Origin of the sequence: Lysinibacillus sp. NPDC094403 (assembly GCF_050278745.1) — a bacterium.
In the GTDB taxonomy this organism is placed as follows: Bacteria; Bacillota; Bacilli; order Bacillales_A; family Planococcaceae; genus Lysinibacillus.
This window is the reverse complement of record NZ_JBNNTL010000002.1, coordinates 502,407-560,077: the sequence shown is the minus strand read 5'-3', so window position 1 is coordinate 560,077 and position 57,671 is coordinate 502,407. Positions and strand designations below refer to the sequence as shown.

61 protein-coding genes and 1 pseudogene (1 of these 62 only partly in view) are annotated in these 57,671 nt (G+C 34.4%); 42 read left to right on the top strand and 20 right to left on the bottom strand.

Going from position 1 to position 57,671, the window contains the following annotated elements:
* Together ACQKMV_RS07015 and ACQKMV_RS07010 are read right to left on the bottom strand one after the other, a co-directional pair.
* Nucleotides 1–325, bottom strand: the beginning of a protein-coding gene (locus tag ACQKMV_RS07015; protein WP_427503084.1) for a class I SAM-dependent rRNA methyltransferase. The gene continues 872 nt to the left of window position 1, outside the view; the window shows 325 of its 1,197 coding nt (coding positions 1–325); it begins with the start codon at nucleotides 323–325; its stop codon lies beyond the left edge, outside the window.
* 63 nt (nucleotides 326–388) lie between these two features.
* A complete protein-coding gene (locus tag ACQKMV_RS07010; RefSeq protein WP_427503083.1) occupies nucleotides 389–1,306 on the bottom strand; it encodes an alpha/beta hydrolase in 918 nt (305 codons plus the stop codon).
* A 172-nt stretch (nucleotides 1,307–1,478) separates the two neighbouring features.
* On the opposite strand from ACQKMV_RS07010, the gene ACQKMV_RS07005 reads away from it, so the two are divergent.
* Nucleotides 1,479–1,955: a dihydrofolate reductase gene (locus ACQKMV_RS07005; protein ID WP_427503082.1), complete on the top strand. Its 477-nt coding sequence runs from the start codon at nucleotides 1,479–1,481 to the stop codon at nucleotides 1,953–1,955.
* A gap of 115 nt (nucleotides 1,956–2,070) precedes the next feature.
* On the opposite strand, the gene ACQKMV_RS07000 is transcribed toward ACQKMV_RS07005, so the two are convergent.
* On the bottom strand, nucleotides 2,071–2,262 hold the full coding sequence (locus tag ACQKMV_RS07000) for a tyrosine-type recombinase/integrase (protein ID WP_427503111.1): 192 nt from the start codon (nucleotides 2,260–2,262) through the stop codon (nucleotides 2,071–2,073).
* Nucleotides 2,263–2,417: 155 nt separating this feature from the next.
* On the bottom strand, nucleotides 2,418–3,083 hold the full coding sequence (locus ACQKMV_RS06995) for a DUF4097 family beta strand repeat-containing protein (RefSeq protein ID WP_427503080.1): 666 nt from the start codon (nucleotides 3,081–3,083) through the stop codon (nucleotides 2,418–2,420).
* 154 nt (nucleotides 3,084–3,237) lie between these two features.
* On the opposite strand from ACQKMV_RS06995, the gene ACQKMV_RS06990 reads away from it, so the two are divergent.
* From ACQKMV_RS06990 to ACQKMV_RS06980, 3 genes are read left to right on the top strand one after another with little or no spacing between them, the layout of a single operon-like run.
* Nucleotides 3,238–3,387 (top strand): hypothetical protein, encoded by a 150-nt coding sequence (locus ACQKMV_RS06990; RefSeq protein WP_427503079.1) that lies wholly within the window; start codon nucleotides 3,238–3,240, stop codon nucleotides 3,385–3,387.
* 17 nt (nucleotides 3,388–3,404) lie between these two features.
* On the top strand, nucleotides 3,405–4,145 hold the full coding sequence (locus ACQKMV_RS06985) for a MerR family transcriptional regulator (protein ID WP_427503078.1): 741 nt from the start codon (nucleotides 3,405–3,407) through the stop codon (nucleotides 4,143–4,145).
* A gap of 34 nt (nucleotides 4,146–4,179) precedes the next feature.
* The gene (locus ACQKMV_RS06980) at nucleotides 4,180–4,836 is read left to right on the top strand and encodes a GAP family protein (protein WP_427503077.1); all 657 of its coding nucleotides are present in this window, start codon (nucleotides 4,180–4,182) and stop codon (nucleotides 4,834–4,836) included.
* A 306-nt stretch (nucleotides 4,837–5,142) separates the two neighbouring features.
* On the opposite strand, the gene trhA is transcribed toward ACQKMV_RS06980, so the two are convergent.
* Nucleotides 5,143–5,778, bottom strand: coding sequence for a PAQR family membrane homeostasis protein TrhA (trhA, locus tag ACQKMV_RS06975; protein ID WP_427503076.1), 636 nt, complete (start codon nucleotides 5,776–5,778; stop codon nucleotides 5,143–5,145).
* Between the two features lie 274 nt (nucleotides 5,779–6,052).
* Here trhA and ACQKMV_RS06970 point away from each other — a divergent pair, with 274 nt between their 5' ends.
* The 5 genes from ACQKMV_RS06970 (at nucleotide 6,053) to msrB (ending at nucleotide 9,558) form a co-directional block, all read left to right on the top strand.
* The gene (locus ACQKMV_RS06970) at nucleotides 6,053–6,895 is read left to right on the top strand and encodes a DegV family protein (RefSeq protein WP_427503075.1); all 843 of its coding nucleotides are present in this window, start codon (nucleotides 6,053–6,055) and stop codon (nucleotides 6,893–6,895) included.
* Nucleotides 6,896–7,078: 183 nt separating this feature from the next.
* Entirely contained in the window at nucleotides 7,079–8,011 is a 933-nt protein-coding gene (locus tag ACQKMV_RS06965) for a GDSL-type esterase/lipase family protein (protein WP_427503074.1), read from the top strand.
* A gap of 4 nt (nucleotides 8,012–8,015) precedes the next feature.
* On the top strand, nucleotides 8,016–8,591 hold the full coding sequence (locus tag ACQKMV_RS06960) for a YpmS family protein (RefSeq protein WP_427503073.1): 576 nt from the start codon (nucleotides 8,016–8,018) through the stop codon (nucleotides 8,589–8,591).
* Between the two features lie 12 nt (nucleotides 8,592–8,603).
* Entirely contained in the window at nucleotides 8,604–9,137 is a 534-nt protein-coding gene (gene msrA / locus ACQKMV_RS06955) for a peptide-methionine (S)-S-oxide reductase MsrA (RefSeq protein WP_427503071.1), read from the top strand.
* Nucleotides 9,130–9,558: a peptide-methionine (R)-S-oxide reductase MsrB gene (gene msrB / locus ACQKMV_RS06950; protein ID WP_427503069.1), complete on the top strand. Its 429-nt coding sequence runs from the start codon at nucleotides 9,130–9,132 to the stop codon at nucleotides 9,556–9,558. Before msrA ends, msrB begins: the two co-directional genes overlap by 8 nt.
* 581 nt (nucleotides 9,559–10,139) lie before the next feature.
* On the opposite strand, the gene ACQKMV_RS06945 is transcribed toward msrB, so the two are convergent.
* Both ACQKMV_RS06945 and ACQKMV_RS06940 read right to left on the bottom strand, forming a co-directional pair.
* A complete protein-coding gene (locus ACQKMV_RS06945) occupies nucleotides 10,140–10,886 on the bottom strand; it encodes a formylglycine-generating enzyme family protein (protein WP_427503068.1) in 747 nt (248 codons plus the stop codon).
* Between the two features lie 156 nt (nucleotides 10,887–11,042).
* Entirely contained in the window at nucleotides 11,043–12,881 is a 1,839-nt protein-coding gene (locus ACQKMV_RS06940; RefSeq protein ID WP_427503067.1) for a methyl-accepting chemotaxis protein, read from the bottom strand.
* Between the two features lie 259 nt (nucleotides 12,882–13,140).
* On the opposite strand from ACQKMV_RS06940, the gene ACQKMV_RS06935 reads away from it, so the two are divergent.
* The 3 genes from ACQKMV_RS06935 to ACQKMV_RS06925 all read left to right on the top strand — a co-directional run bounded on the left by ACQKMV_RS06935 (nucleotide 13,141) and on the right by ACQKMV_RS06925 (nucleotide 16,167).
* A complete protein-coding gene (locus ACQKMV_RS06935; RefSeq protein WP_427503065.1) occupies nucleotides 13,141–13,359 on the top strand; it encodes a YozE family protein in 219 nt (72 codons plus the stop codon).
* Nucleotides 13,360–13,472: 113 nt separating this feature from the next.
* Nucleotides 13,473–14,180, top strand: coding sequence for a purine-nucleoside phosphorylase (gene deoD, locus ACQKMV_RS06930; RefSeq protein ID WP_427503064.1), 708 nt, complete (start codon nucleotides 13,473–13,475; stop codon nucleotides 14,178–14,180).
* Nucleotides 14,181–14,649: 469 nt separating this feature from the next.
* Complete coding sequence (locus ACQKMV_RS06925) at nucleotides 14,650–16,167, top strand: SH3 domain-containing protein (RefSeq protein WP_427503063.1); 1,518 nt, start codon at nucleotides 14,650–14,652, stop codon at nucleotides 16,165–16,167.
* Nucleotides 16,168–16,425: 258 nt separating this feature from the next.
* On the opposite strand, the gene ACQKMV_RS06920 is transcribed toward ACQKMV_RS06925, so the two are convergent.
* Nucleotides 16,426–16,569: a DUF3953 domain-containing protein gene (locus ACQKMV_RS06920; RefSeq protein ID WP_427503110.1), complete on the bottom strand. Its 144-nt coding sequence runs from the start codon at nucleotides 16,567–16,569 to the stop codon at nucleotides 16,426–16,428.
* 945 nt (nucleotides 16,570–17,514) lie between these two features.
* Here ACQKMV_RS06920 and ACQKMV_RS06915 point away from each other — a divergent pair.
* The 4 genes and pseudogenes from ACQKMV_RS06915 to ACQKMV_RS06900 form a co-directional block, all read left to right on the top strand.
* Nucleotides 17,515–17,640, top strand: a pseudogene (locus ACQKMV_RS06915) (purine-nucleoside phosphorylase); the annotation flags it as partial.
* Between the two features lie 993 nt (nucleotides 17,641–18,633).
* The gene (locus ACQKMV_RS06910) at nucleotides 18,634–19,521 is read left to right on the top strand and encodes a DMT family transporter (RefSeq protein ID WP_427503062.1); all 888 of its coding nucleotides are present in this window, start codon (nucleotides 18,634–18,636) and stop codon (nucleotides 19,519–19,521) included.
* A 240-nt stretch (nucleotides 19,522–19,761) separates the two neighbouring features.
* Nucleotides 19,762–20,067 (top strand): hypothetical protein, encoded by a 306-nt coding sequence (locus tag ACQKMV_RS06905; RefSeq protein WP_427503061.1) that lies wholly within the window; start codon nucleotides 19,762–19,764, stop codon nucleotides 20,065–20,067.
* A gap of 506 nt (nucleotides 20,068–20,573) precedes the next feature.
* Complete coding sequence (locus ACQKMV_RS06900) at nucleotides 20,574–21,227, top strand: DUF2306 domain-containing protein (protein WP_427503060.1); 654 nt, start codon at nucleotides 20,574–20,576, stop codon at nucleotides 21,225–21,227.
* Between the two features lie 1,171 nt (nucleotides 21,228–22,398).
* Here the strand turns inward: ACQKMV_RS06900 and ACQKMV_RS06895 are convergent.
* Nucleotides 22,399–22,548, bottom strand: coding sequence for a YjcZ family sporulation protein (locus ACQKMV_RS06895; protein ID WP_427424264.1), 150 nt, complete (start codon nucleotides 22,546–22,548; stop codon nucleotides 22,399–22,401).
* Nucleotides 22,549–23,048: 500 nt separating this feature from the next.
* Between ACQKMV_RS06895 and ACQKMV_RS06890 the strand changes: the two genes are divergently transcribed.
* The 4 genes from ACQKMV_RS06890 (at nucleotide 23,049) to ACQKMV_RS06875 (ending at nucleotide 26,793) form a co-directional block, all read left to right on the top strand.
* Nucleotides 23,049–23,906 carry a RhaT/GlcU family sugar-proton symporter gene (locus ACQKMV_RS06890; protein ID WP_427503109.1) on the top strand — a complete coding sequence of 286 codons (858 nt, stop codon included), beginning with the start codon at nucleotides 23,049–23,051 and terminating at the stop codon, nucleotides 23,904–23,906.
* A gap of 15 nt (nucleotides 23,907–23,921) precedes the next feature.
* Nucleotides 23,922–24,707 (top strand): glucose 1-dehydrogenase, encoded by a 786-nt coding sequence (gene gdh / locus ACQKMV_RS06885; protein WP_427503059.1) that lies wholly within the window; start codon nucleotides 23,922–23,924, stop codon nucleotides 24,705–24,707.
* Between the two features lie 290 nt (nucleotides 24,708–24,997).
* On the top strand, nucleotides 24,998–25,981 hold the full coding sequence (locus ACQKMV_RS06880) for a ketoacyl-ACP synthase III (RefSeq protein ID WP_427503108.1): 984 nt from the start codon (nucleotides 24,998–25,000) through the stop codon (nucleotides 25,979–25,981).
* 338 nt (nucleotides 25,982–26,319) lie between these two features.
* A complete protein-coding gene (locus ACQKMV_RS06875; protein WP_427503058.1) occupies nucleotides 26,320–26,793 on the top strand; it encodes a GNAT family N-acetyltransferase in 474 nt (157 codons plus the stop codon).
* Between the two features lie 313 nt (nucleotides 26,794–27,106).
* Here ACQKMV_RS06875 and ACQKMV_RS06870 read toward each other — a convergent pair whose 3' ends face one another.
* Nucleotides 27,107–27,241, bottom strand: a complete 135-nt coding sequence (locus ACQKMV_RS06870; RefSeq protein ID WP_427503057.1) for a hypothetical protein — start codon at nucleotides 27,239–27,241, stop codon at nucleotides 27,107–27,109.
* Nucleotides 27,242–27,959: 718 nt separating this feature from the next.
* Between ACQKMV_RS06870 and ACQKMV_RS06865 the strand changes: the two genes are divergently transcribed.
* From ACQKMV_RS06865 to ACQKMV_RS06855, 3 genes are all read left to right on the top strand, one after another.
* Nucleotides 27,960–28,496: a GNAT family N-acetyltransferase gene (locus ACQKMV_RS06865; RefSeq protein WP_427503056.1), complete on the top strand. Its 537-nt coding sequence runs from the start codon at nucleotides 27,960–27,962 to the stop codon at nucleotides 28,494–28,496.
* Nucleotides 28,497–28,658: 162 nt separating this feature from the next.
* Nucleotides 28,659–29,237 carry a DJ-1/PfpI family protein gene (locus tag ACQKMV_RS06860; protein WP_427503055.1) on the top strand — a complete coding sequence of 193 codons (579 nt, stop codon included), beginning with the start codon at nucleotides 28,659–28,661 and terminating at the stop codon, nucleotides 29,235–29,237.
* Between the two features lie 169 nt (nucleotides 29,238–29,406).
* Nucleotides 29,407–29,703: a hypothetical protein gene (locus tag ACQKMV_RS06855; protein ID WP_427503054.1), complete on the top strand. Its 297-nt coding sequence runs from the start codon at nucleotides 29,407–29,409 to the stop codon at nucleotides 29,701–29,703.
* 222 nt (nucleotides 29,704–29,925) lie between these two features.
* Here ACQKMV_RS06855 and ACQKMV_RS06850 read toward each other — a convergent pair whose 3' ends face one another.
* Nucleotides 29,926–30,030: a YjcZ family sporulation protein gene (locus ACQKMV_RS06850; protein ID WP_427503053.1), complete on the bottom strand. Its 105-nt coding sequence runs from the start codon at nucleotides 30,028–30,030 to the stop codon at nucleotides 29,926–29,928.
* Nucleotides 30,031–30,344: 314 nt separating this feature from the next.
* Between ACQKMV_RS06850 and ACQKMV_RS06845 the strand changes: the two genes are divergently transcribed.
* On the top strand, nucleotides 30,345–30,755 hold the full coding sequence (locus ACQKMV_RS06845) for an NUDIX domain-containing protein (RefSeq protein WP_427503052.1): 411 nt from the start codon (nucleotides 30,345–30,347) through the stop codon (nucleotides 30,753–30,755).
* A 169-nt stretch (nucleotides 30,756–30,924) separates the two neighbouring features.
* On the opposite strand, the gene ACQKMV_RS06840 is transcribed toward ACQKMV_RS06845, so the two are convergent.
* Both ACQKMV_RS06840 and ACQKMV_RS06835 read right to left on the bottom strand, forming a co-directional pair.
* Entirely contained in the window at nucleotides 30,925–31,845 is a 921-nt protein-coding gene (locus ACQKMV_RS06840) for a DMT family transporter (protein ID WP_427503051.1), read from the bottom strand.
* 27 nt (nucleotides 31,846–31,872) lie between these two features.
* Nucleotides 31,873–32,691 (bottom strand): helix-turn-helix domain-containing protein, encoded by an 819-nt coding sequence (locus ACQKMV_RS06835; protein WP_427503050.1) that lies wholly within the window; start codon nucleotides 32,689–32,691, stop codon nucleotides 31,873–31,875.
* 286 nt (nucleotides 32,692–32,977) lie between these two features.
* Here ACQKMV_RS06835 and ACQKMV_RS06830 point away from each other — a divergent pair, with 286 nt between their 5' ends.
* The gene (locus ACQKMV_RS06830) at nucleotides 32,978–36,100 is read left to right on the top strand and encodes an ATP-binding protein (protein WP_427503049.1); all 3,123 of its coding nucleotides are present in this window, start codon (nucleotides 32,978–32,980) and stop codon (nucleotides 36,098–36,100) included.
* A gap of 567 nt (nucleotides 36,101–36,667) precedes the next feature.
* Here ACQKMV_RS06830 and ACQKMV_RS06825 read toward each other — a convergent pair.
* On the bottom strand, nucleotides 36,668–36,847 hold the full coding sequence (locus ACQKMV_RS06825; RefSeq protein ID WP_427503048.1) for a hypothetical protein: 180 nt from the start codon (nucleotides 36,845–36,847) through the stop codon (nucleotides 36,668–36,670).
* Between the two features lie 190 nt (nucleotides 36,848–37,037).
* Here ACQKMV_RS06825 and ACQKMV_RS06820 point away from each other — a divergent pair, with 190 nt between their 5' ends.
* Nucleotides 37,038–37,175 (top strand): hypothetical protein, encoded by a 138-nt coding sequence (locus ACQKMV_RS06820; RefSeq protein WP_427503047.1) that lies wholly within the window; start codon nucleotides 37,038–37,040, stop codon nucleotides 37,173–37,175.
* Nucleotides 37,176–37,257: 82 nt separating this feature from the next.
* Here the strand turns inward: ACQKMV_RS06820 and ACQKMV_RS06815 are convergent, their stop codons facing one another.
* Nucleotides 37,258–37,668: an Lrp/AsnC family transcriptional regulator gene (locus ACQKMV_RS06815; protein WP_427503046.1), complete on the bottom strand. Its 411-nt coding sequence runs from the start codon at nucleotides 37,666–37,668 to the stop codon at nucleotides 37,258–37,260.
* A gap of 116 nt (nucleotides 37,669–37,784) precedes the next feature.
* Here ACQKMV_RS06815 and ACQKMV_RS06810 point away from each other — a divergent pair, with 116 nt between their 5' ends.
* Together ACQKMV_RS06810 and ACQKMV_RS06805 are read left to right on the top strand one after the other, a co-directional pair.
* Nucleotides 37,785–38,543, top strand: a complete 759-nt coding sequence (locus ACQKMV_RS06810) for an MBL fold metallo-hydrolase (RefSeq protein WP_427503045.1) — start codon at nucleotides 37,785–37,787, stop codon at nucleotides 38,541–38,543.
* A 56-nt stretch (nucleotides 38,544–38,599) separates the two neighbouring features.
* Entirely contained in the window at nucleotides 38,600–39,475 is an 876-nt protein-coding gene (locus tag ACQKMV_RS06805; RefSeq protein WP_427503044.1) for an alpha/beta fold hydrolase, read from the top strand.
* Nucleotides 39,476–39,561: 86 nt separating this feature from the next.
* Here ACQKMV_RS06805 and ACQKMV_RS06800 read toward each other — a convergent pair whose 3' ends face one another.
* Nucleotides 39,562–39,756, bottom strand: coding sequence for a GNAT family N-acetyltransferase (locus tag ACQKMV_RS06800; protein WP_427503043.1), 195 nt, complete (start codon nucleotides 39,754–39,756; stop codon nucleotides 39,562–39,564).
* A gap of 133 nt (nucleotides 39,757–39,889) precedes the next feature.
* Here ACQKMV_RS06800 and ACQKMV_RS06795 point away from each other — a divergent pair, with 133 nt between their 5' ends.
* Both ACQKMV_RS06795 and ACQKMV_RS06790 read left to right on the top strand, forming a co-directional pair.
* A complete protein-coding gene (locus ACQKMV_RS06795) occupies nucleotides 39,890–40,069 on the top strand; it encodes a hypothetical protein (RefSeq protein WP_427503042.1) in 180 nt (59 codons plus the stop codon).
* A gap of 557 nt (nucleotides 40,070–40,626) precedes the next feature.
* Nucleotides 40,627–41,304 carry a class I SAM-dependent methyltransferase gene (locus tag ACQKMV_RS06790; protein WP_427503041.1) on the top strand — a complete coding sequence of 226 codons (678 nt, stop codon included), beginning with the start codon at nucleotides 40,627–40,629 and terminating at the stop codon, nucleotides 41,302–41,304.
* Nucleotides 41,305–41,746: 442 nt separating this feature from the next.
* On the opposite strand, the gene ACQKMV_RS06785 is transcribed toward ACQKMV_RS06790, so the two are convergent.
* Entirely contained in the window at nucleotides 41,747–42,367 is a 621-nt protein-coding gene (locus tag ACQKMV_RS06785) for a LysE family translocator (protein ID WP_427503040.1), read from the bottom strand.
* A gap of 273 nt (nucleotides 42,368–42,640) precedes the next feature.
* Here ACQKMV_RS06785 and ACQKMV_RS06780 point away from each other — a divergent pair, with 273 nt between their 5' ends.
* The 12 genes from ACQKMV_RS06780 to ACQKMV_RS06725 all read left to right on the top strand — a co-directional run bounded on the left by ACQKMV_RS06780 (nucleotide 42,641) and on the right by ACQKMV_RS06725 (nucleotide 53,788).
* A complete protein-coding gene (locus tag ACQKMV_RS06780; protein ID WP_427503107.1) occupies nucleotides 42,641–42,835 on the top strand; it encodes a DUF3953 domain-containing protein in 195 nt (64 codons plus the stop codon).
* A gap of 29 nt (nucleotides 42,836–42,864) precedes the next feature.
* Nucleotides 42,865–43,464 (top strand): protein kinase, encoded by a 600-nt coding sequence (locus tag ACQKMV_RS06775; protein WP_427503038.1) that lies wholly within the window; start codon nucleotides 42,865–42,867, stop codon nucleotides 43,462–43,464.
* A gap of 129 nt (nucleotides 43,465–43,593) precedes the next feature.
* On the top strand, nucleotides 43,594–44,019 hold the full coding sequence (gene fabZ, locus ACQKMV_RS06770; protein ID WP_427503036.1) for a 3-hydroxyacyl-ACP dehydratase FabZ: 426 nt from the start codon (nucleotides 43,594–43,596) through the stop codon (nucleotides 44,017–44,019).
* A 616-nt stretch (nucleotides 44,020–44,635) separates the two neighbouring features.
* Nucleotides 44,636–45,397, top strand: a complete 762-nt coding sequence (locus tag ACQKMV_RS06765) for a glycosyltransferase (RefSeq protein WP_427503035.1) — start codon at nucleotides 44,636–44,638, stop codon at nucleotides 45,395–45,397.
* A 307-nt stretch (nucleotides 45,398–45,704) separates the two neighbouring features.
* Nucleotides 45,705–46,178, top strand: coding sequence for a hydroxymyristoyl-ACP dehydratase (locus ACQKMV_RS06760; RefSeq protein WP_427503034.1), 474 nt, complete (start codon nucleotides 45,705–45,707; stop codon nucleotides 46,176–46,178).
* A gap of 38 nt (nucleotides 46,179–46,216) precedes the next feature.
* On the top strand, nucleotides 46,217–46,663 hold the full coding sequence (locus ACQKMV_RS06755) for a DinB family protein (RefSeq protein WP_427503033.1): 447 nt from the start codon (nucleotides 46,217–46,219) through the stop codon (nucleotides 46,661–46,663).
* Nucleotides 46,664–46,833: 170 nt separating this feature from the next.
* Nucleotides 46,834–47,580, top strand: coding sequence for a polysaccharide deacetylase family protein (locus ACQKMV_RS06750; protein WP_427503032.1), 747 nt, complete (start codon nucleotides 46,834–46,836; stop codon nucleotides 47,578–47,580).
* Nucleotides 47,581–48,101: 521 nt separating this feature from the next.
* Nucleotides 48,102–48,863 carry a GNAT family N-acetyltransferase gene (locus tag ACQKMV_RS06745; protein ID WP_427503030.1) on the top strand — a complete coding sequence of 254 codons (762 nt, stop codon included), beginning with the start codon at nucleotides 48,102–48,104 and terminating at the stop codon, nucleotides 48,861–48,863.
* 178 nt (nucleotides 48,864–49,041) lie between these two features.
* A complete protein-coding gene (locus tag ACQKMV_RS06740) occupies nucleotides 49,042–49,731 on the top strand; it encodes a peptidoglycan recognition protein family protein (protein ID WP_427503028.1) in 690 nt (229 codons plus the stop codon).
* A gap of 412 nt (nucleotides 49,732–50,143) precedes the next feature.
* Nucleotides 50,144–51,649 carry a S41 family peptidase gene (locus ACQKMV_RS06735; RefSeq protein ID WP_427503027.1) on the top strand — a complete coding sequence of 502 codons (1,506 nt, stop codon included), beginning with the start codon at nucleotides 50,144–50,146 and terminating at the stop codon, nucleotides 51,647–51,649.
* A gap of 81 nt (nucleotides 51,650–51,730) precedes the next feature.
* Nucleotides 51,731–52,633 carry a CobW family GTP-binding protein gene (locus ACQKMV_RS06730; protein ID WP_427503026.1) on the top strand — a complete coding sequence of 301 codons (903 nt, stop codon included), beginning with the start codon at nucleotides 51,731–51,733 and terminating at the stop codon, nucleotides 52,631–52,633.
* A 390-nt stretch (nucleotides 52,634–53,023) separates the two neighbouring features.
* Nucleotides 53,024–53,788 carry a CAP domain-containing protein gene (locus ACQKMV_RS06725; protein WP_427503024.1) on the top strand — a complete coding sequence of 255 codons (765 nt, stop codon included), beginning with the start codon at nucleotides 53,024–53,026 and terminating at the stop codon, nucleotides 53,786–53,788.
* A gap of 290 nt (nucleotides 53,789–54,078) precedes the next feature.
* Here the strand turns inward: ACQKMV_RS06725 and ACQKMV_RS06720 are convergent, their stop codons facing one another.
* The 3 genes from ACQKMV_RS06720 to ACQKMV_RS06710 form a co-directional block, all read right to left on the bottom strand.
* Nucleotides 54,079–55,329, bottom strand: coding sequence for an MFS transporter (locus ACQKMV_RS06720; RefSeq protein WP_427503023.1), 1,251 nt, complete (start codon nucleotides 55,327–55,329; stop codon nucleotides 54,079–54,081).
* Nucleotides 55,330–55,361: 32 nt separating this feature from the next.
* Nucleotides 55,362–55,952 (bottom strand): ArsR/SmtB family transcription factor, encoded by a 591-nt coding sequence (locus tag ACQKMV_RS06715; RefSeq protein ID WP_427503022.1) that lies wholly within the window; start codon nucleotides 55,950–55,952, stop codon nucleotides 55,362–55,364.
* A gap of 205 nt (nucleotides 55,953–56,157) precedes the next feature.
* On the bottom strand, nucleotides 56,158–57,528 hold the full coding sequence (locus tag ACQKMV_RS06710; protein ID WP_427503021.1) for an MATE family efflux transporter: 1,371 nt from the start codon (nucleotides 57,526–57,528) through the stop codon (nucleotides 56,158–56,160).
* Nucleotides 57,529–57,671 lie beyond the last annotated feature (143 nt).

The following is a 57,671-nucleotide window of genomic DNA, read 5'->3' as shown; positions in this document are numbered from 1 at the left end:
CATTAAATACTCGAAAGGCTGTTGTGTGAGGATCGTTGAAAAATGCTTCTCGATTTTGAATGGCCTTTTTAAATTTTTTCATAAAAAAGGCTTTGTCTATTTTTTCGTTAGCATCGTTTGTTAATACCCAACCAATACCTTTGTTTTGTAAGCCATAGTATCCTGTGCCAATAAAACGGTTATGATTATCCGTTAGTCTTAGAAGTGCACCTTCTTCTTTAGGAAGGTGGCGTGCATCAACTGCATCTTTTGAAATGAGCGGATAGCCTTTTTTTAATTGATTAGAAAAGGGATTGTTAATTTGTAAAGCAATAGTTTGTGTCATGTTGTCATCCTTTAAAAAAACATTTTGCTCTATTATCGCACTATTTTATGCTGATAGACAAACTTATTTCACGAAATTAGCAATTTTTTCAGCTGTTTCAATCGTTGCTTCTTCGAAAAATTCCATTTTACTAAAGTAACTATGGATTAAACCAGTCATATTTACATGTTCAACAGTCACTCCGGCATCTGTAAGCTTTTGTGCATATGCAAGACCTTCATCGTAAAGGACATCTGCCTCTGCAGCTATAATGATTGTTTTTGGTAAAACACTTAAGTCCTCAATTTGAAGTGGGGATACAAGTGGATCTATATAGTTTTCTTTATCTGTATAATGCCCTGAAAACCACTGCATTCCTTGTTTGTCTAAGCCGTAGTGTTCGCCGTAAGCATTGTAGGAAGCCGTTGTAAAATCTACATTGACTACAGGATAAATAAGTGCCTGCGCTTTAATCGCTGGCCCATTTAATGTCGCAGCTAGGTAGGCGACAACTGTTGCTAAGTTTCCGCCTGCGCTATCACCAGCGACTGTAAGATTTGCTGTATCTCCACCGAAATTTTCGATGTTTTCGTAAACCCACACGAAACTGTCATAAGCATCGTAGAGCGGTGTAGGGAATGGATATTCTGGCGCTAGGCGATAATCAACTGATACAACGATTGCTTGGGCTTTTGCTGCTAATAGCTGACAGCCCGCATCTGTAGAGTCACAATTTCCAAAAACCCAACCGCCTCCATGATAATAAACAATGACTGGAAGCTTTTCGTCTAAAGCAGGTCTATAAATGCGCACATTAATTTGTGCACCATCTCGAACTGTTATTTTTCTATTGTCAATTGCCGCAAGCTGAGGGCTATTTGGTGACGTCCATTTTGGCACTATTCGAACGGCTCTCGCTTCTTGTGGTGTTAAATCATAGTACTGTATAGGAGATTCACATGCTTTTATATAACGGATCGCTTCATCTCTTAATATTGTCATCATCATCAATCCTTTAATTTTCTTTTGTACATTTCATTATAAACTATTCTTATAAAATTACTAGGATTTAATATCGAAAAAGAAAATAAATTAATTTCTAAGCAGAAATAATCTGATTGTAAAGTAAAATTATGTTTATAATATAATGGACGAAAGTATTTGGAGGTACAATATGATTTCTTTAATTGTGGCACATGATAATAATTATGTGATTGGCTATGAAAATGGCATGCCGTGGCATTTACCTGGGGATTTAAAATATTTTAAGGAGAAAACGATGGGGAAGCCAATGATTATGGGGCGTAAAACATTCGAATCCATCGGTAGACCGCTTCCTGGTCGACGCAATATAGTCATTACGCGTGATGAAAACTATCAAGCTGATGGGATTGAAGTGGTAACAAGCTTAGAGGGTGCCCTCGCCCTTGCTGGGGATGTTCCAGAAATTATGATTATTGGTGGCGAGCAAATTTTCCGCTTATCCATGGATATCGCAGATTGCTTGTACATTACAAAAATTAATCATGCGTTTAATGGGGATACATACTTCCCGAAATATGAGGAGGATTATGTACAAGTATCCTCAGATGAACCAGTAACAGCACCAGAGGGTTACACATTCCAATATCAGATTTTTGAACGGAAATAATCAGGTCTTTGCGGTGCGTGTGTTCACATCAATTCTCAAAACGTTAAAGGATTGTTGTAACACCAACGTTTACAAAGGTTTTTAGGTTCAAGTTGGTTCAAATCAATAATTAATATTACAAATTATTGAACAGATTTAAAGCATCGGCATCTTGCTGGTGCTTTTTTTCTGGCAGTAAATCCAGATAATAATTTTGTGTCGTTTGAATATTAATGTGACCTAATCGTTTTGAGACATATGCAAAATCTATATCTTGAGCAAACAAAAATGATGCGTGAGTATCTCTCAGAACGTGAAAAGTAGTTATTTTAACTTCGTCAATTACTACAGCTAATTGTTCGGACTGTTTTAAGCCGCCAAAGCCGAAAATATAACCATTTTAGTAAGTGTCACTCGATTGAAAAGAAATGGCATAACTATTTAACTTTAAATTATTATGCCTTTAAATTAATCTATCCTTCATTAATTCAAATCTATATTTCCTGACTTTGTTACAATTTGCATCTTATGATCACCATTACCTGAAAATCGCTGTAATCCCTTTTTTGTCTGTGAATTGCCGTATAGAGTTAAGTCAATTGATTGTCTACCACTGTTTGTATTGATATCTAATTCTAAATTAGGCTGTTCTTCATCAAAATTTACTGATACCTTACCACTTGTGGTTGTTATTTTTACATCATTATTCAATTCTATAAATTGAAGTTTAACATTACCACTACTGGAGCGTATTTCAATGTCATTATGAATTAATTCCTTCCCAGTAACATTACCAGATGATCCATCCAGAATTATTTTCTTCTTGAATTGCTTAGGTACTTTAACTTCTAAAGTCGGTTTTTTACTAAGGTTAAATAAGCGTGTAATATCAGTATCTAAATCAATTGATAACTGTTTTGAAGATTTCTTTAATATTGCACCTGGTCCGTCATCATAAACACTTAAATATGCTTCTATTTCATTTGTTTCGCTTGGAGAAAACATAACATCTGTACTTGCAAAATTTATCTTAATCTCCTCAATATCATCTATAGACTCTTTATTTACAACTACTTCTTTCTCTCCTTTTGAACAGCCTGCAAGCATAATTAGTATTAAAATTAAACTTATGGTTGTTTGTTTAATCATTTTCCTCCCTCCTTAAACTTGATTATATAAAATGACGTAAGGTCAGTTTCAAATTTTATGCAGTGGGATGCTTAAATTAGTTGAAAGTGACCTTACGTCATCTTTTATACTGTTATTAGAGCTTTTACTTTAAAACTTAAAGGAGAATCCTATTATGAAGAAAGACGATATCATTATTTATGCTTGCGTTATTATTGGAGCAGGAGTAGGTTTGGTTTTTGATAATGCTTTTCCAGGGGTGCTAATTGGCTTAGGAATTGGTTACGTATTAAAAACAATGTTTTTTAATAATACAAATGAATAAGAAAGTAGGGTATTAGCTTGTTTCATATTAACGAATTTAAAAAACTGAGCGGAGTATCAGTTAGAACCTTGAGATATTATGACAAAATAGGACTTCTGAATCCTGTATCAAAAACTGAAGGAGGTCATCGATTATACTCAAACAATGAGTTGAAGAAACTTCAGCAAATACAATTCTTAAAAACTATAGGATTTCAATTAAGTGAGATCAAAATGATGTTAGAGTCCGAAGAATGGGATTGGTCCAATAGTCTAATGAAACAAATATCATATGTTATAAGTGAGAAGGACCGTCTTTCAAAGATAGAAATTAGTTTAAGGGAACTAATAAACGGTATAGCAATTGATGGAGAAGAATTTAGGATTAAAAAAATTATGGACTTATATAATAATAAGGATTCTAAAGAAGTATTAAAATATAATCGAAATGAATTAAATTTTAAAAACATGGAAGTACTAGAAAAACTTCCGAAAATGGCTAGTAGCGATCCAGACTCTTTAGAGTGGATTGCTTTAGTAGGGCAATTAAAAAAATATATGCACCTTAGTTATAGTAATACACGAATACAAAATATCATTAAAAGAATGGATGTAAAAAAAGGTGAAGATTTTAATGAAGAAGATGCATTTTTAGATAAACTTTGGGACATTAGGATGTCGCCCGAGGAATCAAAAAAATATAACCTATATCCAATTGATCAAGAAGTCCTTAACTTTATGGAAAAAGCATATATACATTATCTCGGTAATAAATCATAGTTATTTGAACACAATTATTCATGTGGAGGGGAAGATGGGAACAGATATTTTAATTTCTTTGGGTGGCTTAGCTCTTCTAGATACATTAAGCCCTACAATTATTGGTGTTACTTTATTTCTGGTTTTAACAGACAATAAAAATTTAACATCAAGATTATTGGCATATCTATTTACAGTTGTCCTTTTATATTTTTCATTAGGTATCATTATGATGTTAGGCCTAAATTTTATTATAGAATCATTCTCAAATATTTTTCAAAATAAAATATTTAGCTGGGGAATCTTCATAATTGGGGTGATATTATTTACTACTAGCTTTTTTATCCCCGCAAATAAAAAAAGTAATATTCCAATGCCTAAAACTCAAAGCATATTCTCAATTATTATTATTGGTATTACGACTTTTATCATTGAGGCAGGCATGGCTTTACCTTATTTTACCGCTATTGGTTTATTAACTACAATAGATATACCTTTTTATCAGTGGCTTCCAATTATAGCAGTATACAATATTATTATGGTTCTACCAGCTCTACTGATATTTTTAGGATATAAATTATTTGGAAAACAGATAAAACCTACCTTAGTTAATCTTCGGAATAAAATATCAAGCAGCTCAAGTTCTGCCTTATCTTGGATAATGTGTATAGTTGGGGTGATATTAATATTTTACACGATAGATTATCTATAGTAAGTCTTTGCGAATGTAAAGGATCAGTCGATGGTGTAGTCATTGAAACTGACTATTTTCATGCCCATCAAGATGTTGCTTATCCGATAAAGGCATTGAAGAAGGAGTTAAATGGTAATATTCAATAAAGAAAAAATCGCTCCTTTTATTTATAAGAGGGCGATTTTTTTGCTGAGTTTTTATCCCGCATAAACGGGTAGTAATTTAATTTGTTCCGAAAGCATAGAAGTTAAGTGGAAGATGAACTGCCTGTAAATATCCGAATTAGTGGGGATGAAGAAAAACCCTACTGATTAAAGGTTCACTTTATAAGTAAAAATAAACGCAAGCATACATCGCTCCACATCCAGCTAACACAAATAGATGCCAAATTGTATGATTGTAGGGAAGTGAACGCCATGCGTAAAAGATAGCGCCAATCGTATAGAAAAGCCCACCTGCTAATAGTAAAGCAAAACCATGAAAGCCTAAGAAAAGATAGACAGGCTTAATGGCAAAAATAATTAGCCAACCCATACCGATGTAAAAAATTAAAGAAAGTTTCTCAAATCGATTAATAAAAAAACATTTAAAAATAACACCTAGTATGGCAAGTGACCAAATAATACATAATAAAGTAATACCTAGCGTGCCACCAATTGCAATTAAAAGGAAAGGTGTATACGTTCCGGCAATTAAAATATAAATAGAAGAGTGATCAAGAATGGCGAAAAAGTGCTTGTATTTTTCCGGCATACTATGTAACAGAGTCGACATTAAAAATAAAATGATCACAGAGGCACCAAAAATAGTAAACGTTGTAATTTGGAGCGCACTTCCGGTTTGTACAGCTGCTAAAATAAGAACAACTAGCGCTGGAATACTTGCGATAAATCCAATGCCATGTGTAATGGCATTCCACAATTCTTCCTTCCATGTTTTGTAGTCAAAAGAATCTAACATATCGAACACTCCTTTCGTGCTTGCATTTACTATACCCCAATAATTTTTATCCTGGAATTTACATTTGTCATGTTTTCAACATCAAAAGTGTCATATAAATGCTTAAATACTTGGAGGACTTTGTTAGACAAGGATTCGACAAAGCGCTATAGTATCCAAGGTAACGGTTATAAAATGGACTGAAACGAGCGAAACCTAATGACAAATGTCATGTTTACATAATGATTCGTTAGTCTATATAATAAAATTTAATGAAGTAAAAGGATGTGTCGAAGTGGGACGAATTCATATAGTGACGGACTCAACTTGTGATTTAACAAAAGAAGAAGTAGCGCAGCACGGTATACATATTGTGCCTTTAACGATTCAAATTGATGGAAAAACATATACAGATGGTGTTGATATAGAACCACAATCTTTTTTAAGCTCCATGCAGAATAGCGAAAATTTACCTAAAAGCTCGCAACCTGCACCGGGGAAATTTAAAGAATTATATGATGAGCTTGGTAAAAATGGAGATCAAATTATTTCTATTCATATGACTGGTGGCATGAGTGGAACAGTTGAATCAGCTCGTCAAGCAGCGCAACTGACGGATGCAGATGTAACTGTTATTGATTCACGTTTTATCGCATTTGGTCTAGCTTTTCAATTACGAGAGGCAATTAAAATGCGTGATGCCGGTGCTACTGTCGAGGAAATTATTGCACGTCTAGAAAAGGTTCGCGATAATACGTATTTGTATGTTGTTGTCGACACACTAGAGAATTTAATTAAAGGCGGACGTATTGGGAAAGGTAAAGGCTTCATCGGTTCTTTGCTGAACATCAAAGTAATTGCAAACTTAGAAGGTGGCGCATATAATCCCGTAACCAAAGTACGTAGCCATAAACAAGTTGTGAACTACTTATTTAAACAATTCCAAGCAGATACTGCTGGAAAAACAGTAAAGTCAGTTGGGATTTCTCACGCTGATGGAATGGTAACGATGGGGGAACCATTAAAAGAATTGATTGAGGGAACAGGTTTTAATGAAGTAGGAGTTGCCTTTACTTCACCAATCATCTCAACACATACTGGCCCAGGTGCAATTGGTTTTATGTATTTTGCAGAATAATATATAAGAGCTACTACATAAATAATTGTAGTGGCTTTTTATTGTTTAAAAAGTGTCATGCCTATTTATACGAAAATACATAATAAACACACATTTTTACTCAATACCTAGGTATAGTCACTTTTCATTGCAGTATGAACTATTCTATAATAGAATAAACAGCAAATGATGGAAGGTGGTCAAATGAACATTTGGCGAATGATAGTTTTGTCATGTTTGACCGTCTTTGTACTAAGTGGTTGTGTAATATCAATAGATGAACCGAATCCGCAAGCAGAACCAGAAGGGGAGCACGCAGGGACGGAGCAAGATATGAAACAGGATGAGCAACAAACAGAAAATGAGGAAAAAACCTCAAGGAATGTATTGACGCAAATTTTTGAACATTTTTTTGAGCCATCACCAGAGGATTTACGGAAAATTGATAATGAAAGCGCAAAGCAACTACAGTACCTAGCACTTGGTGATTCTTTGACAGCCGGTGTCGGTGATGAGTATAGTAAAGACGGTTTTGTAGGTAGATTAGCAGATTCATTGGTAGCTTGGCCTTCGATTTCTGACGTTGAAGTCGATAATCGAGGAAAAAGAGGAAGACGAAGTGATCAGCTATTAAAATTAGTGAAAAAAGGGCATTATGATGAAGAGTTGCAAAAAGCACAGCTCATTTCAATTACAATGGGTGGAAATGATGTCATGAAGATTGTCAAACAAGATCTGTTTAATTTGAAACGAGATGCTTTTGATAAAGAATTGCAGGCATATAAGAAACGCTATCGTAAAATTATTGAGGGCATACGAGAAAAAAATCCAACTGTGCCTTTAATACTTATCGGTTTTTATAATCCATTCTCTATTGTGACAAATGAAGCGAATGAATTTGATACGATTATTACGGAGTGGAATAAAGTCATTGAAGACATAGCGAAGAAAGATGCTAATGCGTGCTATGTATCAGTGGAGGACCTGTTTGATTCCAATAAAGAGCTCGTTTATCATTCGGATTTCTTCCATCCAAATGCAAAAGGCTATGAAAAAATGACGGACCGAATATTGAAAGCAATGGAGAAATGTAACATGGAACAAAAGATTAACAAGGAAATAGGCTTCGAGGAGTGACGAAATGAATAAATGGAAATTTGCATTTTTTGCCTTTGCGGGCACAGTGCTTTTTGCGATCCTCCTCGTCGTTTATTTAGCAACTAGACCAGTAGATGGAGTAAATTTAGCGGAGAGTTCAAAAGGTGAAAGTGAAGTAAAAGGTAACGTATTAGTTGTCCAAACAACAAAGAAGGAATTGGAATCTATATCGAAGAAGTATTTAAAGGATGCGGGAACGCCATTACCGTTGGACTTTACAATTGGTGATGATATTCAATTAAGAAGTACGTTAAAGGTGTTCTATACCGAAATCCAAATTTCTATGAACTTCGATCCGATAGTTGATGAGAAAGGGAATATAATTTTAAAACAGACGGGAATGAATGTTGGGCTGTTAAATATTCCACCGGAGACGACTATGAAAATTATGCGAGACACGGTGGATTTCCCTTCGTGGATTACAGTCAATCCGAATAAGGCAGAAATCTATATTGACTTATCGCGCATTAACATTGCTTCAGGATCTCGTATTAAAGCAAAAGAATTAGACTTACCAAATGATAAGATTCTACTCGAAATTATTGTTCCTGGTGCATAAGGAGTGAAGTAAATGGCAAAGCAATATGCAACATTTGCAGGTGGGTGTTTTTGGTGTATGGTCAAGCCTTTTGACGAAACACCTGGCATTGAATCAGTGATTTCCGGCTATACGGGTGGACATATTGTCAATCCAACATATGAACAAGTTTGCTCTGAAACGACGGGGCATGTTGAAGCGGTTCAAATTACGTTTAATGATGAGCTATATTCTTACGAGCAATTACTCGCGACATTTTGGACATTAATTGATCCGACAGATGCTGGAGGACAATTTTATGATCGTGGAGAGTCCTACACAACCGCGATTTTTTATCACAATGATGAGCAACGTGATTTGGCTGAACGATCTAAGGCAGATTTACAGGCATCTGGTAAATTCGATAAGCCTATCGCAGTGAATATTTTACCAGCAAGTCCGTTTTACCCAGCTGAAGAATATCATCAATATTATTACAAGAAAAATCCAATGCACTACGAGCGCTATTCTACCGGATCTGGTCGCAAAGCGTTTCAGGAGAAACACTGGGGGGCTAAAAATGACTAAAGAACAACGTTTAAAAGAGTTAACGGAGATGCAATATTATGTGACACAGGAAAATGGAACAGAGCCACCATTCCGTAATGAATATGATAAGCACTTTGAAGAGGGTATTTATGTAGATATCGTGTCAGGGAAGCCACTATTTAGCTCGCTAGATAAATTCGATTCAGGTTGTGGCTGGCCAGCATTTACAAAGCCGATTGAAAAGGAAGAAGTTACGGAGCATTTTGATGCTTCTCATGGGATGCGTCGCGTAGAAGTTCGAAGCTCAGACGCTGATTCTCATTTAGGACATGTCTTTCCTGATGGACCAAGTGAGCTTGGAGGCTTACGCTATTGTATTAACTCCGCAGCCCTCCGCTTTGTACCAAAAGAAGATTTAGAAAAAGAAGGCTATGCAGAATACCTTACATTATTTAAATAACAAAAACTCCTAGCAGTGAATAAATCGTGCTAGGAGTTTTTTTATCGAAAGCGACGGGTAGAATTGTCGGGGCGACGGAAAGAACAACCAAAGTGACGGAAAGAACCATCGAAGCGACGGATAGAAACGTCAAGGCGACGGAAAGAGCCCTCGAAGCGACGGATAGAAACGACAAAGCGACGGAAAAGGCAATCGAATGACGGATAGAATCGACAAAGCGACGGAAAAAGTCATCGAAACGACGGATGAACAATCGAGCGACGGATAGACCAGCCGAAGCGACGGAAAAGGCAATCGAAACGACGGATAGAATCGACAAGGCGACGGAAGAAGCCATCGAAACGACGGATGAACAATCGAGCGACGGAAAGAGCAATCGAAGCGACGGATAGAATCGACAAAGCGACGGAAAAAGTCATCGAAACGACGGATGAACAATCGAGCGACGGATAGACCAGCCGAAGCGACGGAAAAGGCAATCGAAACGACGGAAAGAATCGACAAAGCGACGGAAGGAGCCATTGAAACGACGAATCGCCCCATCGAATCACAGGAAAGAACGTCATAATTGTTTAGAAATATTAAATGATAGATCTTGCAATTCTAAATCCGATATCATCAATAAAGAAATCAGGCATACTCTTACGGCGACAAGTAGCTCCACATCCGCGTTCTTCCTCAGCCCAACTTCCTCCTCGAATTATGCGGTAATTTCCAAACATCTCTTCATCGTATAAGTCCCAGCACCACTCCCAAACATTACCTATCATGTCGTACAAGCCCCATTCATTTGGCATTTTTTCTCCAACATTGTGTACATGTTCGTTAGAATTATCTTTATACCAAGCAATTTCATCAATTTCACCATACCGATATCCTTTTGATTGAGCTTTACATGCATATTGCCATTCAGTATCTGTCGGTAATCGAAAACCATTTGAACTAGGATTGCATACAATTGATTTACTTTTCTGATCACAATCATAAAACTTGTCATATCCCAGAGCGTCAGACAATGAATTACAAAAGTTTACTGCATCTATCCATGAAACATTAACAATTGGTTTTCGATTTGTTATTGTTGTTAAAAAATTCTTCCCGATAATCATCGCATAAAGTTCTTCTGTCACAGTATATTTGGCAAGATAAAATGGCTTTATCTCAACATTCCAAGTAACTTCCTTTAAATTTTTTCTTATCCCCGGCATTCCAAATTTATAGGTTGAACTAATCCATTTATGTTCATTACGAAAATCTCGTAGGCGAATTTCTCCTTCAGGAATATACACCATTAATTCTATTAAATAATGATTTAAATTCGTTAACATTGTCCTCTCCAAATCTGAACCTTTTGTTTTTAGACACTATGATTTCTATTAATGAATTATTTTAAAATGCTCATATTAAAAACTTAGCGCTAGATCATGTATCTACTTCATTCTTTATGAACATCTTTTAAACGATTTTATTATTTCTGAGACACTTTAAACTTTAAATTCACTGACAAGATTACGCAGACTATCAGCTTGTTGAGCAAGCTCTGTGGCAGAGGCATTAATTTCTTGCATGGATGCAGATCCTTGTGTCGCTGCAGCAGCGGAAGTAACTGTGTTGGCAGCTGATTGCTCAGCATAGGCATTCACATGGACAAAATCATTGGCTACAGCGTTGCTATAATCAAGTGTTAATGCAATTTTTTCGACCATAGTCACGATAATTGTTGTCGTTTCTTTAGTGTGCGTTAAAATATTGTCTAAAGATTGGTTTGTTTCATTCGTTACTTCAACGCCACGAATAACTGACGATACACCCTCGTGGTTTTGAGAGATAATGGATGCTACTTCGTCTTGAATGGACGTTACAATGGATGTTACTTCTTTTGCGGCATTTTGAGATTGAACTGCTAGCTTTCGAACTTCATCAGCGACAACAGCAAAGCCTCGTCCGTGCTCACCAGCGCGTGCTGCCTCAATCGCAGCATTTAAGGCAAGTAAATTAGTTTGCTCTGAAATAGCAGTAATCGTGCCGATAATAGATGTTATGTCGGCAGATTTTCGCCCGAGTGCTTCAACTGTGGTAGTTGTGGAGGCCATCGTTTCTTCAATAGATTGCATCACTAAAGAAGATTGTTGAACGGAGCGACTGCCTTCATCAGCCGCTTGCTGCATAGCCAATGATGCACGCTGAACAGCATTTGCTTGCTCATTTAACTGGTGCACAGAATGTTCAAGATCACTCATTTTTTGTTGGGCGCTTGTCATACTAGAAATCGTATTCTCGCTATCACTTGCGATATCAGCTGTAGCGTCTGCAATATTCTGTATTGTACGAGCATTTTCATCGGCTAATGACATTAGTTCTTGGCTACTGCTTGAAACGTGGTCTGCCAGCCCACTGACACGTTTAATCAAATTAGATATAGATTCAATAAGTGTATTGGTTGAAGCGGCAATAGTAGAGAATTCATCATGATTACGAACTTTAACACGTCGTGTCAAGTCTCCACCAGCCTGTGCAATATCGAGAATGGAACGGTTAATAGACTGTGTATTGTTTTTTAATGATTTAAATAACATATAACCAAAAATAATAATGGCAATAAATCCGAATAGTGAAATGAAGAAGAAAGTAGTAATAGATAATGTAACTTGCTTGTTAAGCTTATCTAATTTTGCTTTATTTGCATCATCCATAACCGAATTAATGGACTCGATATTTTTATCAATATATAGCTTCATTGTTTCTCCGGTACCGCCCATCACGAGTTTGCGAGCTTGTTCAAGACCAAGTTCGTCACGCATTGTCATGACCTTTTTAGAATATTCAAGGTAATTTTTATAATATTGATCGATCGCCTGTATATGACTTAACTCTAGTTCTCTTTCTGAAAACTGCTTTACTAAGGTTTTTATTTTTTTATCGATAGAATCAATTTTCATATTATAGGAAGTAGAAAAGTTCCCATTCCCAGTAATTAAATATGCTTGTTCTAAATTGGTTAGCCTCGCAATTTCATATGCAAGTTGGTTGACAGTTAATTGTTCCAGGACGTTTTTTTCAGTAAAATCCTTCATTTGACTTTGCAGATTCTGAATATTGATATACGATAATATCCCCATTGTGCCATTTATAACAATAATGAGAGAAAATATAATAAGTACTTTGCCACGAATTAAATGGTAAAAACGTTGTCGTTTATCTTTAGTAGGAGGGAGATTATGCCTAGTGTCCTCTAAATTATTTGCTTTCTTTTTTGAAAAGCCAATTTTAAAGAGAGACGGGCGTTTTTGTACGGAGTTCCTGGATTTATGAGAGTTTTTCATCGCTATCACCTTCCTTTTTTTGAATACTGGTTTAAATTTTACCTTATTTTACTAGGCATTTCTATCGTTTTTTTTCAAAAAATTTTCATTTTTCAGATTAATAATGCATATTATTTTTCTGTGACGAAAGTCTAAAGTTCTCAAGAAAAAGATCGAGTTGTGCTAGTAGGATAAAATACTTAATCGATATTATTGTGACTAAGACGGTATTTTTTGATAAACTAGCGGAAAGCAGATGAGTAAAGAGAGGATTTCTAGTATGAAAAAGAGCTTTTATTTGTATGTACTGACATTCAGAGGTGGGGATTGGTCAGATCCGAAGGTGCGATTTGCGGAAGAAATGTTTCATGAGCATAATTTTCCGAAGCAGAGCACAGAATTTGAAGAGCTATCTTCATATATTGAATCATTCGCCACTGACAACTTAACAACAGGGGTATTTGATGAGTTGTGGGCATTATACGTAGAACAGGCATGATATAAGTTAAAATAATATAATTTATTTCAAGATGCTAGACGTCTAGCATTGCGTAAATAGCAGAAACACAGTATTATTTATAGTGATAACTGACAGAAAAGAGGGATTGCAGTATGAGTATTCATATTAATGCAAAAAAAGGCGAAATCGCTGACACAATTTTACTTCCAGGAGATCCATTACGTGCTAAATACATTGCTGAAACGTTTTTAGAAGACGTTACTTGCTATAACGAAGTTCGTAATATGTTTGGTTATACAGGTACGTATAAAGGTAAACGTATTTCTGTACAAGGTACTGGTATGGGCGTGCCTTCAATTTCGATTTACGCTACAGAATTAATGCAAGAATATGACGTTCAAAAATTAATCCGCGTAGGTACTTGTGGTGCAATTCAAAAAGATGTAAAAGTTCGTGACGTAATTTTAGCGCAAGCAGCAACTTCTGATACACGTATGAACCAAATCATTTGGGGCGGCAATATCGATTTCGCACCGATCTCTGACTTTGATTTACTATTAAAAGCATACAATGCAGGTAAAGATGCAGGTTTAAACCTACAAGTAGGTAATATCTTCACAGCTGATATGTTCTATTCTGATGAGCATCAAAACGAAAAATTAGCTCAATACGGCGTACTTGCTGTAGAAATGGAATCAGCAGCACTTTACACATTAGCAGCAAAACATGGCCGTAAAGCACTTTCTATCTTAACAGTAAGTGACCACATTCTAACTGGTGAAGTAACAACAGCAGAAGAACGCCAAACTACATTCAACGACATGATCGTTGTAGCTTTAGAAGCAGCAATTCAAGACTAAGCGTAGCAAGGGTTTATAGTTTGGAAGAAATTTCGAAGTGCCCAAACAAATAAATAGCATAAAAAATACTCAATGAGTGACCGAAAATATCGGAGCTTGTTGGGTATTTTTTATTTATAGTAAGTCGAATAATTCACTCGCTTGTTCCTTTTGTTCTTTGGCAACATAGCAAGCTTACAGAGCCATTTAACGAGCCTGTAAGAGTTGATAGATTTGGCTTGGGCTTGTCTCAATGGACTTTAGGAAGCTTACATATTTAACAAAAAGGTAAAAATCCAACAATCACTATTTACAACCCTTTCACCGAATCAATATTAAACAATATATGTTAGGGCTATCATTTATCACTCAATCCTGTTAAATGAAAGAAACATTGAATATTACCCCTATCCCAAATATTGGGTTTATGATAACATATATGTGAATCTTTTAACTTTAGAAAATATGAAAGGAAGTGTAATAATCAGATATGAAAAAGATATTGAAACCATTGATTAGTGTTATTGCCATTGGTGCCCTCTCTCTATCTATAAATATAGATAAAAATGTATTAGCTAATAATATTGCAAATACATGTGATTATAATTCGGCATCGAAAGGAAACCCTGATTTTTCCACAATGAACTGTTTGTTAACCGAAACAGCACTGAATTATGATGTTCCTCCTGAAATTGTGAAGGCAATAGCGGAAGGTGAAAGTGGAAATTGGCGTCATTTCGATGTGAATGGTGAAGCGATTGTGGCAGCTGATAAGGGAATTGGCATTATGCAAATTACAAATCAAGCCGGCTACAATCAAGATAGACTAAAAAGCGATATTGTCTATAATATTCAAGCTGGTGTAGAGACTCTAGATAATATGTTTAAGCGGAAGGATTTACCTAGCATCAACGGTGGGGAAAGAGATGTACTGGAACATTGGTACTTCGCTATCATGGCTTATAACGGTACTAAGCCAGTAAATAGTCCAATTGTCCAAGCAACTGGTAAAAGAAATGCAAATGCCTATCAAGAAAGAATTCTCCGAATTATTGAGAAATTGGAATTAATAGACTTAACAGAGCTACCTTTTTTACCCGAAGATTTTCAATATGACTCTAACAGCAAGGAAAATATTAAATTTTCAGCGATGAACTATGATTTTGATTTACCATTAAACAAATCAAAGTATTTTTTTGAAACAAATCAAAAAGTTAGTGCAACAACAACTAATGTAAAATTTAGAACAAGACCTTCTATTGATAGTCCTTCTATGGGTACTTTACGTGAAGGCGAAATTGTTACCATTACGGGTCCTTTTGAATATGAAGAAGTATCAACGAAGAAAAACCATTTTGTTTGGTATCCTGTGAAAAGAAGTGACGGGACAAAGGGGTATGTAGCATCAAGTTATTTAAACTACTCAGCTTCAACACCAACGCCAACACCTCCGGTAACACCGCCAACAACCGGAAACGTTGATGTATCAAAGTTTGCTGATTACAATGCAAACCAATACTGGGCTGAGGATTTTAAGTGGGCAGTCAACATCGGTATCATCAGTGGATACCCAAACGTGAAAAACCCATCAACAGGTAAGTACGAAAACTTACTTAAACCGTACAATAACTTAACGGAAAACCAAATGTTATCTATCCTATTTCGTTACTTCAAACCATCAGAACTAGCTTCAACGATAGCTAATACTTCATGGTATGGAGACGTAAACTACCAACTGGCTACAAAATACTCTCTACCAGTCCTAGGTGCAAACACAGCATCAAAACAAGCCATTGCAGGGAAGGATATCACACGGGGTAACTTCGCTCGTATCTTAGCTTCAATGCATTATGGTAAGACTGTATCTCAGTCAGAAGCTATTAAATTCCTTCGTGATAATGGTTTAACAACTACTAAAACAAATGAAGAGTTTAAACCAAATGATTCTCTAGCAAGAGCGCACACAGTGGCATTCTTCCACCGTTACGAACAAATATTCAATAACTAAATTGCTACTTACAAGTGAAAAGGTGACTATAAAAGTCATCTTTTCTTTTTTATGTTTAATAAATCCTTTCTTGACACTCCTCGAACCTTTCATAACTAAATTCATTGACACAGATTGCTTGATGGGAGCTACAAAGTCTTGTGTTAAGCTACTGGAGTGATTGAGAAAGCATAACAAAAGGACTTGCGTGATGAAATTATAATCACAAGTCCTATTCTTATTCAACTAAAGCCACGGTAAGTTTAATATTACTTCTACTTAATTAATCATAATGCCTCTAAGCGCAGAGAATAAAATGTATAACGAAGTGCATATAAGGAAGATAACCCATAATAAACTCCGAGTTCTTTTATATTCTCGTAACCCCATTATAAGTAACGTTATACTCAGAAGTATGAGCATCAATGGTAGTAAGTTGTAGTTTTCCGCAACTTTACTGTAAATACCAATTAACATAACAAGGATCGCAAAAAATATTTGAAATAACATTAAAACATCAAACTTTTTTTCTTCCATCTGTCACTTTCAAAAGATACCTTTTATAAACTAATCTATTTCGTTAGTTGAATAACTGAATATTAATTTATTAAAGTGTAACACATTTACAAATATTGGTGATAAATGAATGGTATGACTGACAGAAAAGCTTCGCTGTTACCAAACAACGAGTCGAGCAGGCTAAAGTAGCTTAGAAACCTATTCAAAAATAAAGCGTAGCGATTCAAGTGAGCAGATGTAAGTGAGTATATTTGAAGGCTAGTAAAGGGTACAGAATAATTTCTGAGCGAACCTTTAAGTGAGGGCGAAAAGCTGTCAGGATTGCAATAGAGGCGAAGCTAATGGGAAGTTTGCTAGACTACCTGAAGACCATCTTTTACAACGATTGTACAAGCGTAATGAGTATCTTATCGAAAGTAATCATCCGTTAAAAGAAACGATAATTATGCGAACAGGGAAAAACCCACAGTAAAGAGCGAACTTTTTAAATACTATCTATGGATTTGCGAATTCCCTAAGTAGAGCTAAGTGGCAACCTAAATTTGAATATGATATTGGATTTTAAGCATATAATTTTTTATACGGTGATTGTATTAACGACAGGGGCATGGTTTCCGATATTGAGATAGGGTATCTTCTTATTTATATGTGAGCTGTTGCACTCACACGAATTGAGGTTGCTATCGAAACTACATGATTAATATCATTATGTTGGTAAATATGTACCCCAAAAAATAGGGGACTAAAAGGGACTAAAATTTTTCTTGTTAAAGTAAAATCGCTATATAGCTTTTGTATATTTTGTGTGAAAGTAATGAACCTTTAAAAGTATCACAAACCTTGATATAACAAGCACTTTCTATCCTAACAGTAAGTGACCACATTCTAACTGGTGAAGTAACAACAGCAGAAGAACGCCAAACTACATTCAACGACATGATCGTTGTTGCATTAGAGGATGCAATTCAAGAGTAGTTGATTTATCAACGTTTTATAGGAAATTAAATAATAAAGAATCTAGGCAACCGACCAAAAATCGACCTTTTTTAAAAAATGGAGTTGAAGTAGTCGGTTGCTTTTTTATTGTTAAGTGACTATAGGTTTTATCTAATAAATTGATCCTCTTCATATAAGATAGTACGGAAATGCGCGAGAAATTAATTGCCCTTACATAAACAAAGCACGTTGGTTTGTAGTGCGTTCTTGTTAACAAGTTTTATTGACTGCCTGTTCGGTAGTCTTTTTTTATGTTTTAGTCTTCTGATAATTTCATATAATACCATTGTGGATGGAGGTGAGGTAGATAGAAACAAAAGCACATATTAATTTTATTGATTTAGTAAAAAACACAATCAGTAATAATGGACAATCAATTGCAATACGTCTTGAAGAAAAGCACAAAGGATTTGAATACGGTTGGAAGATGGATGGAAACGAAGTTGTGTTTTGGGTTAGTCCAACTTTGAGACTTAGTGATTACACAGGAAACATAATGAATGAATTTAGGTTCATTATAGGTCTTGACGAAGAACAGAATAAGTTTACTGTATCAGGTAAAAGTGTTAAGTCTAAAAATTTATTATAAATAATTAAAGTCACATCTAACTAGATGTGGCTTTTCACTCTGCTTCTTATTTTCGATAATAACATATGATTCCAAAAGCGTTAGGGAGCAAGTAGGGGCGATTGCCCGTAAGTGAAAGACTGATAAAAAAATTGGCGTAAGATTTATTGTGCCTTCTTTCAAATCATTCCAAAAGTTATTCGCTGTAAATGGTCGTTCCTATGGCTGTGAGTAATCTAAAAAAGTAGATGCAGGTTAGGGAAAAACATTTTTACAAACTTTATATGCGATGATACTATATATTAGGCGATGATTTCTAGAGTAGAGAATTGTTTCCTGAAATTGCTAATTATTCTCTTTAGAAATTTCGTTAATTAAAGAACGATAGAAGGTATATGAATATAGTGACTAATCTAATGTATTTATTTTGTTTAATAGTATGGGGGCTTAATTTTATTGCGGTGAAAATTCAAGGAACGCCAGTAAGCTTAGAATTATCCTTGACTTATCGACTAGTTATTACAGCATTTTTATTTATTGTCCTAGTATTGTTTCTAAAGCCAAAAGGGAAACCTACAAGGAAAGATATACCCTTTATCATTGTGTTTGGTGTATGTAACTTTGCTTTAAGCTATTTATGCCTATATTACGCAACAATATTAAGCTCGGCAGCAATCGTAACATTAATCTTTTCATTAAAAGTGATATTGACGCCGCTAGCTCTTCGTATTTTCTTAAAAGAGCAACTACATCCCCGTGTTTTATTAGGAGGCCTTTTGGGAGTGTTTGGTGTTTGTGTTCTCATCTATCCTTCTTTAAGTAATTTTTCTAGCACAGATGTTCTAAAAGGCATTATGATTGCGCTTTTAGGTACAGTACTTACAGCAATTGGTGATGTAAGTTCTGCAAGGAACGCCAGAGTAAAAATTGACCCTATCTATGCAAATGCTATTGGTTTTACGGTAGGAAGTATTTTAATGACAATAATTGTATTGTTACAGGGACAAAAGATCATTATTCCTACTTCAATTACATACATATCTGCTTTATTGTACTTAACATTGATTGCATCTTTCCTAGCATGGCTATTTTATTTAAAGCTTGTTGAAAGAATAGGTGCTGCAAAAAGCGGGTACATGGTAGCTTTATTTCCGGTAATTGGAGGTATTGCCTCTGTTCTAATTGGTGAATCACCTCTTTCAATATATTTGATAATAGGATGTCTATCAAGCTGTATCGGCGCAGCTATAGCTTTAGGATTTAAAATTCCATTTAGAATTAAACAAACGTGAATATAATGAAATATGGATTACAGTAGACCACTCAGTTTAAATGGGTGGTTTTTTGTATTTGTTATGTCGTTATCTGTGAGGACAAAGCTTGGTATGTCAAGCCGTAGCGAGAGCCGAAAATAAACAACACACAGACTTTTTCTAGGGAAATATGGAGTTTGAAAAGTAAATGGAAATACATACCTATAATGAGGTATTATTAATCTAAAAGACATTTGTAAGATTTAGGGGGATAATATTTTGAAAAAGGTATTTAGTTTGCTATTTATAGTTCTTATATGCTTTTGTTTATTGCAAATGTGTAAAAGTGAAGTTAAAGCAACTTTTGTAGGGGTGATTGAAGAGATGATAAATGATCGGGCAGCTTACGTTTATGTAACTAAAGCTGAAAATAATCCGGTTTACGGAATTATTTATGTAAATCTAGCAAAGAATCCCAACGAAAAATTTAAGGTTGGTGATAAAGTAAAAGTCGGCTATGATGGAACGGTAGAACCTACAGCACCATTGTGGGTTACTACACTTACTGTTGAATTAGTTGAGTAATGTAATAGTACAATATAGCGTTACTGTTTTTTTAATCTTCGTTAAGAAAAAACGATCAAAGAAAGATATATAAAGAAATTTCGCAAATAGAGGATGCTGATATCTAAAGCTTTGATATTTGTAGAATTAATTGACCTATTAGGAAACTGAACAAATCAGAGCCTAATAGGTTTTTTATTTAAGTAAAATATCGAATCGTGTCAATAAGTATTTCGTTTCCGCCTTTTACTAAAGGTTGAAGCAAACTTATCTTAGTTACTTCGTTGAACAATTTTCATTTAAAATATAATACCTCTTACATGCGTTTTTTTACCACTTATTAGATAGGAAAAGGGCTTGGTGAAATTAAATGTTACAGTATGAACAGAAAAGAAGGGAACTATATAAGAAAAAAGAATTTAAAAAAACAAAATACGCACAAATCAAAATGCATATAGGTGTAGAAGTGAGGTGATTCATTCGATAAAAATATAATTATGAAATAAAAATTTTTGGAGGTTAGAATGATGCATAAAAAAACTTGGCTTATATTTATTTGTTTAGCTATTTTAATATCTGGTTATTCCATTGTTCAATATTTTTTCATGGATGCACATCAAGCGGGGTTTGTTAAATTGAAGCTTATGTTAAACTCAACTTTGAGTTCGTTTTGGTACATAATGCTTTATTTGCATATCATATTTGGAATAGTAGCTTTAGTAATCGGTCCCTTTACATTATTTTCGAAGTTTAGAGAAAAAAATATAAATCGTCATCGAATGATGGGGAAAATTTATATGATAGGTATTTTATTGGGAAGTGTTTCAGGTCTTTATTTAGCATTTTATGCTACTGGAGGATTGGTGTCTCAGTTGGGGTTTGGTTTCTTATCTTTATTTTGGCTGATAACAGCATGCCGAGCCCTCGCTAAAATTAAACATAAGAAAATTCATGCTCATCAAAAGTGGATGATAAGAAATTATTCTTTAACCTTCGCAGCTGTAACATTAAGAATTTGGCTAGTGTTGTTTACTATTCTATTTGGATTTGAACATTTTAATCTTAGTTACACTATAATCGCTTGGTTATGCTGGATACCCAATTTAATCGTTGCAGAATGGTTTATACAGCGAAAACTTAATAGAGTGAAGCACCAGGACAATGCGGATTTACAATTTTAAAATAACAACCAATAATGGACTACTTTGTGATGAGTAGTCTTTATTTTTTCTAAATGTGTCCTCACTATCAAATTTGAAGGAACAACATAAAACAAATTGCCATCATAGCGGGGGAAGAGGTCGACACTCGCACTCAGGGGAAGTCAAAATACGCCAATGTCAAGAACACAGAAAACATCCATTGCGTTTTAAAATTAGTTTTTTTAATTAGAGCTACTCAATTTATAAGTATTAGATTGAACATAGAAAAAATAGTTTGGATGGTGATTGTTCTTTTGTTTGTAGGGGTGAAGAGGAGGCGATTTGACTAGTAGATAGGCATTTGCGTAGACTGTTAACCCTTTAATAGCATAATCTATATCGAAATCGAAAGGAGGAAAAAGTATGCAATACGATTACGGGCATGGTTATGGAGGACAACAGGGGGGAAGACATCCATACTACCCGGTTTCTCCAATGCATTATAATCCGACCCAGCATTATCCAACCCATCATTACTACCCAATGCATTACTACCCAACACATACAACATATCCATCACATCCATCACATCATCGCCACCACCACCATCACCACCACCATCAACAACACTATCCGAACCCACGCTATTACTAAGATAAAAAATGCACGTATTATGAAAAAAGAAACGACAAAATCATTTTAAGAGTCTGTCGTTCGCTTTCATTTAAATAACCATTTTATACTAGGTACAAATGGAGTGCTTTAGTGGCACTAACCTTATAAAAGTGTAAAAGGTGATTAATAAATTTTTCAATATCCATATATGACTTTTGTTCATAAAGTTTTAAATAGAGAAAGAGTCATTGGAGGAAAGTAATTCTGAACTAATAAAATAGAAGTGTAAGGATAACTTATGATTACCATATACTAAAAGAAAGCTAGTGCCGACAATTATGATGGATAACTGTTGGTACTAGTTAATTGTAAAATATAATTTCATTGGATGTTTAGTTGGGAAAATTAGAGACCAGATCATTGAGTAAAGTCATATTCTAAAGGGAGGGCAATATCTCTTTCCTTGACTCAAATAGATTCAGGAAATTAGAAAAGGTCACTCTGTGAAAGTGACCTTGAATGATGTTGTGTAAGGCTAAAAAACTTTAACTGTTTCTTATTTTCTAATAGCTCAAAAGAATTTTTCTTTTAAAGATTAATACATGAAAGTAGCGCCGACAATAATTAAAAGAATGAACAGAACAACAATTAAAACAAATGCTGAACCGTTATTGCCACCTCCATAGCTATAACCTCCGTAGCAACAGCTGTTGTTGAAATTGCCGACATTTCCGAACCATCCCATGTTGAATTCCTCCTTTCTACAACTATAATATGTATTGTTAGAGAATGCGGAGAGGTATTTATCCAACAAAAAGTCCTAAGAATTAGAAATTTGGAAAATAATCATGACTTAATGTACTTTGAGAAATAAAAAAGGGCCACTATATGGAAGTGACCCTTTAGTAACAATTCAAGGCGGTGTAAGCTAAAAAATTAGCTTAATATATTATTATGACGAGATAGCTACTTTTGTATAGTGGAATGCCTTAGTAAAGATTTAAAAATATAAAGGTAAAAAAATCCAACATGTAAAAAGTGACTTCAACATTAAGGACCAAGATAGCTTAATTGCCGTCTTGGTCTATTTTGTGTTACGAAAGTGGAAGTTTTACATAACAAATGAAATCAACGAGTATAAAAAATTTCTCTTAGTGCATGATAAAAAAGTATTATGGATGTTTTGTAGCGAGTGATAAATATCAGAAAAAAGAAAGTATATTGAGAGGTGAAAAGTTTAAAGAAATGGATATCATCCTAGCAATATTACCAGCTCTCTTTTGGGGGAGTATTGTACTATTTAACGTCAAGCTTGGTGGTGGACCCTATAGTCAAGTACTTGGGACGACATTTGGTGCACTTATTTTCTCTATAGGTATTTACTTTTTTGTAAAGCCTGAGTTAACACCTATAGTGATTGGAGTCGGAATTGTATCAGGCCTCTTTTGGGCATTAGGTCAAGTAAACCAATTGAAAAGTATTGATTTAATAGGGGTTTCCAAAACAATGCCCATTTCGACAGGGCTACAATTGGTATCCACAACGTTATTTGGAGTTATTGTGTTCCATGAATGGTCGACAACAACGTCGATTATATTAGGTGTTCTTGCACTTATTAGTATCATCATAGGGATCGTTCTTACATCGCTTCCAAATCCAGAAGAGAAACAAAAAGAACACGGAAGCAATTTGAAAAAAGGAATTTTAATTTTACTTGTTTCAACTTTTGGATATCTAGTATATGTCGTAGTAATACGCTTATTTAATGTAAGTGGATGGTCTGCTTTATTGCCGCAAGCGATTGGGATGGTAATAGGTGGAGTTTTATTAACATTTAAGCATAAACCATTTAATAAATATGCGTTTCGGAATATTATTCCAGGTTTGATCTGGGCTGCCGGAAACATGTTTTTATTTATATCTCAGCCAAGGGTAGGAGTCGCAACAAGTTTTTCTCTTTCACAAATGGGGATAGTCATCTCCACTTTAGGCGGAATTTTTATATTAGGTGAGAAAAAAACAAAACGACAATTCATAGCAATTATCATTGGGATTGTTTTTATAGTCGCTGCTGGAATTATGTTAGGAATGGCAAAACAATAAAAGGGAGGGCCTTGTATGTATCCAGATTTAGAAGGAAAAGTTGTAGTGATTACAGGTGCTGCTACGGGACTAGGTAAAGCAATGGGCATTCGCTTTGCAGCAGAAAAAGCGAAAGTAGTTATTAATTATCTTTCAAATGAAGCGGATATAAATGCTGTAGTTGAAGAGGTTAAAAAAGCCGGTGGAGAGGCCATTGCTGTACAAGGTGATGTTACAGTTGAAGCGGATGTCATAAATCTCGTTCAAACAGCTGTTAAAGAGTTTGGAACCCTGGATGTAATGATTAATAATGCGGGTATAGAAAATCCAGTAGCTTCTCATGAAATGCCGTTAAGTGATTGGAATAGAGTAATCAGTACAAATTTAACGGGTGCGTTTTTAGGAAGTCGAGAAGCAATAAAATATTACGTCGAAAATGATATAAAAGGTACAGTCATCAATATGTCCAGTGTTCATGAGAAAATTCCTTGGCCCTTATTTGTGCATTATGCCGCAAGTAAAGGGGGCATTAAATTAATGACTGAAACTTTAGCGTTAGAATATGCTCCAAAGGGTATTCGTGTCAATAACATCGGACCTGGAGCAATCAATACACCCATAAATGCAGAAAAATTTGCAGATCCAGCAAAACGTGCAGATGTGGAAAGCATGGTTCCGATGGGGTATATCGGAAAACCAGAAGAAATTGCTGCAGTCGCAGTATGGCTTGCTTCATCGCAGGCTAGTTATGTAACCGGGATTACTCTATTTGCCGATGGTGGAATGACTTTATATCCTGAATTCCAAGCTGGCCGTGGGTAAAGAAAACGTACTAAAAAAGGTTTCGAGGGCATCTGCTCCTTGATGCCTTTTTTTGCCGAGAAGCGACTTAGTTGAGGATTTGAAATTAAAGTTGAATAAATTTTTTATTTTTCTTATAATTAGTACCAGTTATTAAAACTAGATTATGAAAATTTATGTATTTTTATTGAGAAAAATAATATATATAGAAGGGGGAGTTAATATTTTTAGTTATTTGGAAACATTATTTTCTTATTGTTAAGTATTAGTACTTGAACATAATTGAAGGAGTGAGATATTAAATGATAAACATTCAATCAAAAGCAAGAATAACAGCGATAGGCACATACGTTCCTGAAAATAGACTGACGAATGAAGATTTAGAAAAGATAGTAGAGACGAGCGATGAATGGATTGTACAAAGAACTGGTATTAGGGAACGAAGAATTACGAGTGAGAATGAATTTGCATCCACATTGGCTTTTAAAGCTATAGAAAATTTAGTTGAACAATATCAAAAGGATATTACAGATATAGATTTAATTCTCGTTGCAACAACTACGCCTGATTATGCTTTTCCAAGTGTAGCTTGCCAAATCCAAGAACACTTTAATATTAAAGAAGTAGGTGCACTAGATCTTCACGCTGCTTGTGCTGGATTTACATACGGATTACATGTAGCGAACGGATTAATTACATCAGGTCTTCATCGTAAAATTTTATTTATAACGACAGAAGCTTTATCTAAAGTTACGGATTATACAGATCGAACGACATGTATTTTATTTGGAGATGGAGCTGCAGCAGTTTTAATAGAAAAAGGTGAAGAAATGCCAAGCTTTATTGCTAGTCATATTGGTACAAATGGTGCAGGAGGTAAGAATTTATACTTAACAAATTTATCAACTAGTATGCACGGTTCTCCTTTGAGTACATCTGGAAAGATAGTTCAGAATGGGAGAGAGGTATATAAATGGGCTTCACGTACACTTCCTACAGGAATAGAGGAATTACTACAGCAAGCAAAAATGCGACTAGATGAAATAGATTGGTTTGTTCCTCATAGCGCTAATTTAAGAATGATAGAATCCATCTGTGAAAGATCGGGTATTAGCCTAGAGAAAACATTAACTAGTGTTGAGTATATGGGAAATACATCAGCTGTTTCTATTCCATTAGCCTTACAATTAGGTATAAATGAAGGAAAATTAACTAATGGGGATACATTATTAATCTATGGTTTTGGTGGAGGCCTAACACATGCTGGGCTTATCATTAAGTGGTGTGTTGAATAATTTTCAATACCTTCTAAAAAATAATAAAAAGAGCGGTACTCAAAAGTAAAGCTGAAATCATTTTAAAGCCTGCTAAAAATAGCAAATTTCAAATTCTCAACCAGAATGATAGGGGATTTGAAATTTTTTTTGTTTGAACTTATCATTCATTACTTGTTGATTTAAATCTATTTTTTGATCTGCACTATCCAATTTATAACCTTTATCCTTCATTAGAGTATCGTTAACCATGTACTTCATGTTTGGATCTGGAATATTATACCTTCATTTCTAGTTTGTCTGTATAATAAGAGGAGGGGTTTTTTGGTTTTTATAAAGGAGATAAGGGGGCTAAAATGATGACAATCGAGGTTTTCATCGCAACAGATAAAGATTATTTTGTTGTTAATGAGATTGTAAAAGAAGGGCATGAAGAGCATGTGATGGAGGAACCAACGATTTTTAAAAGTGTGAAGTCAGTAATGCCTGAAACCTACTATAATGAACTAATTGGCAACGAAGAGAGTGATATTCTAATTGCGAAGGAAGATGAAATTGTAGTAGGTTTCGCAGTCATAAGTGTTGAAACTTCTCCTCCTTTCGAGTCACTTGTTCCACGGAGATATGCTTACATACATGATTTTGGTGTGAAGGCAGACTTACAAAGAAAAGGAATTGGAAAAATGTTATTTACTGCTTGTATAGCTTGGGCTAAAGAAAAGGATGTTGACTCAGTTGAGTTAAATGTTTGGGAATTCAATACGAAAGCAATTGATTTTTATAAACATTTTGAAATGAGTAGCGTAAGTAGAAAAATGAAATTAAACATTTAACGGGGTATCTTGAATTAAAGAGGCAGAATTGTGCAACTATCTTTGTGATGAGAACATTTCTGACACCATTCTATATTATAACTATCCTTTAAGTATGAGAAAACATGAAAAAAGGACTTCCGTTAATACACGCAAGCCCTAGAATGGAGCCAAACAATTGTTTCTATAGTTCGTTAGCCCATTCTTTGATTTAATTTTAAGAAGTCTTAAAAATCCAACATACATACTTAAGTTGGCCAGTTTGTTTTCCTATTAAAAAGGTATAAGTAGTATCCAACACACTTTATTTTAGTATTTGTGATAATAGGCAACACTACGCACTGGTCCATACTAAAGCTCTTAATAAATAAAACAAGCCAAGACCGGCAATAATCAATAGAACGAATAAAACAATAGCAAAGGCAAAATTTGTACCTGGTGTATTTACGCCAGAAGATGGATAACTCAAAACAATCCCCTCCTTATAAAAATTTATAGCAGGATTATTTGAAGAAAGGAAAAGTAATATATTATAAAAGACTGTAACAAAACCTAACAGCTTTTATAATATATTTACTTTTTTAATATACAGCTATGGGCACTGGGAAGAAGGGATTAATGGCGGCTTTCTACTGTTATTTCAAAATGTGGTTCCCATATACCGGCGTCCATTTCTACATAGTTTGTCTTTTAGATCATTTTGAAATTAATTACTATACGCTTGAGTGGGATTACCCACTTCATCTAGGCCCATATAAGCAAGCTCCACAAATAAGGGCTGATAAGCTACAGCGGGGCATTTGCATCTTTGGTGAAATAGAGAATACGGTGCTATCAAATAGGGACAATGCTGTGCGATTAATAAATGATACTTCCTTTTTTTCTTTATACTATGTTGTACAGAGTAATGAACTCAGGGCCAATCACCTGATGTATGGTGGGATTAATCCTGAAGTAATGATAAATTAGTTCAGCGCTACAAGTTGAGGATAACATTTTAAGAAGTTGATTTGATCGAGAGACCATTTCATTTTGTATTTTTATTTTCATTAGTGTAGGAATCGCCCAAGGCTAAGTTATTTTTTGAAAAAACATAGTAATATAAAATATTAAAAAAATTAGTTATGCATCTCTCTTTTTATTAGATAGAATTAAATAATACCTTATTTGGAAGTGGAGTGATGAAGATGTTTCCTATTTTAGATACCGAACGATTAGTGTTAAGAGAACTTACTGAACATGACGCTCAAGATGTTTTAAATTGCTTTTCTAATGCCGATGTATTACGCCATTATGGGCAAAATCCATTAACAAGTTTAGAGCAGGTTAAACAAATCATTAACAATTTTTCAAAGAATTATGATGAAAAACGTGGTATAAAATGGGGAATTGCATTAAAAGGCCAAGAAGGAATTATCGGTACTATTGGTTTTCAAGAATGGTCTACTGAGCATAAAAGAGCTGATATCAGCTATGCACTTTTTCCTGAGAGCTGGGGAAAAAGCTATGCAAAGGAAGCTGTTAATAGAGTACTATCATTCGGCTTTCAAGAAATGGATTTAATGCGTATTGGAGCTATTGTATTTACTGAAAATGAAGCTTCAAACAAGCTATTAACCAAATTAGGCTTTGAAAAAGAAGGGATATTAAAAAATTATATGCACCAAAACGGTGTTCCGTATGACACTAATATCTTTTCTCTAATAAAGGTTAAAACATCATAAAATGGCCAGGACCAAGATAGATTAATTACTGTCTTGGTTTTTATCATTAAAACGATGAAATATAAGTGATCTCTCGCTGAAATAAATATTCGAACTTCCTTAATATTCTTAAAATTGATATAATAGGAATGTTTAATTATTTAAATAATGGAGGATTAGGAAATGAAAATTGCTATTGTTTGTTTCGATAATTTCACTGATATAGATGTTTTTTTACCGTGGGATTTATTAAATCGTGTACGTTTAGTTGGTGGAATTTCAGATTGGAATGTTCAGCTATTAGGAACAGAAAAAACTCAAATATCTATGTCAGGTTTACGGATACCGATGACAGGAAACATATCTGAGATTCCTTTTGCTGATGCTGTAATATTTGCAAGTGGAAAGGGAGTGCAAGATTTATATCGAAATCAAGAATATCTTAACAAGATACATTTAGATCCTAAAAGACAACTAATAGGCTCTATGTGTTCAGGTGCGTTGCTACTAGGAGCGAAAAATTTATTAACTGGTAAAAAAGCTACAACATATCCAACTGTAGTAGAGCAGCTTAAAGCATTTGATGTAGAAGTAATTGAACAAAGTTTTGTCAACGAAGGAAATATTTCGACTGCTGCAGGTTGTTATGCGGCACAAGATTTAGTAGCTTGGATAATAAGGACCCTAGTTAATGAAGAAATGGTTGATACAGTACTTGAATCTGTTCAGCCAGTAGGTAAGGGTTTATATTTCCAAACCTAGTGAGTTGTCTATGATAGTGGGAAAAAATAATCGAAATTATAAGTGATATGCTCGTTTCCACAACAAACACTTTTAGTACTAATAAAAAGGATGAATTCAAATTATTTCAAGACCGTGAATAAACATTTACTTATTACTAAATCTTTAAAAAAAAGGGAAAGAGGAGAAAATGGATGGAAATATGAAGGATATAAAAAAGTATGGATTTGGAATATTTACAATTGTCCTAATCGCAATCGGATTTTTAATATTAATAAACCGTGTTGAAATTGGTGTTGAATCAGCAGACGAGTACTTAAGTAATACAATGGGTGGAAGCATGGATACAGAAAGTTTCTTAATAATAAAGAAAGGGTATGTTTTATCGAATTTCATATTTGGAGGAATTTTCTTATTTGTTGGACTTTCATTTTTTTGTATGTATTTATATAAATTTATAAAGGAATTGGATGTAGGGGACGAATAATAAAATCCATTATTTCTTTAGATTTGCTAGCAATCTAAAAGATCTATTTTTAGTTGAATGTATTGAGTTGCTCTATTTTCGTCCATCAAACATGAGCAACTCGCTGCGAAAAAAAGAGTCACCGGAGGATGTGACCCTTAGTTATCCTTTTAGAAGGTTAGGGATAAATTATTATTTCGCTAGGGAAAGTATGAGCATTTGAGATATTGGCAGTGTCGTTTTTTAGTAACTAATGAAAGTAGCGCCAACGATAATTAAAAGAATAAATAATACTACAATTAGGACAAAAGTGGACCCTGTGCCGTAACCACTACCTGAACAGCCCATAATAACTTACCTCCTTTCTACAATCTATAATACGTAAAGCAGTAAAAAGGAGAGCAGGTAATCATCTAACTTAAAGGCATAAATTATTTCAATAAGATTAAAAGATCTCTCTGATAAAAGTAATCACCAAATTAAGAATTAATAGTATAAAATAACTTTATATTAGCAAATGTGTTAAAGGAATATAGGTATGATTCATCTAATCAATAACAAGGATAAAATATCCCTCACTGATGTGTTTCAATTAATTTTACTATTGTTATTAGATCAATAGCTTTTGATAAAGGGTAATCTTAATAGGAGAGGAAATAAAAATGGAAAAAGAGAAATTACCAAAGGTTGGCGTGGGGGCAGTTCTCCTAGACAAGGCTAACAAAATTTTACTCGTTTTACGTAAAAAAGCACCTGAAGCAGGCTGTTGGAGCTTACCTGGTGGCAAAGTTGACTACATGGAAACAATAGAAAATGCGGTCATACGTGAAATAAAGGAAGAGCTTGGAGTGGACATTGAAATAACACGATTGGTATGTGTGACTAACCATATTATTCAATCAGAAGATGTTCATTATGTCGCGCCTACTTTCGCTGCTCGTATTACGAATGGAGTAGTACATAATAGAGAACCGCATGCTTTAGAGGAAGTGCAGTGGTTTTCAATAAATGATATTCCAGAAAACATAACAATGACCACCGAATATGCGCTGAAACAGTTAAAGTTTTTTTGACACGCCCACCCGTGTATAATGAGCTTCGGCGCAATATGGAGAGTAGGCCAGATGCATTGCCTACAGGTATATTACATAAACCTAAACATATTTTAGCTATATAGAATTCGATAAAAATGAAAATCACCAGCTACTCCAATTTGAGTTTCTGGTGATTTTTAATCATTAATTAAGTTTTTGTAAGACGCATGTTGTTTTCTGCTTTTTTTGAACTAAGTTTTTTCTCAGAAATAACAAGACCAGATAATGTTAGAACTATACCGAATGCCGACATATAAGTTATTTGTTCATGTAATACAATCATCGATGTTAGTACTGTAATGACTGGAACCGCGTAAATATAAATACTACTTTTAACGGTCCCTAGTATTTTAACAGCGTAGCCCCATGTAATAAAACAAAGAGCAGAAGCACCAAGACCTAAAAATAATAAATTGAATAAAGAAACTGGATTTGTAAAACGTTTCAGTTCCCATTCAAAATCAAATAGGAAAAGGACAGGCATCATAAATAAAATACCGAAAAAAAACACTCTTCTTGTCGTTTGAATTGTATGATATCCGTAACCGCTTATTTTTCTAGTCAATACAGAATAAGTAGCCCAAACGAGCGTAGCAATTACAGCTAATAAATCACCTAAGGGGTTTAGTTGGAACTTCGAAGTACCATTAAAGCTGATCAGGTAAATCCCAGTAATTGCAACAATAAATCCAATGAAAAAGTTGATCCGTAATGGTCCCTCCTTCAAAAATAAGTATGTGAGAATCGCTGTGAAAAAGGGAACGACGGAACTGATAATGCCAACATTAGAAGCCATTGTAAAGGTTAAGGCAATATTCTCTAAAAGGTAATACAACGTAACACCACATAAACCAGCAGAAGCAAATAGGAATTCATGTTTTTTATTCGTTACTTTGAGTCGGTGCGGGTAGATCATCAGTAACACAACGAAACCTATGACAAAACGATAAAATAAGATTTCAATTGGGGTAAAATCATTCAATAATATTTTAGTAGAGATGAAAGTAGTTCCCCAGATCAAAACGGTAATAAGTGCTGCTGTATGACCAACAGTATTTTTTTTCTCCATATATTAGTCCTTTCTAATAGTCGATTATTAATCAAGTTTAGTGAAAATATTTTGGTATTGTTTAGGGGTCAAACCGATAAATTCCATAAAAAAATGGCTAAAATGACTTTGATCGCCGAAACCACTATATAAGGCCGCATCTAATGGCGTCACTCCCTGTTCCAAAAGCTTCTTTGCCTCATTGATACGTATTGTTTGTAGATAGCGATACGGCGTAATACCGCGAACACGGGTAAATGCTCGTACTAAAGAATATTTATTCATATTTGCCATTCTAGCTAAATCATCTAAAGTAATTCGCTCTTGATAATGTGCATCTATATACTGACAAAGATTTTTAATCATTTCTGTTTTTGCATCAGAATTAGCTTCGTTAGGAGGCTCTGTATATTCGTCAAGTAATTGCTTGATTAGTGTATAAAATGTTTCTTGCTTTTTATCATTTGGTAATTCGTTCATGATCATCTGATGAAGATTATGTAATATGCTTGTTTGTTCACTTACATAAGCAACTGGAGTTTTAAACTGGGGCAGATAGTCTTTTCCAGTAATCTCTTTCGTTACTTTTCGCATGATTTCAGGCTTAATATTTAAACAACGATAATCTAATGTTTTGTTGTCAATCTGTTCACATGCATGATTATCCAGAGGATTAAAACATATTAAATCACCGGTATTGATGATATATTCTTTGTTTTTGCAAGTTAATCGTCTTTGTCCACTTTCTATGAATCCAATCACAAAGTATTCGTGGAAGTGGTTTGGGAATTTTTGCATGATTCCACAGAAACGATAAGCTTCAATTTGTAGATCATGATCAAAATGAACGGTTCTTTCTTCTAACATCTCATGAACACCTTCTTTTCGGGATATGAAAGTAAGTGTAGCACAAATTTTTCAGCTTTTATTGTACGATATTGACTACCTAAAATTTGACTTTTTCATTAAACCAGCTGTTAAACAATCATCGACATTATCATATTACAGCATTGTAAATTTGGATTTATAATTAAAAATTAGATTTAAATGTAACTGTAACCATGTTAGGATAATATATCGTAGGAGGTGTAGTTTGGCCTAAGGGGCTTGTGTTAACAGAAAAACACAAACGACCTTTTGACAATGATTATTAATGAAAAAGAGAAAAATTGTTCTCATCATTTGCTTGTTTACTATGTTTCTAACAGGCTCACGAATTTTATGGCTACAATTATTTGATAATACAGATCAACCCTATGCTGTAAAAGGGCAAATGGATTTGAGAAATTGGAATTTTAATGACGGTCATGCCATTACACTCGATGGGGAATGGGAATTTTACCCTTATAATTGGTTGATTAGTGAAGATAAGCATATAAAATCCACGAAGGATCATGCAAAATACATACAGGTTCCAGGAGGGTGGGGTACTTCTTTACAAGAGGGAGAGATCACTCCCTATGGTTTCGGTTCTTATCGCTTAAAATTACTCGTCAATCCAGAAGACAATATAACTTACAGTATTCGAGTTCCGAGTGTTCGGAGTTCCTCAGAAATATATGTAAATGGTAGAAAACTGGCGAAATCAGGTCAAATTGGGGAGAATGCTGAAAAAACAGTCGCCAATAATGTTCCGTATACTGCTTCCTTTGAAGCAAACGGTCACAACGAGATCGAAATCATAGTTCAGGCTGCTAACTTTAAGGATCCTCGTAATGGTGGAATTGTGCGCTCCATTAAATTTGGAAAAGAAGATATATTAGCTCGGGAAACTAATTTATCATTAGCTATGCAACAACTAGTAGCAATAGTATTTCTAATACACGCAGTCTATTCCATCATTTTATTTTTGGTAGGGAATAAGGATGTAAGATTACTTCACTTTTCACTGTTATCGTTTAGTAATATGCTTTATTACTTATTAGCAAGCGATGATAAATTATTATCCTATTGGTTTCCGATTAGTTATGATGGGGGCTTTAAGTTAGTTCATCTTGCTATGGTCGGCATAGGTTATTCACTGCTTCAATGTATAAAACAATGGTTGCCTCATAATGTGAGAAGGTATATACGTTGGTTCAGTATTTTCTGTGGCATCGCTGCATTGTTGGCAATCGTGCTGCCTACACGCTATGTAATAACCAATCAAGGCATTTATCTTATAATTTTAGGAATCCCAATGGTTATAACGATCCTAACTTTAATGCGAAAGTCTATTAAAGAAATCGGAAGTAATATTTTTTTACTTCTTGCCATATTAGCATTTGTCAATAATAATATTTGGGATGGTCTATTTATCATTTTTGGTATAAAAGTGATCATGTATCCATTTGATCTTATAATATCAATGGCATGTTTAGCTATATTATGGTTTAAAGATTACTCTAAAGTATATTCGGATACAAAAGAACTTGCTATTAAGCTTCAAAAGACAGATAAGTTAAAGGATGAATTTCTTGCCAATACTTCTCATGAATTACGAAATCCACTTCATGGGATACTTAACATTTCAAAAGCTGTTTTGGAAAGAGAAGAACGTGTACTCAGTGACAAAAGTGTCAAGGATTTAGAAACTGTGCTGTCTGTAGGACGTCGTATGTCACTTATGTTAAATGATTTACTGGATGTTATGAGCTTAAAAGACAATAATCCCAAGTTGCAACTTAGAACTTTCTCGATTCACACAATCGTATCGGGTGTATTAGATATGCTCTATGTGATGAGAGAAGGAAAACAGATTCAGTTAATAAATCAAATCCCTGAAAATTTTCCAAAAGTAGTTGCTGATGAAAATAGGGTTATTCAAATTGTTTTCAATTTACTTCATAATGCAGTGAAATACACGAACGAAGGTGAAGTGACAATATCAGGTTTTGTGAAAAATGGTATGGCGGAAATTGTGATTTCGGATACTGGTATTGGTATCGATGAGGAAACCATCCAACATATATTCGAACCTTATGAGCAAGGTACCATTAGTAAGGCAATGATTGAAGGTGGATTTGGGCTAGGACTAAGTATTAGTAAACGTTTGGTAGAACTACACGGAGGAACATTACAGGCAAAATCAGTTGTAGGAAAAGGGTCGGTATTTACTTTTACTTTACCGATATCTGATTTAACTGATGAGCAAGAAGCTACAGAAAATGGAGCTATGTTATCAAATGCGATGGAAGAATCAACGGTAGTGACATCAACAAATCCATTTGATGATAAAATTGAAAATCATTCAATCATCGAAGCAAATCGACCTAGAGTATTGGTCGTTGATGATGATCCAGTTAACTTAAGAGTTATCGAAAACATACTTTCAATAGAAAAATACGACTTAGTAACAGTCACAAGTGGTAGGAAAGCTCTCGATATTTTAATGATTCAAGAGTGGGATCTGGTCATATCAGACGTGATGATGCCAAATATGTCTGGATACGAATTAGTACGTACAATTCGTCAGCAATTTTCAATAACAGAACTTCCTGTGTTACTTCTTACGGCAAGAAGTCAGCCTCAAGACATTGAAAACGGATTTTTATCTGGTGCCAATGATTACGTCACAAAGCCTGTGGATGCTTTAGAGTTAAGATCAAGAGTAAAGGCACTAACCGACGTTAAACAATCTGCACAAGAAAGGCTTCGTATGGAGGCAGCTTGGCTTCAGGCACAAATACAACCGCATTTCCTATTTAATACATTAAATGCCATTATTACGTTAAGTGAAATTGATATCGAGCGCACTAGTAAGCTACTTGAAGCACTGAGTGATTTTTTAAGGGAATCATTTAAGTTTCAAAATATTGATGAGATTGTGCCGATTGAGGATGAGTTAAATCTTGTTCGATCTTATCTATATATTCATAAGGAACGTTTTGGGGAGCGGATAAATGTAACGTGGGAATTGGAAGTATCTACTGACGTCATGATACCATCACTGACTATCCAACCATTGATTGAAAATGCTTTGAAACATGGTATTTTGCCCCGTGAAACCGGCGGGAATATTCATATTCGCATTTTAGATTACGACACTTATATTGAAATAATTGTGTCAGATGATGGTTTTGGAATAGATGAAGCTACGTTGGAACGTTTACTTGTAAGAAAAACGGAGTTTTCAAGTGGGATTGGATTGCTTAATACAGATCTTCGCTTAAAACAACATTACGGTGAGGGACTTCGTATAAAAAGTAAACCAAATCAAGGTACAGAAATATCGTTTGTTGTTCTTAAAAAGAAAGAAAAATCAAAGCAATTTAAGCGTGAATTGATGGAGAAATAAGGATATTTAATATGAGCTGCATCCCCAATTAATAATGGGGGTGCAGTTTTTACATTCTAGAGCCCGGTCAGTTTATAAAAAAAGAATGATCAATTAAAATAACTTTACAGCTTGTTATTGTACTGCATTTAAATGCTTTTTTGTATTAGACGGTAAATTTCTAACATGAAATAAATAGCTGGTCATGTCATCATCGATAGGAAGACAAAAGATTTATCCGGTTTCTGTCCACAAAGTGCAAAAGATACGCATATGATTGATCAAAATCCGCATGATAAGATTGATCGTTTTTTAAATCATCACAAAGTCTCAAATGACGTATCTTTTATTAACGAAGGGATTTCAGTGACAACGTAGACGATATCTTGAAATATATTCTTTGGAGCATTTAGATTTGTTCATGAACCGTTCATATAGACGGCTCTAATTTGGTCATCTTTTTCTAGCCCATTTTAAATCAAAAATTTGTTTTTCTGTTCTCAATAATAATCATGTTTAAATTAGTGAAATATATTTGGAAGTACATAATGAAAAACAGATAACCAATAAGTTATCTGTCTTCTTCAATCATTTTGCAAACGGATCTTCCGATTCATATAGAAAACTTTTCTCAAGATTTTCTTTTGTTTCGGCATTGACTGTTTTTTCTTTTGCTTCTGCTTGTTCACTAGCTGGAGCTTCGTCATGAGAAGAACATGCAGTAAGTAGGAATGCTGCCATTGCTCCGATATATAAGAATTTTTTCATTGCTATAACCTCCGTTATTGTTTAGTTACGTTTTAGATTGCGCAATTACACTTAGAATATTACGGAAATGACAATGATAAATTTTGTTTTTGTAACAAAAAATGAAAAATGAACGTTAAACAATAAAAGGGGAAAAGGAGACTTTCTTAGTGTAAAGGGTACCTACCAATTAACGCATAAAGAAGTTGAGTTGGTTACAGATGCTAAGTTACTTGGACCGAACAGCGGGGCAGATAACCATGCTCCAACAAATATGACTTTTCCAACAGGCGGTATGTGGAAGCTGGATGCCTATATTGATGGGAAGTTATTTGGTAGTGTTATGTAAAAGTGGAGAATTGAATAGCTTTATAGTTACATTAAGTAATTGAAAAATACCAGGCAATCCACAGAGAGAGCCTGGTATCTCACTATTTTCTAATGACAATAGACAATTTATAGTTTGCATGCTTATTTAAATCGACTAGAAATTGATCTAATACTTCGTTTGACGGGAATCGACATTCAAGAAGATAGCAACTATCGCCACTTATTTTAAAGTTATTTTGAACAAAGTGCTGCTGAGTTTTTAAAAACGACAGATAAGGTTCGTGAAACGGACTTTTCGTATAAATATTAATAAATGCATGGACATGGCTACCTAATTTTATGTGATTCACATTAATTGTATAGCTCTCAATAACCCCATTATCTTCAAGTCTTGCCACCCTCGACGCCGCTGCTTGCCCAGTCAAATGAACCTTTTCACCCAATTCCTTCATCGTAATCCTGCTGTTTTTTGAAAGCTCATCTATAATACGCAGATCCGTACTATCTAACATGTAGTAACTCCTTTCATTATTCAAGTCAAATCGCTAAAAGACTTGATTTTATCTATGTAATTACTATTTGGACATAGTATAAACTAAATGTAATTTAAAGAAAAGGAGTTATAAAAATGAAAATTCAACAAATTCGCAATGCCACTTTAGTACTCGAATATGGAGGGAAAAGATTTTTAGTTGACCCAGTTTTAGCAAATAAAGGTGCATATCCACCTATTCAAAATTCTGTGAGACAAAATCAAAATAACCCATTAGTTGAATTACCAACATCCATTGAAAATCTCATTAATGTCGATGCTGTAATCGTAACTCATTTACATTTAGATCATTTTGATGAAGTCGCTAAAGAAGTACTACCGAAAGACCTTAAAATGTTTGTGCAAAATGAAGAAGATGCGAATGAAGTTAAAAACGCTGGTTTTATCAATGTGGAAATTTTACAAGAAGATACTGTTTTTGAAGGTATTCAATTAACTAAAACAAAAGGTCAACATGGCAGAGGAGAAATTTTAAAATTTATTGGTCAAGTGTGTGGTGTTGTCTTTAACCATCCAAATGAGAAAAAATTATATATCGCTGGAGATACTGTATGGTATGACGGAGTTCAAGAAGTGCTCGAAAAAAATCATCCAGAAATTATTGTCGTTAATGGGGGAGACAATCAATTTTTGGAGGGAGGTTCTCTCATAATGGGGAAAGATGATATTTATGAAGTTCACAAAGCTGCTCCGAACGCAAAAATTATCGTTAGTCATATGGAAGCGGTCAATCATTGGACATTATCAAGAGCGGATTTAAGAAGCTTTATCAACGAAAGAGGAGTTGCTGCTCAGGTATACGTGCCGGAGGATGGTGAAGAATACATATTTTAATTAAAAAGCATATTAATAATAGCTAAATCCTGTAAAATTAATGCAGGAGGGATCTTATGAAGCATTCCATTTATAACAGTGAAAAAGGTAGATTGGCTATTTTAAAGCACTATGAACAGTATTTAAATTCATTTGATTTTGAAGTAGAAAGAGCTTTTGTGGATATATCCATTGGAAAAACACATGTGCTAATAGCGGGTCCAAAAGAAGGAAAGCCATTGTTTGTTTTTCAAGGTGGGAATTGCATTAATCCGATGACATTATCCTGGTTTAAGCCGCTAATACAAAAGTATAGAATTTATGCGCCGGATACGATTGGTCATCCAGGATATAGTGAGCAAAAGAGAATTTCAGCAAAAGATAATAGCTTTGCGCAATGGATAGCTGAGTTGATGGATTATTTTAATATTAAGAAATGTGCTTTCTTAGGTCCATCATACGGAGCGGGTATCATTTTAAGGTTAGCAACCTATATGCCAAATAGGATTGATTGTGCTGTACTTGTTTCTCCTGCTGGATTAAAACTTGGCTCCAAAACGGAGATGATTCAACATATCTTAATCCCTTTGCTGATGTTTAAAAATTCTTCGTCAGCCAAGTATCTTGAGAAAATTACCGATAGAATGTCTGCCAATTGCATGAAAGAGATGGATCGGCAGATTATTGGAGATATTTTTCGTTACGTCAAATTAGAGCAAGAGATGCCTAAATTAACAGTTAGAAAAGAATTAGAAAATTATGTTTCACCTACATTAATTATCGCTGGAGAACAGGATATTTTCTTTCCAGAAAAGAAAATCAAAAAAAGAGCTGAACAAGTCATACCAAATTTGACTATTTTTCAATCATTTAATATGGGACATTTCCCTTCAGAGGATTATTTAGAAAAAATAAATAACGTTATTATTGGTTTTTTTAATAAATATTATTGATTGTTTTTAGAGAGCGTCCTAAAGAGGATGCTCTTTTTATAGAAAAACAGACACCATTAGTTATCTGTTTTTTCGGTTTCAGTTTTTTAAAATTCTAAGCGCATAGTATGGCACATTTCTTTAAATCCATGTTTGTTATACAAGTTAATAGCGCCAATATTTTCTGCTAATACATTTAACTCCAAGTAGTCTAGTTTACGTTCTTCTGCCCATTTTTTTGCCTCATGTAACAATACTGAACCAATGGTGACATAAGTTTTAACAAATGTCATCCACAACATTTGGTGGTGATCCTAATATATGTAAATAAAGGAGCTTTAATAAACTCATAAAGCTAACACAGTATAAACCGCATAGGATATCCAATACTAAAGCTGTTTTAAACATTTAAAAGTGAAAGGAGGAAAATCATCAGTGAGATTTTTAACATGGGGAATTATTGGTGCCGCTACTATTTATGGTGTGGTGAGACACTTTGGGATGGCGAATGTCGACAACGCACAACCAATGGCACAATCTAATCAACAAGGCACGACACCAGTACAATTAGTAGCAAACAGCAATCCACTTACCGCAAATACACCAAAACAATAATGCAACAACTAGCTTATAGACTTGTATCTGTTATTGGTCTATAAGCTTTTACATAAAAATTGTAATAGTGAGTTAAAACCTTATATGATTATTTACAAAAGTATCCATAAAAATGTAAGGTTGTGATAAATTAAACTGAAATGATGTTTGTGATGAGAAATATTAAGTGCATTTGGAATTCTATTGGTGACTAAAGCCTACAAAGGTTCTTTTTAGTTTGGCCAATTAATCGTCATCGATTAGAAGACATCATAATATCTTAAACTATATATTCGATATATTCGTTTCACTAGGTGGGAGAGATTTATTTTGAACTTAAATTTGACTATGAGAAGGATTTCTTCTTGTAGTCTTTTTTGTATTTCAAAAGAAGAGGAAGATCGAAATGAAAGGGGCGGAGAACAATATTACATACAATCAATAAAGGCTTTTACAAGAATTTCATTTCAAATAAAAAGGTATTAATGCTATAATATGGAAATATAAAAACGGGTCATTTTATTGAAAACACTATGTAGTGCTTTTCATATGCAGGGTAGGAAAGGAGGTCAAGATAAATGAAAATTACCATGCGATATGGGGTTGACGCTCCGTTTTGGGTTGCCTTATTAATTATTATCGGGCTGGTATTTACGTTATTGGGTGTGTTTGGTTCAGTCAATGGGTTTGTATTGGGCTATGGTTTGATTTGTCTTGTGTCGGGCCTATGGATGTTTATATACTCAACAACAATCAAAATCGCACACAGAGAGGTGATTTTGAGCCTTGCGCAAGCTAAATCAGGTGATGAACTTCTTGATGTGGGAACAGGTCGTGGACTTTTGGCTATTTCCGCATCTCAAAGGGGTTGTAAGGTTACAGCCACTGATGTTTGGTCAAAATGGGATTTGGGAGGGAATGGAAAAGCTAAACTACAAGCTAATATGGTTGCTGAAAGTGTGGCAGAAATCGACATCGTGGATGCAGACGCTCGGGAACTTCCATTTTCGGACGGAAGTTTCGATGTTGTTGTCTCAAACTTCGTAGTCCATAACATTAAAAGTGTAGAAGGAAGAAGGAAGGCGATTCTTGAAATGTGGCGAGTTTTAAGCCCAAATGGTCGATTAGTCATTTCTGATTTCAGTAAAACAGCTGAATACATTCAAATATTGAATACAGTTTCCAATCGAGTTGAAATAAAGCAATTTTTTTATACATTTCCGTTTTCAAAAGCTTTTGTTGTGCAAAAGATTTAAGAAATCAATAAACAAAAAAATTGTATTTACCAAAAGGTTCATATAACAGGGGGCAGAAAAAGGAAATGATGATTATAAGTTTTCTTTTAACTGGTTGGATATTAAGTTGGTTTAAGTTTGACGAGTTATTTATACAAGCACTCAAGGAACTATTTAACAAGAAGGTGACAATTGCAAGTTATTATTTTATATTTTTTTGTATTGGGACAATTGGAGACTTAATCTTATTTTTCAACGGAAATTATATAACTAATTTATTCAGCTAACGACCAGATTACGGAATAAAGAAAACAGCTTATAACATTAAAAGCACAGAGCTCTCTGTGCTTTTTTAACCTTCCATCTCAAAATAAAGAAGACCTTCTGGAGATCGACTTCCAGCATTGGGGATAGAAAAAAGGGAGAGCACGCTTTATCGTGTTCTCCCTAAGAAACTATAATACTATCTACTTTGAGTTTGAAGGGCTAATTTAACACCTAGCCCTATATAAACGAAACCGACAGCCTTTTCAAGCCAACGCGAACCATTGCTTGATGTTTTCGTAAAGATTTTTTCGCCAATAAAGCTTGTAATTATAGCTAACAAAATAGTATACAAAGCACTCATCACAACAAATGTAATTCCTAAAATCAATAATTGTACAGTGATGGATTGGCCATTATGTTGAACAAACTGTGGTAAAAACGCTAAGAAAAATAATGCAGTTTTTGGATTTAAAATTTCCGCTAAAAAACCTTGTCGGAACGAAGTACTTGCCGGACTTTGTTCAACAGTTGGTTTTTCTATTTTTTGTGGTTTTGTTAGTAGCATTTGAATACCTAGATAAACAAGATATGCAACACCAATATATTTCACTACTTCAAACGCAGTGGCAGATTTCATTAAAATTGCTGATAAACCTAATACAGCTGCTGACGTATGGACTAAGTCACCTAGTCCAATTCCTAGTGCCGTGAAAATACCGTTCTTTTTACCACCTTTCAACGTTTGCGTAATGGTAATGATAACAGCAGGACCAGGAATTAAAAATAAAAGAAGAACTATTGCAATAAAAGATAACATGTTTACCCATCCTATTCTAATAAACTAAACATTCAGTAAGAGAATAATAAAATTGACTTAATGAATGCAAGAAATATTATATTCTATCTTCTGTAGGACTGTCGATAATGAAATTCTAAAAAGAAACTATTTATAAAAATCAGAAAATGATTTGTTGATATTTGTATAATATTATATATTATTGGATTATAGTGAAAGGAATTAGGTGAGAAATTGAAAACAAAGAGATGCGATTTATCTTTGGTCATACAAATTATTTTAATAGTTTTCATTATGATCATTAGTATGTATTGCTTAAAAACTGAAGATTTTACTATGTTGCCTTTTTTACAGATTTTGTTAGGGCTTAACTTTATCATAATAGGCTTTCGAGAATGGAAAAGAGGGAAAAAAACGTATGTAAGCCTACTCTATTTCGGTGTTGCGATTTTTATATTATTTGTTTTTGTAATATCTTTTTTTGATTAGTAGGAACAAGTTCATAGGGAGGGGTTACAATGAAGAATATTATTGAAATCGTTAGAAACGTAGATCAACTAATGGTTCCGCAAAATTTTGTTGGGATAGGTCCTACTAGAAAGGTGTTTCGTTTTAAAAATTGGGTCATAAAAAAGCATCTACATGAAATTGGTTTTATACAAAGTCAAAATGAGCAAAAAATTCATCATGCATTAAAAAAGAAAGGATTAGCCAATTACGTAGCACCTATTTTGTATTTGGATGAAAAAATCTCAATACAACCATATGTTCAAGCATTACCTTTAGTAAATGGTGAAACATTTGACATAGATTTTAAAACTGATTTGCGTCTATCCGCTAATTTAAAGGCAGCAATCGAAGAAATTGATCGAGTTCATGATGGATTTGACTTTTTAGATAGCAGTAATTATGGCGAAGATGAGCATGGTCAATTGATGTTATTAGATTATGGCATGACGAAAAATTTATATGAAACAAAATGGGTTCCGCTCGCAGAAGCAGGCGTGTTACCACAAATTTATTTTGAGCCATGTACAAAATGTGGTGTAGAAAAAGAGCTTAGAATTTATGGTGAAAATGATATGGATAGAAGATGTTACGAGTGTGGTAAAGAGTAGCAGTATTTCTATGATGTTATTTTTTACAATTCGTATCTTAGGGATATGGCTTTTTTTTATGTTAATTATAGTACCAACTACTAACATTTAGTGTTAGAATTAGGTTACAAATCCTTTGGAGGTTATTAAATGATAGATATTCAACAAATACAAGAAGTATTAAGACATCGTTACCCATTTCTTTTAGTGGATAGAGTATTGGAATTAGAGGAAGGCAAGAGCGCTGTAGCAATTAAAAATGTGACGATAAATGAAGAATTTTTTAATGGACATTTTCCTAATTATCCAGTAATGCCTGGTGTGTTAATTGTAGAGGCTTTAGCTCAAGTAAGTGCAATTATTATGCTTACTAAAGAAGGGAATCAAGGTAGACTTGGATTACTAGCAGGTATTGATAATTGTCGCTTTAAAAAACAAGTTAAACCTGGTGATCAACTGCGTCTTGAAGTGGAAATTACACGCTTAAAGGGTGCCATTGGTAAAGGACGTGGAGTTGCAACGGTTGACGGAGAAATAGCTTGTGAGACAGAGCTTATTTTCGCATTTGGAAGCTAAGTCCATCTGATTTTAGAGAGGCTGAGACAAAAGTGTTTCAGCTAACAAAAATACCGAACTATCCAATTGAAACGCTCATAAAGTGTTTCGGAATAGTTCGGTTTTTCTATTTATCGTGTTTTGTTAATTTAGAGATTATTCGGCTTTATGAGGAACCATTTAGTTATGTCCCAGCCTCTTTGTTCTTTGTTTAAAGGATTCTAATATATTTGTTGAACAATATAATAAACGGATGAATCTAAATGGAGGTGATTACATGAATCATCATATAGCCCTTTATATAGTCACTTGTATCATGCAATTCATCATCCTCACAAACATCACATTATTAAACGGACAATGCAAGGGGATTACAATGTGGCTATGTACTGGTATATTTATTTTCTCAACTGAGGTTTTCATCTCAAGCAGATCAAATAAAGTTCTAATGAAAATAATCGAAAAATAAAATACATAAGAGTTGATAATTACAAAAATCAACTCTATTTTTTTGCCCAAATTGTGAATGTTGTGATGAAATATCCATAAAAAACCAAAAATAAAAAATTTAAATGGAATAAATGAATGTATACTTAAATTAAAATAACAAGAGATAATTATTAAGGGGAGATATTATATGTCGGAAAACACACCATTTATAAAAAATGTTCCTGATGAAGATGTGAAATTTTCTGTTATCATACCTGCTCATAATGAAGAAAATTATATAGGTGAGTGTTTAGAGTCAATTGCAAAGGCTGCACAACCTTATAAAGATCAAGTAGAAGTTATCGTTGTGCTAAATCGTTGTACCGATAAAACGAAAGAGATTGCACAGTCCTACAATTGCGTGACATTAGAAAATAACGATAAAAATTTATCCAAAATTAGAAATGCTGGAGCTTCGTTAGCGAAAGGTGATATTCTCATTACAATTGATGCTGATACTCGAATGACAGAACACATGCTATCTGAGGTTGAAAAGCACCTAGCTTCCAATCAATTTATTGGGGGCGGCGTGAACGGAAATTTTGAAAGAATGTCCTTAGGTATAGTAGTATCTACCATGCTATTAATTGTTCCTTTATTGATTAAGTATGGTTTTATTTCTGTAGGGATCTTTTGGTGTTATAAAAAAGACTTTCAGGCAATAAAAGGTTTTAACGAAAATATGTTAATGGCAGAAGATGCTGATTTTGCTAAACGTTTAAAACAATGGGGCAAGAAGAACGGTAAAAAATACGGAACGATTAAAAATGGAATGATTACTTCGTGCAGACGATTTGATCATTATGGAGACTGGATGTTACTTAAACGTCCTGATATGCTTTTAGCTTATTTAAAAGGTAATAATGAAAAGGCTGCTAATGAAGCTTACTATGATGACCAAGCAAGATAATAAAAGCTCAAATGACTCATATTCCAATTTGAAAAATCATTTAGACCACTTCGTTGCACTAAAACGGGTGGTTTTTATGTCTAGTTTTTTGGAATTTCTAGAAAACGGAATGATATGGTACGAAAAGTTCTCCACAGATACTTAACATCAATAAAATTTTGTCGAAAATAACATACAATCTTTCCGTTCCTTCATATACTTGTATTGTCTGAAAGATTTAAAGGTGACTATGTTTTGACTATAAACAAGCTTTCTATTCATAATACGGTCATTAAATCAGGTAATCCACTATGAGAGGATGAGGGGTTTGAAGCATCCCGGCACAAATGTTTTTGAAAATAAAGAGGAACTATTCATACCTGAAAAAGCATTAGATAAAGATTTTTGTGATCGATTAGTGAAAAAAATCCATAAAAATATACTGAATGAAAATATAGCAAACGATGTTTATATGGCTTATTTCGTGATTTTTGATCAACAATATAAATTGAAAGAAATTCGATATTTACTTGATCTTTTAAAATTGCAATCAAATGAAATTATTAGATCTAAACCAATTTATATTACATTATGTGGTGTTATCCTATCATTGATTACAATTATTGCTTCTGCCATCAATACTAAACTGATGATTGGGATCTCACTTGTCCAAATCGTTGCTCTTGCAGTTTTAAGTTTTAATGTAGCTATATTGTTTATTTCCTATAAAATAGAAAAAGAATATAAAAAAATATACGAAGTCATTAAATTAATAGACTATTATTTGAGTTTTTATAAATAGGACGAATCAGTCATTATAAAACAATGGGAGTGGGAAATATGCAAAGTACTATTGATCAATTAGATTTATGGGTAAATACGGTCCCTGAAGAATTCCATAAAATGTCTGAAACAGAGATTTCACAACGACCATCACCTCAAAAGTGGTCAAAAAAAGAGATATTAGGGCATCTATGCGACTCTGCTATTAACAATTTGGAAAGGTTTGTTAAAATACAATACAATATGGAACCCTTAATACTAACTCCTTATGATCAAGTTCAGTGGGTAAAAATCCAAGGGTATCAAGAATTATCGATTGATGAAGTATTGGAATTATGGGTGAGCTTAAATAAAAAAATTATTAATGTTCTAAAAAATATCCCTAAAGAAAATCTAGCCCTTAAATGTGGTTTTGACAGTAATGAACTCGTGACACTACAATGGCTTATTCAAGATTATCTGGAACATTTGGAACATCATTTAAAAAAGCAAATTTTAATATAACCCTAGGATGCCTTCAAGGATAACATCTAGCTACAATCTGTAAATTTTCGGATGGTACGCTTCTTTTTAGCTTCAAAGAATACACAGTAACAAAAAATCAAAAAAGAGCATTTTTTTTATCATTCCTCAAATAATAAGGTACTAAATAATTTATTTGAGGAAGTGAAGATTTGAAAAAATGTCTGTTTTTGTTGTCTGTTTGCCTTTTAACTATCTCCTTTTATTATGTAAAAGCTGGCGCAGCAACATATGAAAATAAAGGAAGAAAGTATTATGAAGAAGCAGGACAAATTGTTTGGGAGATCAAAACGGATGAAAAAATTGTTGCTCTTACCTTTGATGATGGGCCACATCGAAAGTACACATCTCAGATTTTAGATGTATTAGACAAATTCAATGCGAAAGCAACTTTTTTTATTGTTGGTCAAAATGCAGAAAAAAATCCTGAGGTAATATCAAGAATGTATAACGAAGGACACGAACTAGCCAATCATACATTTTCGCATCCTCTAAGAACAAATGTCTCTAATTTACTTAATGAGATAAACCAAACGAATGATACCATTCAGAGCATCACAGGATTTAAACCTACTTTATTCCGACCTGTTGAAGGGCAGTATTCGGATGCAATGATTGAAGCGATTGCTAAAGAAGGATATAAAGTTGTTATGTGGTCATGGCATTTAGATACTCTAGATTGGAAAAGTCCAGGTACGAATAGAATTGTTGACACTGTGTTAAACGGTGTTAAAGAAGGAAATATAGTTCTTTTCCATGATGGAGGCGGAAATCGCCATCAAACTGTGAAAGCAATGGAAAAAATAATACCTGAACTTGAAAGACAAGGATATCGATTTGTCACGGTTTCTGAATTACTCCAAGTGCAAAGTAATAAAGGCCATAGCAAAAGTAAATAAGTATCAGTAGTGTTTAAACTACATCTAAATGTGTCATTTACAAAATATTCCATTAGTTATTCCCATGAAATAGGGTTGGCTGGGCGCTTTACTAGGGGCGTCAGGGCAATAAGTGTTTTCTGTGCGAAAGCGCAGTGCAACGAAGCGGCAGCAACAGGATGTTGGGCAAGAAGGTGTTATCACAGGAGTAGCCTTCGTTCCTCTATTGCTGATTCCAAGCCTCCACTCCAATCAACAAATACTAATACATGTATAACAAGTATCATCTTCAGTTTTGATGTTGAGAAAAAAATATACTTTTTTCGATTTTAGTGTATACCAATTTAGTCTTGCTCAAGGTACACAAAATTCAATAAGTTATTTTCCATTGAGAAAATCAGGCTAAAGTGTAATTAGCCTGATTTTTTTATTTCTATAAATGACTTTTCCATTTCACTTTACTTAATTTTTTTACAGATCTTCGTGACTAAAAACGCTTAAACAAAAAAAGGTATAATTATCTTAATAGGAGGGGATTGGCATTGTGTAAGATTGAATTAGTGGAATTTAATAATGAGCTTTTAGAAGGTATTGGGAGTTATTGTCTTAGAAGTAAGAAGAAATCATCTGGATATTTAAATAAGAATAAATGGCTGAACAATAGATTCGAAGAAGGCTTGAAATATGTGCAAGTAATCGATAATAAAAAACAAGTAGGCTTTATTGAATATACAGAAGCTGAATATTCCTCAAGAGTGGTTCATGCTGATGGTTATTTAGTGATTCATTGTTTATGGGTAAGTGAAATCGGGAAAGGTTATGGTACTCGATTAATCAATAAATGTTTAGAAGATGCAAAAAAGCTAGCAAAAAAAGGTGTTGTTGTTATTTCGAATTCAAAAACGTCTTGGGCGCCAAGTAAAGAGATTTTTTTGAACAACGATTTTCAACTTATTGATACGGCGCCATATGATTTTGAATTACTTGTCTACCCATTGAGTAACGAATCCGAACAGCCATATTTTCCGAATGACTGGGAGGAAAGATTAAAAAAGTTTAACAACTTAACGATTTTACGTTCATTCCAATGTCCATATGTCGAAATTGCAACAGAAAATATTATAGCTGGTGCAAATAAATTGAATATACCGGTTGAGCTTATTGATCTTAAAGGTAGAGAAGAGTTGATGCAACTTTCACCAACCCCGTATGGTATTTTTTCAGTCATTTATAAGGGGCAACTTCTTACTTTTCATAGGCTAACAGTACATTCTGTTATAAAAAAATTAAGAGAACTTACTTAAAAACAGCTCAGCGCAAACCAAAATAAACATTAGAAAATTTTAAGTGTGAATATGTGGTTATTAGGGTATTTAATATGTAGTAAATTTAATATCTATCTTTATACTGCGAATATGAAGATAGTTTGATTAAAGTACAATAATCCTGCTTTTTACATTAAAGAGAAGGGAAGGGAAACCATTGGTAAAAATTCGCCAAAAACTAGTATCAGTTTCGCAAGCAATCAAAATAACAAATGGTAAAAATAATGCAAAAAAGTATATTGTCGTTCATGAAACTGATAATACGAACAATGGAGCTGATGCCGATGCCCATGCCCGTCTACAAATAAATGGCAACAGCAGGCAAGCAAGCTGGCATTGGCAAGTAGATGATAAGGGAGCAGTACAATCATTTGAACATTTTTGGGAATGCTGGGGAGCAGGAACATATGTCGGTAATAGTCAAGGAATACAAGTAGAAATTTGCGTAAATAGTGATGGTGACTATATTAAAGCTGTAGAAAATGCTGCAAGTCTTATCGCAAAAATAATAAAAGATGAAAATATAGCAACTCAGAATATTGTTCAACACAATTATTTTAGTGGGAAAAATTGCCCTCGGAATATTCGAGCTGGGAAAGTACCTTGGTCACAATTTATTGAAATGGTAAAAAGCGCTGGAGATATTCAAAATCCTCCAGTAGCAACACAAAAATATCGTATTTTAACGGGAACGTATAGTACACTTAAAGCAGCAGAAAGCGCAGCACAGGTGATGAAAACATCATTCGGTTGGCTTGTTTACATTGAGCAAGACGGTGCAAATTATCGAATTAAAACAGGAACTTTTACAGGGATTAATACTGTGAAAAATGCGAAAATAAAATAAAAAATGATAAATTGGCGCAAGTTACTTATATTAAAGATGCAGAAGAGGATGTATAATTTCTAATATTCTATGAGGATTTTAGTTGACTGCTTCGAGGAAACGAGTAAAATAGAAAAGCAGTACCATTATATACCTACAACTTAGCAGATAACAGAGGTGCCTATAGAAAGTGCTACTTAGGCACCTTTAAATTAAAAAATCCAAAGCAATACACCTACATAGAATAAAGTGCTTAACAAAATATCGATTCAAATGAAAAGTTGCTTTAAAATGATGGATTTTTTGAAGATTGTTGTAGGAAAAGATTTGTCATAATTTTTGACAGTCTTTTTCTTTTCGTCTTCTCTATAACCTGTTAAGATGGTAATAGTGTGACATCAAGTTAGTGTATATGAGAGTGGTGACAATCAAGATGGATGAACAGAAAAAAGATAGTATAGAACAGCAGCCGGAACAAACACCCCCTACTGAAGTAAAACCAGCAGGACAATTTATAAAAATGAAACCGTTTAAATTTATCATGGTGATGTTCTTTACGATCCTTATTACTGCAGGCTTAACGATATTTGCGTTAACTTTCGGAGAAAAGAAAGTAGTTGAAGTGAAAGTACCTACTGGGCGTGCAGAATTTTCAAAATTATACGAAGCCTATGATTTACTAAAAAACAACTATTACAAAGATATCGACGATTCAAAAGTGGTCGATGGTGCTATCAATGGCATGTTTGACGCTTTAGGTGATCCGTATTCTGATTTTATGGTGAAGGAAGAAGCAGATCAATTTAAATCTGGATTGTCTTCTAGTTTCCAAGGAATTGGTGCGGAAATTCAAGAGCGTAACGGCTCAATTACAGTTGTGTCACCTATTAAAAATTCACCTGCTGAAAAGGCAGGGCTATTACCGAAAGATATTATCTTAACTGTTGATGGAAAAAGTATTCATGGGTTAAGTGCATCTGAAGCGGTAGCTCGTATTCGCGGTGAAAAAGGTACACCTGTAAAATTAACCGTGAAACGAGAAGGAAACGCTGAGCCACTTAATATGACAATTGTCCGTGATGAAATCCCAGTTGAAACGGTTTACGGTGAAATGCTTGAAGGTGGTATTGCCCATATTCAAATAACGTCATTTAGTGAAAATACAGCAAAAGAATTTGAGAAGATTCTTGCGGATTACGAAGGTAAAGGCTTAAAAGGTATCGTAGTAGATGTGCGTCAAAATCCTGGTGGCTACCTAGATGCTGCAGTAGAAATTTCGAATTTATTTGTTCCAGAAGGTAAACCGATTGTACAGGTACAACAAAAAGATGAAGACCCGAAAATTACAAATGCTATTGCTGGTAAAAAATACAATGTTCCAGTAACAGTTCTTGTTGATAGCGGCAGTGCTTCTGCTTCTGAAATATTAGCTGGTGCATTAAAAGAATCAGCTGGTGCTAAAATAGTAGGAGAAACTTCGTTTGGTAAAGGTACAGTGCAAAATGTCACACCATTAAAAGATGGCTCTAACCTTAAATTCACAACAGGTAAATGGCTAACACCAAATGGTAACTGGATTCACGAAAAAGGTATTGTTCCAGATGTTAAAGTGTCATACCCAACTTATGCATCATTACCATACTTAGATCCATCTACTGAAATGAAAAAGGGTATGCAGTCTAACTCTGTAAAAGCGGCACAAGAGATGTTAGAAGTTCTAGGATATGAGCCTGGTAAAGCAGATGGCATTTTTGAACAACGCACAGAACGTGCAGTGAAAAAACTGCAAGCTGCAAGTGGTCTTGAAGAGACTGGTGTTTTAACGGGTGATACAACGTATGCTTTAATGGATGCATTACGTGCTAAAATAAAAGCAGATGATCCTCAATTGTTAAAAGCAAAAGAACTGCTTACTGGTACACCAGCAAAAACTGAGTAAACTACAAACTAACAAAGAAGCTGTCGCAGCAGGCGTCTCAAATTGCCTTTGCGACAGCTTTTTTTATGGGAGGTAATAATTGTGAAGGACGTATATTTATTTAGTGGCTTTTTAGGTAGCGGAAAAACATCCATGCTAACGGATGTTATTCGACAACTAAAGGAAAAAAATTTAAAGCCCGCTGTCATTATGAATGAGCTTGGAAAGCTACCATTTGACTCACAGGCTGTGGAAAAGGATATTCCGCTAAAGGAGATGTTAGAGGGCTGTATTTGCTGCTCTGGCGCTGAAAAAACAGAAGCGCAAATTCAATCTCTTCTATTAGATAGTGACTTTGATGTCCTGATTATTGAAACAACAGGCGCTGCACATCCTGTTGAAGCATTAGACGCTGTCTATTCACCATTATTCGCGGAACAGTTAAATATTAAAGGAATTGTTACGGTTGCTGACTCAAAGCTATGGATGGACCGAGAGACATTAACCCCACAAGTGCGCTCCTTATTTATGGAACAAATCCGCCACGCACATTTATTACTAGCTAATAAAATGGATCTACTAACAGATGCAGAGCAAGCTCAGGTTGTTTACGAGCTACAAGGCTTTAATCCTCATGCTTTCATTTTACAAACTACAAATGGGCGAGTGCCGTTACGTTTGTTAGAAGATTTAAAGGCAACAGTTCGAGTGGATAAACAAGATATTGTGAAAGCTCCTATAGCATCGATGCATCTAGGCTCGCGATTAGTTGAATTTAAGGACGTGGACTTTACGCAAGAACAATTTGAGGATTGGGTACGTACATTACCTGAAACTGTGTATCGAATGAAAGGCTATGTGCCAATTGAAGGTGTGAAAAATCCTATGTTGTTTCAATATGCATATGGTATGGTCCAATGGCTTCCGGAGTACGTAAAAATGCCCGCAAAACTTGTTATCATTGGTGAAGATGTAAGTAGCTTAAATGTAATAGGTCTTGATTAAAGGCTGAGGCTGGTTATAATAGATAATCTAAAACTGCTAAATTCTACTAGTAAGACGGAAATTTTGTTCTTGTCGTCTTACTTTTAGTAGAAATTATGGCAGTTTTTTTATGTGAATTAGTTGAAAAAAGGTAACGTATTTCAATATTTTTAGCTTTCATTGCTGTAAGATTCTATTTGAATCTTGAAAATATTTGATAGTTTTTAAGGTATGTCAACCCTATTTAAAACGTAAGTATTTCATAGGCTGGTGAAACTTGCTAAAAATTATTGCTAAAAACCCTCTATTTGATGCGAATCTATTTCACTCATGGTGTTGTTAACAGATGCTGGTAAGAAATTTATTAAAATCGTCCCTTACGATTGGTTGCAGAGAAGGAGGAATTGCAAAATGAAAAAAACACTAACTGCAATTTGTGCAACATTTCTAATAGCAGCTCCAATTCAAATGGCTTCCGCTGCTGCAAAAACTACAGAGGGGAACACAACTACAGACTGTAATAAAGTTTATTCTCATAAATGGTCAAACCAATGGTCAAATCAATGGTCAAATCAATTGTCAGACCAATTGTTAAATCAAAAGTGGTTTGTAACTTTACCACAAACACAAGCACCATCAAAAGAAGTACAAGTACCAGAAAATAATCAAACACCAAATAATAATTCACAAGCAACAAATAATAATTCACAAACAACAAATAACAATACACAAACATCTCAAAAAGATAATACAGCAACTGCACCATCTAAGACTACACCATCAACAACTACTTCAGATGTGAATGCTTTTGAACAAGAGGTAGTAAAATTAACGAATGCTGAACGTACAAAAGCTGGTTTAGCACCATTAAAAACAGATGATCAACTGATGGCAGCTGCTCGTGAAAAATCACAAGATATGCAATCTAAAAACTATTTCTCACATACAAGTCCAACATTCGGTTCACCATTTGATCGTATGAAAGCTTTAGGTATTACGTATAAGAGTGCAGGTGAAAATATTGCACAAGGTCAACGTACACCTCAAGAAGTAGTACAAGCTTGGATGGATTCACCAGGTCACCGTGCGAATATTTTAAATGAGAAATTTACGCATATCGGTGTGGGCTATGTGAAATCAGGTAACTACTGGACACAACAATTTATCCAAAAATAATAGTATAAATTGAATAGCTTCATTGAATAAAAGGATGTCCACTAAGTCGTATATGGCTTAGTGGACATCTTTTTTAATGCAAACATGGAAACTAGAAATGTTTATAGTTTGCTATTCATGTTGTCAAAACTATTATGATAGTGAAATAAAGGTGCCATAATAAATTAAGTATGGCTCTTTGGCAAAACGAGGGGTTGATTTCCGTTCCGACTGTGCCGAAGCCGTAGTTACACTTATTTTAAACTCCACACCATTTCAATGAGACTTGAAAATATGTGAAAAAAGTTATTTTATTCAACAATTTTAATTACATTTGGCTTAAAAATATATAACAAAGATATACTAATGATTAGGCATCCAGAATACAACATTATATTAGATATAGTCATATCCATAACAATGGCAATAGAAACAAAAGCATATGAGAGTGGGACAAGTCCGTTCGAAAATGCGTTGACAAGGCTCATCACTCTCCCTATTTTATCTTGCTGGCTTTTTTCTTGAATTATTGAAATAAGTGAAACATTAATGACAGAAGAAAGTATCCCCATAATTGATAATAAAAAAATACCTTGCCAAAGAAAATTAATGTACCCAAGTAAGGATAAACAAATTCCAAGTACAGTGATAATAATTAAGATGGATAAACCTCTTTTTTTTCTGTAATTAACTATTCCTACTGTTAACGCCCCTGCCAGCATTCCTCCTTGATAGGAGCTCTGTAAAAAGCTTAAATGCAATGCTTCTCCATGAATTACATTATTAACAATAAGAGGAATCCCCATTTGAAGGGGACCAAAAAAGAAAAAATTAACGACTATAAGAATGATGAGCATGTTTTTCAGAAATGACATATTCCAAACATACTTAAACCCATCAAAAAGTTCGTCTTTAGTAGAACTTTTTTTTGAGGGAGCATTCCTTATTTGTTCACCAATACAAAATGAAAATAGGAAGGTCATGAACAAAAAAGCTGCAATAATTGAAAATAAAAGACTAAACGATCCTTTAGATAAAACCCATCCGCCTATCATTGGTCCAGAAAACATGGCAATCTGATTTGAACTTTGTATGAATGAATTAGCTCTTGTTATAGATTTGTTCGAAACTAACAATGGCAGCAGTGAAGTATTGGCCGGGGAAAAGAAGGCATCTACAATTCCAAATAATATGGCAAAACCAATAAGCGACCAAATTTCAAGGATGCTCATTTGAAGGAAGACAATCATAATAACAACTATAACGCATCGGAGAAAGCTTGAAACAAGCATAATACGTGACCTTCTAAAGCGATCTGCCCACACGCCTCCAACAGTCATAAAGAGAACGCGAAAAATCATCGTCATCATCATAACTATTCCTAATGCTGATTCCATTTTCAAGACTGTAATAATATACCATTGTTCTGCGAATAAATAGGTAGATAAAGCGACAAAAGAGGTTGTACTTGATAGCCATAGAAATATAAAAGAACGATTTTTTAATAGAGATGAAGATTTTTCTTCCTCCGGAGGTGACCAAAGTACATCCTGATTCCTCAAACCAATCCCTCCATTACATAAATGATTTGACCTTAATTCTTTTTCGTAAAAATAGGCTCTTCAATTTGAAACGCAGTCGTCATTAAATAATAATGTTGCTTTTCTTCTTCAGTGTTATCGCTATTGAATTCTTCTAAAAGAGCCCTGTATTTTTGGGTGAATTCCAGGAATTTTTCTTGGCTAACCGTAAATTCTGTTTGGAGAGAAAGGTTGTTCCATTCTTCTATATTTGAAGAACGTAATTTGAATGTTTCATCAGGTGCGGTTAACACACGTGTTTTAGCACGACTTAATACTTCTAAAAATGATTGTCTAGTGGCTTCTTTAGATTCAACATAATTAAGCAAATGATCTGCAGGGATAAACCCTCTTGCTACAGCTTGATAATATTTTAATAAATTGCCTCCGCGTTCTTCAGTCATTACGAGCTTAATAATTCCATGTTTCTCTAATTCCCGAATGTGATATAGAATTTTTGCCCTAGATAGGTTTAATTCATTAGCTAGCATGTGTACTGTGTAGGGTTCTTCAACTAGATACATTAGCATCTTTGTTCTAAGTGGATCACTTATAGCCTTTAATTGTTCATAAGATTCAATAATTGAAATAGACTTTTGCTTCATGCAATAACCACCTTTTTAACCGGTTAATAAATATTAACTGTATTATAAACTGTAAAAAAATACATGTAAATCATTTTTTGGAAATTTTATTTTTATTTTCCTGCAAAGTTTAGAGGTGTTGCTTTAAAAGGGGGAAGGGGTTGTAGTTGATGGACTCTTGAAGATTTATTACTTCTAAATTGAAAAAAACTAACTAGAACAATGTCTAGTTAGCTATTTTTACTTTGGTCAAGTTTGTATATCTTTTTTGAACAAGTAATAAACGTATTAATAAAGTAATCGCTCCAGTTGTCAGACCTGCAACTAGTCCGATCCAGTAGCCAAAGGGTCCGAAGTCTGTATGAGTGGCAAGTACATAACCGACAGGCAAACCGATAACCCAATACGAAATAATGGCCATAATAAAGGTCACTGTAACATCCTTGTAACCTCTCAAAGCACCTTGAACTGGAGCTTGGATAGCATCAGATAGCTGGAAAATGGCCGCATATATTAAAAAATGAACGGCATATTCTAGCACTTTTCCATCAGTCGTATACATATTTGCAACAGGTTCACGAAGGATAAAAAGGATACAAGCTGAAATAAAGCTAAATAAAATTGCGGTCCCTACACATAGATAGCTATACTGTCTAGCATCGTGCATACGGCCAGCACCTATTTCAAAACCTACTAAGATCGTAACGCCCATCGAAATGCTAAGAGGTACCATATAGAGCAGGGAGGTGAAATTTAAAGCTATTTGATGAGCTGCTATGATTTCTGTACTAAAGTTACTCATCATCATCGTGACGGCAGAAAAAATACTCGTTTCTGCAAATAAGGATATTCCAATTGGCACACCAATGACTAAAATTTCCTTCCAACGAAGCCATTCTAATTTTGGCCAGTCGTGGAATAGGCGGAAGCGCTCAAAAGGCACACGTTTTGCAATAATCCAAACTGTGATCAAGAAAACTAGCCAGTATGTAATGGCAGTTGCAACGCCCGCACCGATTCCGCCAAGCTCGGGTGCTCCAAACTTGCCAAAAATAAAAATATAATTCAACACAATATTAATAGGCGTTGTAAGCAATGTAATAATCATTGTGACGCGTGTTTGTCCTAGTGCATCGATAAAACAGCGCATAACAAAAAATAAAAAGAGTGGTAAAAGACCAGCACACATCGCATAGATATAGGATTGGGCAATAGTATGTACAGAGGCTTCTAAATTCATATTACCAAGAATCCAGTCAATACTGACTAATAATACAATTAAAATAAGAGCTACTAGTACGATAGCTACATAGATTCCTTGCTGAACAGCATTCTTTGCTGCCATCTCTTTTTTAGCTCCAACAAGCTGTGAGACAATAGGTGTAATCGCTAGGAGAATTCCAGATAAACCAGTGTAAACAGGCATCCAAATAGAGGAGCCAATGGATACTCCGGCTAGATCAGCGGTACCGTAACGACTCGACATTAAAATATCGAAGAAAGAAATAAGATAAATCGCTATTTGAGTGACTAAAATTGGTACGATAATTTTTAATATTAATGCATATTTTTCTTTTAATGTAGTTGTCTGATTCATAGAGTATATCTTCCTTCATTAACATAATTAATTAGTATAGCATACAAAATAGATGAAAGCTGAAAAAATCAATTATCCCCGGCATCACAGGCTTTAGATCTGACGCTTCGCTTTCGCTACATAAAACACTTGTAGCTGCCGCT

Bases quoted from the DNA above. Each gene is read 5' to 3' on its own strand.
- ACQKMV_RS07010 (WP_427503083.1), bottom strand. From the start codon at position 1,306: ATGACAATATTAAGAGATGAAGCGATCCGTTATATAAAAGCATGTGAA.
- ACQKMV_RS07005 (WP_427503082.1), top strand. From the start codon at position 1,479: ATGATTTCTTTAATTGTGGCACATGATAATAATTATGTGATTGGCTAT.
- ACQKMV_RS06995 (WP_427503080.1), bottom strand. From the start codon at position 3,083: ATGATTAAACAAACAACCATAAGTTTAATTTTAATACTAATTATGCTT.
- ACQKMV_RS06990 (WP_427503079.1), top strand. From the start codon at position 3,238: ATGAAGAAAGACGATATCATTATTTATGCTTGCGTTATTATTGGAGCA.
- ACQKMV_RS06980 (WP_427503077.1), top strand. From the start codon at position 4,180: ATGGGAACAGATATTTTAATTTCTTTGGGTGGCTTAGCTCTTCTAGAT.
- trhA (WP_427503076.1), bottom strand. From the start codon at position 5,778: ATGTTAGATTCTTTTGACTACAAAACATGGAAGGAAGAATTGTGGAAT.
- ACQKMV_RS06965 (WP_427503074.1), top strand. From the start codon at position 7,079: ATGAACATTTGGCGAATGATAGTTTTGTCATGTTTGACCGTCTTTGTA.
- ACQKMV_RS06960 (WP_427503073.1), top strand. From the start codon at position 8,016: ATGAATAAATGGAAATTTGCATTTTTTGCCTTTGCGGGCACAGTGCTT.
- msrA (WP_427503071.1), top strand. From the start codon at position 8,604: ATGGCAAAGCAATATGCAACATTTGCAGGTGGGTGTTTTTGGTGTATG.
- msrB (WP_427503069.1), top strand. From the start codon at position 9,130: ATGACTAAAGAACAACGTTTAAAAGAGTTAACGGAGATGCAATATTAT.
- ACQKMV_RS06945 (WP_427503068.1), bottom strand. From the start codon at position 10,886: ATGTTAACGAATTTAAATCATTATTTAATAGAATTAATGGTGTATATT.
- ACQKMV_RS06940 (WP_427503067.1), bottom strand. From the start codon at position 12,881: ATGAAAAACTCTCATAAATCCAGGAACTCCGTACAAAAACGCCCGTCT.
- ACQKMV_RS06935 (WP_427503065.1), top strand. From the start codon at position 13,141: ATGAAAAAGAGCTTTTATTTGTATGTACTGACATTCAGAGGTGGGGAT.
- deoD (WP_427503064.1), top strand. From the start codon at position 13,473: ATGAGTATTCATATTAATGCAAAAAAAGGCGAAATCGCTGACACAATT.
- ACQKMV_RS06925 (WP_427503063.1), top strand. From the start codon at position 14,650: ATGAAAAAGATATTGAAACCATTGATTAGTGTTATTGCCATTGGTGCC.
- ACQKMV_RS06920 (WP_427503110.1), bottom strand. From the start codon at position 16,569: ATGCTCATACTTCTGAGTATAACGTTACTTATAATGGGGTTACGAGAA.
- ACQKMV_RS06900 (WP_427503060.1), top strand. From the start codon at position 20,574: ATGCATAAAAAAACTTGGCTTATATTTATTTGTTTAGCTATTTTAATA.
- ACQKMV_RS06895 (WP_427424264.1), bottom strand. From the start codon at position 22,548: ATGGGATGGTTCGGAAATGTCGGCAATTTCAACAACAGCTGTTGCTAC.
- ACQKMV_RS06890 (WP_427503109.1), top strand. From the start codon at position 23,049: ATGGATATCATCCTAGCAATATTACCAGCTCTCTTTTGGGGGAGTATT.
- gdh (WP_427503059.1), top strand. From the start codon at position 23,922: ATGTATCCAGATTTAGAAGGAAAAGTTGTAGTGATTACAGGTGCTGCT.
- ACQKMV_RS06875 (WP_427503058.1), top strand. From the start codon at position 26,320: ATGACAATCGAGGTTTTCATCGCAACAGATAAAGATTATTTTGTTGTT.
- ACQKMV_RS06865 (WP_427503056.1), top strand. From the start codon at position 27,960: ATGTTTCCTATTTTAGATACCGAACGATTAGTGTTAAGAGAACTTACT.
- ACQKMV_RS06860 (WP_427503055.1), top strand. From the start codon at position 28,659: ATGAAAATTGCTATTGTTTGTTTCGATAATTTCACTGATATAGATGTT.
- ACQKMV_RS06855 (WP_427503054.1), top strand. From the start codon at position 29,407: ATGGATGGAAATATGAAGGATATAAAAAAGTATGGATTTGGAATATTT.
- ACQKMV_RS06850 (WP_427503053.1), bottom strand. From the start codon at position 30,030: ATGGGCTGTTCAGGTAGTGGTTACGGCACAGGGTCCACTTTTGTCCTA.
- ACQKMV_RS06845 (WP_427503052.1), top strand. From the start codon at position 30,345: ATGGAAAAAGAGAAATTACCAAAGGTTGGCGTGGGGGCAGTTCTCCTA.
- ACQKMV_RS06840 (WP_427503051.1), bottom strand. From the start codon at position 31,845: ATGGAGAAAAAAAATACTGTTGGTCATACAGCAGCACTTATTACCGTT.
- ACQKMV_RS06835 (WP_427503050.1), bottom strand. From the start codon at position 32,691: ATGTTAGAAGAAAGAACCGTTCATTTTGATCATGATCTACAAATTGAA.
- ACQKMV_RS06830 (WP_427503049.1), top strand. From the start codon at position 32,978: ATGAAAAAGAGAAAAATTGTTCTCATCATTTGCTTGTTTACTATGTTT.
- ACQKMV_RS06825 (WP_427503048.1), bottom strand. From the start codon at position 36,847: ATGAAAAAATTCTTATATATCGGAGCAATGGCAGCATTCCTACTTACT.
- ACQKMV_RS06815 (WP_427503046.1), bottom strand. From the start codon at position 37,668: ATGTTAGATAGTACGGATCTGCGTATTATAGATGAGCTTTCAAAAAAC.
- ACQKMV_RS06810 (WP_427503045.1), top strand. From the start codon at position 37,785: ATGAAAATTCAACAAATTCGCAATGCCACTTTAGTACTCGAATATGGA.
- ACQKMV_RS06805 (WP_427503044.1), top strand. From the start codon at position 38,600: ATGAAGCATTCCATTTATAACAGTGAAAAAGGTAGATTGGCTATTTTA.
- ACQKMV_RS06800 (WP_427503043.1), bottom strand. From the start codon at position 39,756: ATGTTGTGGATGACATTTGTTAAAACTTATGTCACCATTGGTTCAGTA.
- ACQKMV_RS06790 (WP_427503041.1), top strand. From the start codon at position 40,627: ATGAAAATTACCATGCGATATGGGGTTGACGCTCCGTTTTGGGTTGCC.
- ACQKMV_RS06785 (WP_427503040.1), bottom strand. From the start codon at position 42,367: ATGTTATCTTTTATTGCAATAGTTCTTCTTTTATTTTTAATTCCTGGT.
- ACQKMV_RS06780 (WP_427503107.1), top strand. From the start codon at position 42,641: ATGATCATTAGTATGTATTGCTTAAAAACTGAAGATTTTACTATGTTG.
- ACQKMV_RS06775 (WP_427503038.1), top strand. From the start codon at position 42,865: ATGAAGAATATTATTGAAATCGTTAGAAACGTAGATCAACTAATGGTT.
- fabZ (WP_427503036.1), top strand. From the start codon at position 43,594: ATGATAGATATTCAACAAATACAAGAAGTATTAAGACATCGTTACCCA.
- ACQKMV_RS06765 (WP_427503035.1), top strand. From the start codon at position 44,636: ATGTCGGAAAACACACCATTTATAAAAAATGTTCCTGATGAAGATGTG.
- ACQKMV_RS06755 (WP_427503033.1), top strand. From the start codon at position 46,217: ATGCAAAGTACTATTGATCAATTAGATTTATGGGTAAATACGGTCCCT.
- ACQKMV_RS06735 (WP_427503027.1), top strand. From the start codon at position 50,144: ATGGATGAACAGAAAAAAGATAGTATAGAACAGCAGCCGGAACAAACA.
- ACQKMV_RS06725 (WP_427503024.1), top strand. From the start codon at position 53,024: ATGAAAAAAACACTAACTGCAATTTGTGCAACATTTCTAATAGCAGCT.
- ACQKMV_RS06715 (WP_427503022.1), bottom strand. From the start codon at position 55,952: ATGAAGCAAAAGTCTATTTCAATTATTGAATCTTATGAACAATTAAAG.
- ACQKMV_RS06710 (WP_427503021.1), bottom strand. From the start codon at position 57,528: ATGAATCAGACAACTACATTAAAAGAAAAATATGCATTAATATTAAAA.